The organism is Roseovarius marisflavi (genome assembly GCF_900142625.1).
Lineage (GTDB): Bacteria > Pseudomonadota > Alphaproteobacteria > Rhodobacterales > Rhodobacteraceae > Roseovarius > Roseovarius marisflavi.
On sequence record NZ_FRBN01000003.1, the window covers coordinates 222,038 to 278,916 of the forward strand.

General features: G+C 62.0%; 53 protein-coding genes and 5 pseudogenes (2 of these 58 running past the window's edge). 37 read left to right on the plus strand and 21 right to left on the minus strand.

What is annotated here, in order from left to right; translation table 11 throughout:
* The 10 genes and pseudogenes from BUB78_RS04930 to BUB78_RS04975 form a co-directional block, all read right to left on the minus strand.
* Positions 1–289: the start of a trans-3-hydroxy-L-proline dehydratase gene (locus BUB78_RS04930; RefSeq protein WP_073195607.1), read on the minus strand. It extends 755 nt beyond the left edge of the window; only the first 289 of its 1,044 coding nucleotides appear in the window; the start codon lies at positions 287–289; its stop codon lies beyond the left edge, outside the window.
* A gap of 3 nt (positions 290–292) precedes the next feature.
* Positions 293–1,387, minus strand: coding sequence for a TFIIB-type zinc ribbon-containing protein (locus BUB78_RS04935; RefSeq protein WP_073195609.1), 1,095 nt, complete (start codon positions 1,385–1,387; stop codon positions 293–295).
* A gap of 8 nt (positions 1,388–1,395) precedes the next feature.
* Positions 1,396–1,800 carry a RidA family protein gene (locus BUB78_RS04940; protein WP_073195612.1) on the minus strand — a complete coding sequence of 135 codons (405 nt, stop codon included), beginning with the start codon at positions 1,798–1,800 and terminating at the stop codon, positions 1,396–1,398.
* A 79-nt stretch (positions 1,801–1,879) separates the two neighbouring features.
* Positions 1,880–3,004 (minus strand): SPFH domain-containing protein, encoded by a 1,125-nt coding sequence (locus BUB78_RS04945; RefSeq protein WP_073195614.1) that lies wholly within the window; start codon positions 3,002–3,004, stop codon positions 1,880–1,882.
* A gap of 5 nt (positions 3,005–3,009) precedes the next feature.
* Positions 3,010–4,320 (minus strand): NADH:flavin oxidoreductase/NADH oxidase family protein, encoded by a 1,311-nt coding sequence (locus BUB78_RS04950; protein WP_073195617.1) that lies wholly within the window; start codon positions 4,318–4,320, stop codon positions 3,010–3,012.
* Positions 4,321–4,354: 34 nt separating this feature from the next.
* Positions 4,355–5,317 carry a DUF2927 domain-containing protein gene (locus BUB78_RS04955; protein WP_245813358.1) on the minus strand — a complete coding sequence of 321 codons (963 nt, stop codon included), beginning with the start codon at positions 5,315–5,317 and terminating at the stop codon, positions 4,355–4,357.
* Positions 5,318–5,320: 3 nt separating this feature from the next.
* On the minus strand, positions 5,321–6,520 hold the full coding sequence (locus BUB78_RS04960; RefSeq protein ID WP_073195619.1) for a toxic anion resistance protein: 1,200 nt from the start codon (positions 6,518–6,520) through the stop codon (positions 5,321–5,323).
* Positions 6,521–6,532: 12 nt separating this feature from the next.
* A complete protein-coding gene (locus BUB78_RS04965; RefSeq protein ID WP_073195620.1) occupies positions 6,533–7,444 on the minus strand; it encodes a 5-bromo-4-chloroindolyl phosphate hydrolysis family protein in 912 nt (303 codons plus the stop codon).
* Positions 7,445–7,738: 294 nt separating this feature from the next.
* Positions 7,739–8,335: pseudogene (locus tag BUB78_RS04970) on the minus strand (TerC family protein).
* 166 nt (positions 8,336–8,501) lie between these two features.
* A complete protein-coding gene (locus BUB78_RS04975) occupies positions 8,502–9,257 on the minus strand; it encodes a FadR/GntR family transcriptional regulator (protein ID WP_073195622.1) in 756 nt (251 codons plus the stop codon).
* Positions 9,258–9,341: 84 nt separating this feature from the next.
* Between BUB78_RS04975 and BUB78_RS04980 the strand changes: the two genes are divergently transcribed.
* The 5 genes from BUB78_RS04980 (at position 9,342) to BUB78_RS05000 (ending at position 13,501) form a co-directional block, all read left to right on the plus strand.
* Positions 9,342–10,076 (plus strand): DUF2182 domain-containing protein, encoded by a 735-nt coding sequence (locus BUB78_RS04980; RefSeq protein ID WP_073195783.1) that lies wholly within the window; start codon positions 9,342–9,344, stop codon positions 10,074–10,076.
* Between the two features lie 18 nt (positions 10,077–10,094).
* Entirely contained in the window at positions 10,095–10,724 is a 630-nt protein-coding gene (locus BUB78_RS04985) for a DUF1326 domain-containing protein (RefSeq protein ID WP_073195624.1), read from the plus strand.
* Complete coding sequence (locus tag BUB78_RS04990; RefSeq protein WP_073195626.1) at positions 10,724–11,827, plus strand: dimethylsulfoniopropionate demethylase; 1,104 nt, start codon at positions 10,724–10,726, stop codon at positions 11,825–11,827. The genes BUB78_RS04985 and BUB78_RS04990 overlap by 1 nt, the downstream gene beginning before the upstream one ends.
* 108 nt (positions 11,828–11,935) lie before the next feature.
* Positions 11,936–12,928, plus strand: a complete 993-nt coding sequence (gene acuI, locus BUB78_RS04995) for an acryloyl-CoA reductase (RefSeq protein WP_073195628.1) — start codon at positions 11,936–11,938, stop codon at positions 12,926–12,928.
* 57 nt (positions 12,929–12,985) lie between these two features.
* Entirely contained in the window at positions 12,986–13,501 is a 516-nt protein-coding gene (locus BUB78_RS05000; protein WP_073195630.1) for a GNAT family N-acetyltransferase, read from the plus strand.
* A 218-nt stretch (positions 13,502–13,719) separates the two neighbouring features.
* On the opposite strand, the gene BUB78_RS20630 is transcribed toward BUB78_RS05000, so the two are convergent.
* Positions 13,720–13,893: a hypothetical protein gene (locus tag BUB78_RS20630; RefSeq protein WP_170865023.1), complete on the minus strand. Its 174-nt coding sequence runs from the start codon at positions 13,891–13,893 to the stop codon at positions 13,720–13,722.
* Positions 13,894–14,297: 404 nt separating this feature from the next.
* Here BUB78_RS20630 and mraZ point away from each other — a divergent pair, with 404 nt between their 5' ends.
* The 8 genes from mraZ (at position 14,298) to murD (ending at position 23,409) form a co-directional block, all read left to right on the plus strand.
* Positions 14,298–14,801 (plus strand): division/cell wall cluster transcriptional repressor MraZ, encoded by a 504-nt coding sequence (mraZ, locus tag BUB78_RS05005; protein ID WP_073195632.1) that lies wholly within the window; start codon positions 14,298–14,300, stop codon positions 14,799–14,801.
* Positions 14,802–14,804: 3 nt separating this feature from the next.
* Complete coding sequence (rsmH, locus tag BUB78_RS05010) at positions 14,805–15,797, plus strand: 16S rRNA (cytosine(1402)-N(4))-methyltransferase RsmH (RefSeq protein WP_073195634.1); 993 nt, start codon at positions 14,805–14,807, stop codon at positions 15,795–15,797.
* Entirely contained in the window at positions 15,797–16,141 is a 345-nt protein-coding gene (ftsL, locus tag BUB78_RS05015; protein ID WP_170865024.1) for a cell division protein FtsL, read from the plus strand. The genes rsmH and ftsL overlap by 1 nt, the downstream gene beginning before the upstream one ends.
* Positions 16,138–17,922: a peptidoglycan D,D-transpeptidase FtsI family protein gene (locus tag BUB78_RS05020; RefSeq protein WP_073195638.1), complete on the plus strand. Its 1,785-nt coding sequence runs from the start codon at positions 16,138–16,140 to the stop codon at positions 17,920–17,922. Before ftsL ends, BUB78_RS05020 begins: the two co-directional genes overlap by 4 nt.
* A 19-nt stretch (positions 17,923–17,941) precedes the next feature.
* Positions 17,942–19,423 carry a UDP-N-acetylmuramoyl-L-alanyl-D-glutamate--2,6-diaminopimelate ligase gene (locus BUB78_RS05025; RefSeq protein WP_073195639.1) on the plus strand — a complete coding sequence of 494 codons (1,482 nt, stop codon included), beginning with the start codon at positions 17,942–17,944 and terminating at the stop codon, positions 19,421–19,423.
* Positions 19,420–20,853: a UDP-N-acetylmuramoyl-tripeptide--D-alanyl-D-alanine ligase gene (locus BUB78_RS05030; RefSeq protein WP_073195641.1), complete on the plus strand. Its 1,434-nt coding sequence runs from the start codon at positions 19,420–19,422 to the stop codon at positions 20,851–20,853. The genes BUB78_RS05025 and BUB78_RS05030 overlap by 4 nt, the downstream gene beginning before the upstream one ends.
* Positions 20,853–21,935: a phospho-N-acetylmuramoyl-pentapeptide-transferase gene (mraY, locus tag BUB78_RS05035; RefSeq protein ID WP_073195643.1), complete on the plus strand. Its 1,083-nt coding sequence runs from the start codon at positions 20,853–20,855 to the stop codon at positions 21,933–21,935. Before BUB78_RS05030 ends, mraY begins: the two co-directional genes overlap by 1 nt.
* Before the next feature lie 76 nt (positions 21,936–22,011).
* Entirely contained in the window at positions 22,012–23,409 is a 1,398-nt protein-coding gene (gene murD, locus BUB78_RS05040; protein WP_073195645.1) for a UDP-N-acetylmuramoyl-L-alanine--D-glutamate ligase, read from the plus strand.
* Between the two features lie 53 nt (positions 23,410–23,462).
* Here the strand turns inward: murD and BUB78_RS05045 are convergent, their stop codons facing one another.
* A complete protein-coding gene (locus BUB78_RS05045) occupies positions 23,463–24,653 on the minus strand; it encodes a BaiN/RdsA family NAD(P)/FAD-dependent oxidoreductase (protein ID WP_073195647.1) in 1,191 nt (396 codons plus the stop codon).
* A 126-nt stretch (positions 24,654–24,779) separates the two neighbouring features.
* Between BUB78_RS05045 and ftsW the strand changes: the two genes are divergently transcribed.
* The 13 genes from ftsW to ftsZ all read left to right on the plus strand — a co-directional run bounded on the left by ftsW (position 24,780) and on the right by ftsZ (position 37,899).
* Complete coding sequence (gene ftsW / locus BUB78_RS05050) at positions 24,780–25,943, plus strand: putative lipid II flippase FtsW (protein ID WP_073195649.1); 1,164 nt, start codon at positions 24,780–24,782, stop codon at positions 25,941–25,943.
* Positions 25,940–27,046, plus strand: a complete 1,107-nt coding sequence (gene murG, locus BUB78_RS05055) for an undecaprenyldiphospho-muramoylpentapeptide beta-N-acetylglucosaminyltransferase (RefSeq protein WP_073195651.1) — start codon at positions 25,940–25,942, stop codon at positions 27,044–27,046. The genes ftsW and murG overlap by 4 nt, the downstream gene beginning before the upstream one ends.
* Entirely contained in the window at positions 27,043–28,440 is a 1,398-nt protein-coding gene (murC, locus tag BUB78_RS05060) for a UDP-N-acetylmuramate--L-alanine ligase (protein ID WP_073195653.1), read from the plus strand. The genes murG and murC overlap by 4 nt, the downstream gene beginning before the upstream one ends.
* Positions 28,441–28,445: 5 nt before the next feature.
* Positions 28,446–29,639: an APC family permease gene (locus BUB78_RS05065; RefSeq protein ID WP_073195655.1), complete on the plus strand. Its 1,194-nt coding sequence runs from the start codon at positions 28,446–28,448 to the stop codon at positions 29,637–29,639.
* The gene (locus tag BUB78_RS05070) at positions 29,636–29,890 is read left to right on the plus strand and encodes a DUF2484 family protein (RefSeq protein WP_073195657.1); all 255 of its coding nucleotides are present in this window, start codon (positions 29,636–29,638) and stop codon (positions 29,888–29,890) included. The genes BUB78_RS05065 and BUB78_RS05070 overlap by 4 nt, the downstream gene beginning before the upstream one ends.
* Positions 29,887–30,132 (plus strand): DUF2484 family protein, encoded by a 246-nt coding sequence (locus BUB78_RS05075; protein WP_073195659.1) that lies wholly within the window; start codon positions 29,887–29,889, stop codon positions 30,130–30,132. Before BUB78_RS05070 ends, BUB78_RS05075 begins: the two co-directional genes overlap by 4 nt.
* Before the next feature lie 4 nt (positions 30,133–30,136).
* Positions 30,137–30,415 carry a hypothetical protein gene (locus BUB78_RS05080; RefSeq protein WP_073195661.1) on the plus strand — a complete coding sequence of 93 codons (279 nt, stop codon included), beginning with the start codon at positions 30,137–30,139 and terminating at the stop codon, positions 30,413–30,415.
* 55 nt (positions 30,416–30,470) lie between these two features.
* Positions 30,471–31,685, plus strand: a complete 1,215-nt coding sequence (locus BUB78_RS05085; protein ID WP_073195663.1) for a hypothetical protein — start codon at positions 30,471–30,473, stop codon at positions 31,683–31,685.
* A gap of 301 nt (positions 31,686–31,986) precedes the next feature.
* Entirely contained in the window at positions 31,987–32,913 is a 927-nt protein-coding gene (gene murB / locus BUB78_RS05090) for a UDP-N-acetylmuramate dehydrogenase (RefSeq protein ID WP_073195785.1), read from the plus strand.
* A gap of 92 nt (positions 32,914–33,005) precedes the next feature.
* A complete protein-coding gene (locus BUB78_RS05095; protein ID WP_073195665.1) occupies positions 33,006–33,896 on the plus strand; it encodes a D-alanine--D-alanine ligase in 891 nt (296 codons plus the stop codon).
* Complete coding sequence (locus tag BUB78_RS05100) at positions 33,884–34,753, plus strand: cell division protein FtsQ/DivIB (RefSeq protein ID WP_073195667.1); 870 nt, start codon at positions 33,884–33,886, stop codon at positions 34,751–34,753. Before BUB78_RS05095 ends, BUB78_RS05100 begins: the two co-directional genes overlap by 13 nt.
* 4 nt (positions 34,754–34,757) lie before the next feature.
* Positions 34,758–36,092 (plus strand): cell division protein FtsA, encoded by a 1,335-nt coding sequence (gene ftsA / locus BUB78_RS05105; protein ID WP_084732769.1) that lies wholly within the window; start codon positions 34,758–34,760, stop codon positions 36,090–36,092.
* A 175-nt stretch (positions 36,093–36,267) separates the two neighbouring features.
* Complete coding sequence (gene ftsZ, locus BUB78_RS05110) at positions 36,268–37,899, plus strand: cell division protein FtsZ (RefSeq protein ID WP_073195669.1); 1,632 nt, start codon at positions 36,268–36,270, stop codon at positions 37,897–37,899.
* Positions 37,900–38,260: 361 nt separating this feature from the next.
* Here ftsZ and ureG read toward each other — a convergent pair whose 3' ends face one another.
* The 7 genes from ureG to BUB78_RS05150 are packed head-to-tail and all read right to left on the minus strand — an operon-like array spanning position 38,261 to position 43,188.
* Entirely contained in the window at positions 38,261–38,884 is a 624-nt protein-coding gene (ureG, locus tag BUB78_RS05120) for an urease accessory protein UreG (protein ID WP_073195673.1), read from the minus strand.
* Positions 38,881–39,528: an urease accessory protein UreF gene (locus BUB78_RS05125; protein ID WP_073195675.1), complete on the minus strand. Its 648-nt coding sequence runs from the start codon at positions 39,526–39,528 to the stop codon at positions 38,881–38,883. Before BUB78_RS05125 ends, ureG begins: the two co-directional genes overlap by 4 nt.
* On the minus strand, positions 39,518–39,991 hold the full coding sequence (locus tag BUB78_RS05130) for an urease accessory protein UreE (protein WP_073195677.1): 474 nt from the start codon (positions 39,989–39,991) through the stop codon (positions 39,518–39,520). Before BUB78_RS05130 ends, BUB78_RS05125 begins: the two co-directional genes overlap by 11 nt.
* Positions 39,992–40,000: 9 nt before the next feature.
* Entirely contained in the window at positions 40,001–41,710 is a 1,710-nt protein-coding gene (gene ureC, locus BUB78_RS05135) for an urease subunit alpha (RefSeq protein WP_073195680.1), read from the minus strand.
* On the minus strand, positions 41,710–42,015 hold the full coding sequence (locus BUB78_RS05140; protein ID WP_073195683.1) for an urease subunit beta: 306 nt from the start codon (positions 42,013–42,015) through the stop codon (positions 41,710–41,712). The genes ureC and BUB78_RS05140 overlap by 1 nt, the downstream gene beginning before the upstream one ends.
* Before the next feature lie 9 nt (positions 42,016–42,024).
* Entirely contained in the window at positions 42,025–42,327 is a 303-nt protein-coding gene (locus BUB78_RS05145; protein WP_073195685.1) for an urease subunit gamma, read from the minus strand.
* Positions 42,328–42,330: 3 nt separating this feature from the next.
* Positions 42,331–43,188 (minus strand): urease accessory protein UreD, encoded by an 858-nt coding sequence (locus BUB78_RS05150; RefSeq protein WP_245813359.1) that lies wholly within the window; start codon positions 43,186–43,188, stop codon positions 42,331–42,333.
* A gap of 373 nt (positions 43,189–43,561) precedes the next feature.
* Between BUB78_RS05150 and urtA the strand changes: the two genes are divergently transcribed.
* From urtA to BUB78_RS21090, 7 genes and pseudogenes are all read left to right on the plus strand, one after another.
* Positions 43,562–44,836 carry an urea ABC transporter substrate-binding protein gene (gene urtA, locus BUB78_RS05155; protein ID WP_073195687.1) on the plus strand — a complete coding sequence of 425 codons (1,275 nt, stop codon included), beginning with the start codon at positions 43,562–43,564 and terminating at the stop codon, positions 44,834–44,836.
* Between the two features lie 61 nt (positions 44,837–44,897).
* Positions 44,898–46,847, plus strand: coding sequence for an urea ABC transporter permease subunit UrtB (urtB, locus tag BUB78_RS05160; RefSeq protein ID WP_073195693.1), 1,950 nt, complete (start codon positions 44,898–44,900; stop codon positions 46,845–46,847).
* A gap of 4 nt (positions 46,848–46,851) precedes the next feature.
* The gene (urtC, locus tag BUB78_RS05165) at positions 46,852–48,027 is read left to right on the plus strand and encodes an urea ABC transporter permease subunit UrtC (protein ID WP_073195696.1); all 1,176 of its coding nucleotides are present in this window, start codon (positions 46,852–46,854) and stop codon (positions 48,025–48,027) included.
* Positions 48,024–48,764 (plus strand): urea ABC transporter ATP-binding protein UrtD, encoded by a 741-nt coding sequence (gene urtD / locus BUB78_RS05170; protein ID WP_073195697.1) that lies wholly within the window; start codon positions 48,024–48,026, stop codon positions 48,762–48,764. Before urtC ends, urtD begins: the two co-directional genes overlap by 4 nt.
* 3 nt (positions 48,765–48,767) lie before the next feature.
* On the plus strand, positions 48,768–49,463 hold the full coding sequence (urtE, locus tag BUB78_RS05175; protein ID WP_073195699.1) for an urea ABC transporter ATP-binding subunit UrtE: 696 nt from the start codon (positions 48,768–48,770) through the stop codon (positions 49,461–49,463).
* 445 nt (positions 49,464–49,908) lie between these two features.
* Entirely contained in the window at positions 49,909–50,586 is a 678-nt protein-coding gene (locus BUB78_RS05180) for a VPLPA-CTERM sorting domain-containing protein (protein WP_084732771.1), read from the plus strand.
* A 208-nt stretch (positions 50,587–50,794) separates the two neighbouring features.
* Positions 50,795–51,181: pseudogene (locus BUB78_RS21090) on the plus strand (IS110 family transposase); the annotation flags it as partial.
* 146 nt (positions 51,182–51,327) lie between these two features.
* Here BUB78_RS21090 and BUB78_RS05195 read toward each other — a convergent pair.
* A pseudogene (locus tag BUB78_RS05195) lies at positions 51,328–51,630 on the minus strand (integrase core domain-containing protein); the annotation flags it as partial.
* Positions 51,631–51,766: 136 nt separating this feature from the next.
* Between BUB78_RS05195 and BUB78_RS05200 the strand changes: the two are divergent.
* A pseudogene (locus BUB78_RS05200) lies at positions 51,767–52,245 on the plus strand (IS110 family transposase); the annotation flags it as partial.
* A 94-nt stretch (positions 52,246–52,339) separates the two neighbouring features.
* Here the strand turns inward: BUB78_RS05200 and BUB78_RS21525 are convergent.
* Positions 52,340–52,465, minus strand: a pseudogene (locus tag BUB78_RS21525) (IS91 family transposase); the annotation flags it as partial.
* Positions 52,466–53,438: 973 nt separating this feature from the next.
* On the opposite strand from BUB78_RS21525, the gene lpxC reads away from it, so the two are divergent.
* The 3 genes from lpxC to recN form a co-directional block, all read left to right on the plus strand.
* Entirely contained in the window at positions 53,439–54,359 is a 921-nt protein-coding gene (gene lpxC, locus BUB78_RS05210; RefSeq protein WP_073195708.1) for a UDP-3-O-acyl-N-acetylglucosamine deacetylase, read from the plus strand.
* Between the two features lie 112 nt (positions 54,360–54,471).
* A complete protein-coding gene (locus BUB78_RS05215) occupies positions 54,472–55,317 on the plus strand; it encodes an outer membrane protein assembly factor BamD (protein WP_073195710.1) in 846 nt (281 codons plus the stop codon).
* Between the two features lie 25 nt (positions 55,318–55,342).
* On the plus strand, positions 55,343–56,879 hold the 5' portion of the coding sequence (gene recN, locus BUB78_RS05220) for a DNA repair protein RecN (RefSeq protein ID WP_073195712.1). The gene runs 113 nt beyond the window's last position; the window shows 1,537 of its 1,650 coding nt (coding positions 1–1,537); its start codon is at positions 55,343–55,345; its stop codon lies beyond the right edge, outside the window.

Sequence of the window (56,879 nt, forward strand, 5' to 3'; positions counted from 1 at the left end):
CGCAGATGGTGTTGGAGCCCGACATTGGCGGGGTGTCGGCCGGTTCCATGATGATGAACCCCATATCGGCGCGCGCATCCACGGGCGGCACCAGAAGGTTCACATGGCGAAACACCCCGCCGCGCGGCTCGTTCAGGACGAACTGGCGCAGGCCATCATCACGCGCGATGAAGCGCGACTTTTCCCACATCGTGTCACCGGGGGGCGGGGCCACGCCGCCGGTGATCACATCGCCCACTTCGCCGCCTGCATGGGCCGATACGATCTGGATGTTGCGGCTTGATCGCATGGCTCAGAACCCTCCCTGGTTGAGAGCCACCACATAGCCCACACCCGCCGCAATAACAGCCCCGATCAGCACCGCAAAGGCGATCTTCCAGGCCGAGTAGGGGCGTTCGCCCTGGACCCGGCCGGTGCGGCCGTTGACCACGAAGCGATAGGTCTTGCCGCGGTATTTATAGGCCGCAAGCCAGACCGGCAGCAGGATATGCTTGAAGGTGACATTGCTCACCTGGGTCTGGATATCGTGGATACGCTGACGATCACCACCGATGTCAAAGCGCACATCGCGCGCGATCACCCGGTCCATTTGGCTGCGCGCCTCGCCAAAGCCGGTCTCAAGCGCGACGGTATAGCCTTCGGCGCGAAACCCGGCGAGATATTCGGGGCGATAAGGCTCAAGCGCGGCCAGATCCCATGGCTCAAGCGCGTCGGTAAAGCGTTTGGGCAAAGAGGTTGAGGCCAGCACAAGCACGTCGTCAAAGAACCGCGCGACCCGCCCAGAGACCGGGCGCCAGCGGACCTTGGCCACCTTCACGTTACGGGTCTTGCCATCACGCACGACACTTTGATTGACGTAATAGACCGTGCCATGTTCGCCGCGATAGGCGGATTTCGTGTCGGCATCAAAGGTCCAGTAGGGCACATAGATGCCCTCCATCGCGCGGCCCTTGCGGGCATAGTCGCGCAGGCCGTTGGGGGCAAACCACAGCTGGCCAAGCCAGTCGGTCATCGCCTTGCGCGCGGTGCCCTCGTCAAGAGCGAACGGCAAAAGGGCGCGCGGCTTGATATGGCGATGGGTGCCGGTGCCGGTGACCACGGGCGAGGCACAGAACGGGCATTCACGGGCATGGGTGGCCTCGTCAAGCTCGACCTGTGCGCCACAGCTTGTGCAGGTGGTGACGCGGGTCTCCTCGATCTCCTGCTCGGGCAGTTGGGCGTTGATCGCGGCCTTGAAATCAAGTTCGCGAATGCCGCCCTGCCACGGGCCGCCGGTGTCTATGGCACAGGTGTCGCCGCAATGATCACAGACCAATTGCCCATGATCGGGATCGAAGCGGTAATCGGCGCCACAGCTTTGACAGGGAAAGCGATGCTCCGCAGTCATTGCCGTGCTCACCCGTTCCAGTTAGCGATGATCGCGTCGGCTTCCAACTCGATCAGCCATTCAGGGTTCACGAAACGATCAACCGCCATGATAGTGTCGACCGGCCGGACATCCGCGAAGTATTCCTTGCGAACATCGATGGCTGCTTTCCAGTTATCGATGTCGGTCAGGATGACGCGTGTGCGCACCACGTCATGCAGGCCCGATCCGGCCTGCTCCAACGCGGCCTTTATGATCTCTATGCATTGGCGGGTCTGCATCGCGACGTCTCCGATTCCGACGGTCTTTCCGTCCGCGCCCACCGGTGCCGTGCCGCCGACCGAGATGAACGGGCCGACGCGCACGGCGCGGCTGAACCCGACGATGCGTTCCATCGGGTTGTCGTTGGAAATAAGTTCGCGGTCAAAGGTCATGGCGGGTCTCCGGGTGCAGGGGTGGCTGGGGGCTGTCATCGGTCTTGGATCGCGGCGACCGCGTTCCGCCGCATCAGTTTCAGGCCCCCGGCGGGGGCGGTGGCAGAACGGTGAAGAGCTGCGCAAGCTCGGCCACATCTTCGGCCAGCATCCAGCCATCCTGACCGGGGGTCCAGACATGGGTTTGCCGGGTCAGCTTGCCTTCGCGCGCCATCCGCCCCATCGAGGCCTTGGAAAACGGGCCGCTGGTCTCGCCGCCCTCTGCGATATGCCAGACATGCTCGACCGGCGGCGGTGGCGGCGGGGTTTGCGAGGTTGGCTGAGAGGTCGGACGAGCGCCCCAGGGGCCATCCTTGTCGGCCATCTGCTGGGCCATGGCCATGCCCATCCCCATGCCAAGACCCGCGCCCATGCCTCCCCCCCCGGCCGGGTTATGGGCGGCTGCGGTCATCGCTTCGGCGGTGGAATATTGGGTAAAGCGGTTCAGATCGCCCGCCACCCCCATCGAGGTGCGCTTGTCCAGCGCGTCTTCCACGGCGGGCGGAAGCGAGATGTTCTCGATATAGAACTCTGGGATGCTGAGACCGTAATCGGCCACCACGGCGGAAATCTCGGTTGCCACAAGCTTGCCGAGGTCGCGGGTATTGGCGGCCATGTCAAGCACCGGAATACCCGCCCCGGCGATGATGCGCGAAAACGCCTGTACGATGATGTTGCGGATCTGATCGCTGATCTCGTCCATGGTGAACTCGCCGTCGGTGCCGACGATCTCGGTCAGGAACTTCGCCGCATCGCTGACCCGCACGGTATAGGTGCCAAAGGCCCGGATGCGGGTCGGGCCGAATTCCGGATCGCGCAGCATGATCGGGTTCTTGGTGCCCCATTTGAGGTTGTTGAACCGCGTCGTGTTGACGTAATAGATCTCGGATTTGAACGGCGAGCGAAAGCCGTGATCCCAATGGTTGAGCGTGGTCAGGATCGGCATGTTGTTGGTCTCAAGCATGTAAAGACCGGGGGTGAAGACATCCGCCAACTGCCCCTCATGGACGAACACCGCCGCCTGACCCTCGCGCACGGTAAGCTTGGCGCCGTACTTGATCTCATGCCCCTCGCGCTCGAACCGCCAGACCATCGTGTCACGGGTATCGTCGGTCCAGTGGATGACGTCGATGAACTGGCCTGAGAGGAAATCGAAAATAGACATGTCGGTTACTCCTTGATTGGATCGCGGACCAGCGCCCGGGCTGCGCGTTTTTCGGTTTTGTCATAGGCCAGCAATGCCCGCAGCGCGGACAGGGACAGGTTCGGATCGCGCCCGTCGGCCAGAGCATAGATCTGTTCGAACTGCCATCCAACCGTTGCCCACCCGTTCAGATCGCGCAGCGCCGAGATCGGCGAGGCGGGCCCAAAGAGGCCGGGGCCAAGGGGCTGCGGGGCGTCGAGGCTGTCAAGCCGGTCGCGGGTGCCATCCAGAAGCGCGCGCGCGGCATTGGGATCAAGGATCAGGGGGCGCGCCAGCCCGATCACATCGATCCCGTCGCGGCGCAATGCGCTGGCCATTGCCTCGGCGCTGCGAAAACCGCCGGTGACCATGATCGGCAGGTCGGCAGAGGCGGCGCGCAGTTTGGGCACGAAATTCAGGAAATACGCCTCGCGCGCCATGGTGCTGGCGCGTCTGGTGCTTGCCAGAGGGTCCTTGCGCTCAAAATCGAACATCCGGGGCTGTTCATAATTGCCGCCCGACACCTCGAGCAAATCACAGCCCGCCGCGGCCAGCCAGGCGGCGACGCGCGCACTGTCTTCTTCGGAAAAGCCGCCCGTTTGAAAGTCGGCTGAGTTGAGCTTGACCGACAGGATGAACGGGGCCGGGCAGGTGGCGCGCACCTGTTTGACGACATCAAGCAGAAATCGCGCCCGACCGGGCAGATCGCCGCCCCAGCCATCGCGGCGCCGGTTCGAGAGCGGCGACAAAAACTGGCTGATCAGATAGCCATGCGCGGCGTGGATCTGAACCCCGTCAAAGCCGGTGTCGCGGGCGACTTGGGCAGCGTTCACAAAGCCTGCGATGGCGGCGTCTATCTGCGCCTCGCTCATCGGAATGGGGATGCCAAAGCGCCCCTTGATCGCAAGCGGCACGTTTGAGGGGGCCATGGGCGTGGGGTTGATCATCTTCTGGGTCTGCCGCCCGGCGTGGCTAAGTTGCATGATGACCTTGCTGCCATGCGCCTTGGCGGCACTGGCCATCCGGGCCAGCGCGTCGGTGGCCGCCCTGCCTTGCTGACCTTCTATGGCGATGTTGCCCGCGCGCTCCAGATGCCAGCGATCAATCTGGACGTTGCCGGTTATCAACAGCCCCGCACCGCCCGCCCCCCAGCGGCGATAGAGCGTTTCAAAACGGGCGTTTGCGGTGTTGGTGCCATCCGCCAGCCCCTCGGTCATGGCCGCTTTGGCCAGCCGGTTCGGCAGGATCGCGCCGCAGGGCAGGCTCAGGGGCCGCGACAGGGTTTCGGCGTGGGTCACGAGGCCGGCTATCCTTTCGTTGGCGGTGCGATGGTCACACCGGGCCGCCCCTGCGCTCGGCGAGCAGGCGGTGGATGATCGGGCGCGCCTGATCGGCGGTCATGCCCGGCTTGAGGTCGGGGGAATAGAGCAGGCGCAACAACTCTTCGTCATGGGTTGTCAAAAGCGCAAACTCATCGTCGTCGTTAAAGATCGAGGGGCGCGCCTGCGGGCTGTCGTCGGCAAGACCAAGGCCCTGCGCCAACTCTTCATGCACACAGGATTGCCGCATAAGATCGGGATGCTCGGCGCGGATAAAGGCGATGGCGCGGCGATAGGTGAAATCCTCGCCCTCGCCGGAAAACGCCACCACCAGACAGTGGATGGTACGCGGCATGTCGCGGAAGATCGCAATCGTCGACGGGCCTGCATTGGGCACGATCTGGCGAATGCGCGCAAGCGCCTCGCCGCGGTCATCCTCGCCCATGATCAGCACATGAAAATTGGGCTTGCTGCTGTTCGCGCTGATCGGGTGGCGGGTGACGCGGGCCAGCCGCGCGGCATAGTCTGCGACCATGGCGGTGTCGCGGGTGCGTTGCCCGTCGGGCACCGAGCGACCGAATTCGACTGACATTCGCACCGGGCCCTCCCATTTGCGCAGCCCACCGGCCCGGCCCGACGAGGGGCGAAAGCCGGCGCCTTGCGCGTATTCGTCGTAAAACGCTATACGCTCGAAATTGCGCGCCAGATCGGTATCGGTATAGGGCGTATCCGGCCCGCCGCCATCGCGGCGCAACAATCCGCGGTTTAGCAGGTCCGTCTCAAGCCGCTCGTAATATCGTGCCAATGCCAGGCTATTTGCAGACGGCACCAACGAGTCAGGCGGCACCACAAGGCCCGCCGGGCGCCCGGTCGGGCGTGCGGTTGGTGTCGGCGGCGGCGCATCACATCCCGCCAATACCAAAAGCCCCAGCCCGACAAGCCCCGATCGTGTGACCTCGCGCCACCCCACCTTCACGACTCAGCCTTTGGGCACGGAGGTGCCGGAAGTGTCGCCCACACCATCCTTGCGCGCCTTGGCCGAGGCCAGCGTATCACGCAGGTCGGCCTCCATCTTCTTGAGGTCCTCTTCGGCGGCGGCGCGTTTGGCCTTGCCTTCGTCTGCGATCTGGAGGCTTTCCTGAATGGTCCCGATCAGATCGGCATTGGCCTGTTTGACCGCCTCGATATCGAACACGCCACGCTCCATCTCTTCGCGGATCATCTTGTTGCTCGAGCGCAGGTTCTTGGCGTTCGCGGTCAGCAATTCGTTGGTCAGGTCATTGGCGGCGCGCACCGAAGCGGCAGCCTCGGCCGAGCGCTGGATCGTGACCGCCTGCGCAAGCTGGGTTTCCCAAAGCGGCACGGTGTTCACAAGCGTCGAGTTGATCTTGGTGACCAGGCTCTTGTCGTTTTCCTGCACCAGGCGGATCGAGGGCAGCGATTGCATCGTCACCTGACGGGTCAGCTTGAGATCATGCACCCGGCGTTCAAGATCGTCGCGCGCGGCGCGCATGTCGCGCAATTCCTGGGCTTTCATCACCTGATCGTTCTCAGGCGCGGCCTTGACGGCGGCCTCTGCTGCGGGGATGTCCTTGGTGTCAATCTCTTTCAGCTTGGCCTCGCCGGCGGCGATATAGAGCGCAAGCTCGTCATAAAAGGCGAGGGTCTTTTCATAGAGCATATCAAGCGATTTGATATCCTTGAGCAGGGTGTGCTCGTGGCTCAGAAGGTTATCGGTGATCCTGTCGATCTGACCCTGCACCTGTTCAAACCGCGCGGTGAACTTGGCAAAAGGCGCGGCCCGCCCCAACAGCTTTTCCCACCAGCTGCGCTCGCGGCGCACATCAAGTTCGCTCACGGCAAAGCCGCGGATCGTGGTGACGATCCCACGCAGGCTGTCGCCTGCCGGGCCGACATCCTTGTTGCGCACGCCCTGAAGCATCGCCTGGCTGATTTCCTGCAACTCCGCCTGCGCGGCGGAGCCGAACGAGACGATCGAGTTGGTGTCGCCCATGTCGATCTCGGCCATGCGGCTGGTGATCTCGGCGCTGACCGGGGCATCGGCCTTGTCCAGCGGCACAATCGCGTCGGCCTCTGTGGGTTCGGGAAGGACGGCGCGGCTTACGGCCTCAACATCGGCAAGGGCGGCCTCGGCTTTTTGACGGATGGTGTCTGACATGGTTGGTCCCTTTTACACTAAATCTCTGGTTTCAAGCTGAACGCCTTCGCGCGCAAGGCGGTCACGCAACACGCTGATCTCGATGTCAAGATCGGTGGTGTTGTCGACCATCAGCGCGCGGGTCTTGGCGGTGAAGTTTTCCTCGAGATCGCTGAGCAGGCTGAGATAGCTGTCGCGCGCGGCCGGGTTCGGCGCGCGGGCGTGCAGATCGGCGAATTTCACCGAGGCATCGCGCGCGCCCATCAAATAGACGCTCAGATATTTGCGCGCTGCCGTCAAATCGCGCGGGTCATCCTCGACGGTGCGCAGCATGTCACGTACGCTGGCCTGAAACCGTTCAAGCCGGGCCTCGGCCTGACGATCGCCCGCGCGCGCAATCGCCGTGCTCATCGCGCCAAGATAGGTTTCGGCCTTGTCGACGACGCGCGCCACGCGGTCGCTCTGAAAGGTATTGATGCCCTCAACGCCCTTATCCTTGAGCGGATCAAGCCCGAAGGCAATGCTATGAAGTACCGTGCCCAGGACCCCGTAAATCAGCGGCTCGATCAGCCCGCCGTTGCTGGCAAATCCGGCAAGCGCAAGGCCAAGCCCGGTGACAAGCGAGGCGGCAATCTTGCGCGGAAAGGCCGGGCGGCGGGCGATCTTGCGCGCCTCGTAGGCCTCTTGCGCCAGAATCCCGTGCCGGGTCAGCCAGGCCGCCAGCAAAAGCGCGCCAAGCGCCGTCAGGTTGAAGGCAAGATCAATCGGCCCCGAGCCAAAGGCCCGCGCCGCCAGCGGCAAGGGCGCAAAGAACAACAGATTGACCCGCCCACCGGCGCGGGTGCGCCGCGCGCCGCGAAAGCTGCCCTGGGGGGCGACGTTAGTCGATGTTTGCGTGGGGTCATCGCCCGAGGGGCTGTATTTGCCGCCAAAACGCTGCGCCATCACACGCCCCCTGTGGCGGAGATGAACATAATCAGCGCAACAAGCAGGAAAAACGCCAGCTTCTGCAGTCCCGTATCGCTCATGCTACCCCCACGGCCCATTCTACTTGGCATTGAACTTAGGCCATGGCGTGCGGGCTTGCTAGGGGGAAGATAGTCCCGTTCGGCGCATTTCGTGATCCGCGCGACCCGTTGTGATTACGGAATTTGAGTATTTTGGGAAAGATGAAAGTCTGAGCCGGGGCTTTCATCGTTCTTCGAATACTCAATTGCACCGGCTCAGGTCGGGTTTGAGCTATCCGTTGCGCTGCGCGGTGGCGCGCCGCTCGGCGTTCAGTTTGCGGCTATAGCCTGACTGGATGATTTCCACGACGAAGAGGACGACCACCGAGAAATAGAAGGTCGATTTCGACATCGGCACCACCTCGTAGCCAAAGAACCGAAGCGCCAGCGTGTCGTCATGCATCGCATGCGCCGCCGCCTGTCCGGATTCGCCCAAAAGCACCACGCCGACGATCAACAGAATGAACAGGCCCAGCACCTCGTACATGCGGTTTTTCTGCAGGAATTACGTGACCCCGTCGGCCAAAACCAGCATCGCCAGCCCCGATAGCAGGATTGCGGTGGCTAGGATCGGGAACACCTTGGTGATGGCAAGCGCCGAAAGCACCGAGTCAAACGAAAAGATCAGGTTCATCATCACGAACAACAGCACAACCCGAAGCGCCACGGCGATGATGATGCCCCAAAAGCGGACCGCCTTTTGGTGGGCAACCGGCGCGCGTTGCGATTCAATCGAGATATAGAGCAGGTTGTCAAAGCCCAGAACCGCTTGCAAAAAACACAGCATCAAAAGGTTAAAGAGGTTTTCCAGCGTCAGTAGATCGGCCATCGCGCGGATACTTTCCCGTTACAGATTGGCCGCAGACTTAGCCCGCTCCGGCGCTGAGAACAAAGGCTAATTAAGGGGAATTGCAAAGGTTCGGGCGCAGTGTGGCCCAAGGGGACAAGCGCGGCCCACCTTTCATCTTTCCAAAAATACTCATGCACGGACCCGTTCAGGCGCGGGCACTTTCCTTGTCGAGCGCGGCCTTGTCACGATTGGCCATCACGTCGCGCCCGAGGTGGAGCGTATAGGCCTCAAGCTCGTGAAGCGCCTCTTGCGCGGCATCGGGCGCGCGCCGCTCCAGGGCATCGGCAATGCGGGTGTGAAGCGCCACAATCGCCTCGCGAGAGCGGGCGGTGAAGGTGATCATGTTCATCAGCGGCTGCATCGCCTCGACAGCGCCGGCAAGCTGATAGGACAGCACCGGATTGCCCGCGCCATCGACAAGTGCGCGGTGAAAGGCCACGTCAGAAGCGCAAAAGCTTTCGTCGCTCAGCCCCGGCTGGCCCTGCCGGTGGATTTCGGCGCGCATCGTGGCCAGAATATCGGCGGTGCGCCGCTCTGCCGAAAGCGGTGTACAGGCCCGTTCAAGCGCGTAACGCGCCTCACAGGCGACATCAAAGCTGATGCCGTTCATCGACAAGAGAAGCGTGGCGGTGGTGATCTGATCGCCGTAAGCCTCCTGATAGCTCAGGCGATTGACGAACGCCCCGCCGAAGGCGCCCCTCTGCGTGCGGATCAGCGATTGCGCCGCCAGCCGCTTGAGCGCCTCGCGCACGGTCGAGCGTGAGACCGCGAACTGATCGGCAAGCTCGGCCTCCGAGGGCAGGCGCTGATCGACGATCATGTCCCCGCTGACGATGGCGTCGCGGATCGCCTTGGCGATCTGTGCCGAGAGGTCGGCCTTGTTATCCGGGTCAATTTTCATTTGTCATACATTTAAATGTCTGACATTTTAAATGCAAGATATGATTCGCGAGGAATGGCGATGTTTTCAACCCAGGTAAGGCGGATGACGGGGGTGCACTGGCTGGCCCTGTTCGGCCTGATCGCCGCAGCCTGGGGCCTGCTTTACGCGATGGCGCTGCCCGAAGATCTGCGGGCGGGGGCGGTTCTCTATGGCGGGGATTTCCTTGCCAGCCTGTGCATCGTGACCCCCGACGCCGCCGGGTTCTGGCGCATAACGCTGATGTGGGCGCTGATGTCGGCGGCGATGATGGCGCCCACGGCCTTGCCGGCTTTTGCCACTTATGACGATCTGTCGCATACCGGCCAGACGCGGTTTGGCCTGCTGGTTGCGGGTTATATGGTGGTCTGGCTTGGCTTTTCCCTGCTGGCGGCGGGCGCGCAGATGGCGCTGTTTCAGGCCGGGCTGATCAGCGCCTTCGGCGACAGCCGCTCTGGCGCGCTCTCGGCAACGCTTCTGGCAGTGGCGGGGCTCTATCAGTTCAGCCCGGCGAAAGAGGCCTGCCTCTCGAAATGCCGCCGACCGCTGTCGTTCTTCATGCAGTATTGGGATGAGGGCGCCTGGCGCAACGGTGTGCGGCTTGGGCTTGTGTGCCTGGGCTGTTGCTGGGCGCTGATGATGCTGGCCTTTGTCGGCGGCGTTATGAACATCGCTTTCATGGGATTGGCGACCTTGATCATGGTGCTGGAAAAGCTGCCTGATCTGGGCCGCTGGCTGACCCGGCCGCTTGGTGTCGCTCTTTTGGCGGGGGCGGCGTGGGTCTTACTGACAACACTATAATCTGGAGGAGGCCGTAACATGGCACTGGACGAGCTGGGCACTGTGCCCTGGACCATCAAGGGGGAATTGATCCTCAACTGTAACTGCACGGTCTTTTGCCCCTGCGTCGTGAGCCTTGGCAAACACCCGCCCACCGAGGGCTATTGCCAGGCCTGGGCCGGTGTGCGGATCGACGAGGGCCAGTATGGCGATCTTGATCTGAGCGGGCTCAATGTCGGGCTGATGCTGGAAATTCCCGGCCTGATGGGGCGTGGCAACTGGAAGGTCGCGGCCTATATCGACGAGCGCGCCGATGATGCGACCTATGAGGCGCTGATCAACATCTTCAGCGGCAAGGCGCGGGGCACGACCGGTCTGTTCAGTGCGCTGGTCAGTGAATTCCTCGGCGCCGAGCGCGCGCCGGTGGTGTTCGAGACCGAAGGCAAGGCGCGCCGCCTTATGGTGGGCAAGAAGATCCAGGGCGAGGTGGTGCCGGTCGAGGGCAACAAGGGCGAGGATATCGTCGTGACCAATACCGAATACTGGATGGGGCCGGATATCACTGTTGCCACCGCTACCAAGGGGCGCGTGCGCGCCTTTGGCCGGGTCTGGGATTTTGATGGCCGCAGCGCCGAAATCTGTCAGATTGATTGGAAAGGTCCCCGCTGATGGCGCTACTTTCGCCCTCGCGCCGGTTGCGCCGCACGCCGTTTTCCGACGGTGTCGAGGCGGCCGGCGTCAAAGCCTATACGGTCTACAACCACATGCTCCTGCCGACGGTGTTCCGCTCCGTGCAGGAGGATTACCACCACCTCAAGGAGGCGGTGCAGATCTGGGATGTGGCCTGTGAACGTCAGGTCGAGCTGCGCGGCCCCGATGCCGGGCGCCTGATGCAGATGCTGACCCCGCGCGATCTTCGGGGCATGACGGTGGGGCAATGTTACTATGTGCCCATCGTCGATGAGACCGGCGGCATGCTCAACGATCCGGTGGCGGTCAAGCTGGCCGAAGACCGCTGGTGGATTTCGATTGCCGATAGCGATCTGCTCTATTGGGTCAAGGCGACGGCACATGGCTGGCGGCTTGACGTTCTGGTGGATGAGCCGGACATAAGCCCGCTGGCCATTCAGGGGCCGAAAGCCGACGACTTGATGGCGCGGGTGTTTGGGGACAGCGTGCGCGATGTGCGCTTTTTCCGCTATGGCATCTTTGATTTTCAGGGCCGCGACATGGTCATTGCGCGCTCGGGCTATTCCAAGCAGGGCGGGTTTGAAATCTATGTCGAGGGCGGCGATATCGGCATGCCGCTCTGGCATGCGCTGATGGAGGCGGGCAAAGACCTTGACGTGCATGCGGGCTGTCCCAACCTGATCGAGCGGATCGAGGGCGGCTTGCTGAGCTATGGCAATGACATGACCGACGATCACACGCCGCATGAATGCGGGCTGGGCAAGTTTTGCAACACCCATACCGCGATCGGCTGTGTCGGGCGCGATGCCTTGCTGCGGGTCGCCAAGGAAGGCCCGGTGCAGCAGATCCGCGCGATCGAGATCGACGGCCCGGCGGTGCCCGGCTGTGACCGGTGGTGGCCGGTCACGGCAAATGGCAAGCGGGTCGGACGGGTCAGCTCGGCGGCCTGGTCGCCGGATTTCAACACCAATGTGGCCATTGGCATGATCCGCATGACCCATTGGGACGCAGAGACCGAAGTCACTGTCGAGGCGCCTGACGGGCCGCGCATGGCGCGGGTGCGCGAAGCCTTCTGGGCCTGAGTGTGCAGAGACACCTGCGGGACTGAGGGGCGCTGCCCCTCAGACACCCCGGGATATTTTTAGCAAGAAGAAGCAGGGCGCAAGCTCTGCCAAGGAAGGGAAAGCGACATGTTCAACGCATTGGTTGTTGAGAAGGACGAAGAGAGCGGCAAGACGAGCGCCGCCGTCAAGCAGATCGGGCTTGATGATCTGCCGGAGGCCGAGGTGACCGTCGCGGTCGACTATTCCACGGTGAATTACAAGGATGGCCTTTGCATCGGGCCGGGCGGCGGGCTGGTGCGCAAGTACCCGCATGTGCCGGGCATCGATTTTGCCGGCACCGTCGAAGAGAGCTCGGATGACCGCTACAAGCCCGGTGACAAGGTTGTTCTGACCGGCTGGCGCGTGGGCGAAGCCCATTGGGGCGGCTATTCTCAAAAGGTGCGGGCAAAGGCCGATTGGCTGGTGCCGCTGCCCGAGGGACTTACGACGCGCCAGGCGATGGCCGTGGGCACGGCGGGCTTTACCGCGATGTTGGCAGTGATGGCGCTTGAGGATCACGGGCTGGTGCCCGGACATGGGCCGGTTCTTGTGACCGGGGCCGCGGGCGGTGTTGGCTCTGTGGCGACTGCGATCCTGGCCAATCTGGGCCATGAGGTGGCGGGCGTGACCGGCCGCCCCGAGACGGCAGATTACCTCAAATCCCTTGGCGCTACGCAGATCGTTGCGCGCGAAGAGATCAACGAGACCGTCAAGCGCCCGCTTGAGGCCGAGACCTGGGCGGGCTGTGTTGATGCCGTGGGGGGCGATATGCTGGCGCGTGTGCTGGGGCAAATGAAATACGGGGCCAGCGTGGCGGCCGTGGGTCTTGCCGGGGGCGCGGGGCTGCCTGCGACGGTCATTCCGTTCCTGCTGCGCGGTGTGAACCTTTTGGGCATCGATTCCGTGATGCAGCCCTATCAAAACCGTCTGCGCGCCTGGGAGCGGATCGCACGCGACCTGCCGATGGACAAGCTTGAGGCGATGATCGTGCCCGCCACACTCGGCGATCTTCCGGGGCTTGGCCGCGATATCCTCAAGGGGCAGGTCAAGGGCCGCGTCGTGGTTGACGTGAATGCCTGAAGCGAGCCTTGATTTGCCGCCCCCCGCGTGGTTATTTGCCGCCTGGGGGGCGGCTTCATGAACGATCACGCGAACATCAGCATTCGCCTTGCGCGCGAAAGCGATAACGACGCCCTCTGGCCCATTCTGCGCGACGTGATCCGCGTCGGCGAGACCTATACCTATGACCCTGGTCTGACCCGCGAAGCGAGCCTTGATCTGTGGACCGTTGCACCGCGCGCCACCTATGTGGCCGAGGTGGACGGCGAAATCATGGGCAGCTATTTCATCAAGACCAATCAGCAGGGCGGCGGCGCGCATGTGTGCAACTGCGGTTACATGGTGGCGCCGGGCGCGCGCGGGCGCGGTCTTGCGGCGGCGATGTGCCTGCACAGTCAGGCCGAGGCGCTTGCACTTGGCTATAAGGCGATGCAGTTCAACTTTGTGGTCGCGACCAACCTTGGCGCGGTGCACCTATGGCACAAGCTTGGGTTTGAGACGGTGGGCCGTCTGCCCCGCGCCTTTGCGCATCCGACCCAAGGGCTGGTCGATGCCTTGGTGATGTACAAATGGCTGGCCGAGGACGCAGGGTAGGCCTCCGTCGTGCGGGTCATTCATGCTCCGGGCCGGTGACCTTTCCATACTATCCCAATCTTGTATCAGGCGCTTAGGGCGGCGGGCGCGGTTGCGATCCGCCATTCGGTGCCGTGATCTGCGCCCAAGGAGTGGGCGCCCGGCCTTTGAAGGGCAGGGGTGCGCGGAATATGGGAAATGATGGCACTGATCGGCGGTTTTGACGGGCGGAATACGAATCACCTTGCCGTGAAGGGCTTTATTTCCTGATATTTTGCGCTTAAATCCAAAGGTGCTGCGGGTTTGCGCTGTGGGAAATGAGACCCCTTCCCAAAAATATTTGAATTTATGTGGGATATTGGGGGATATTTTTCAAATGCCTTGCTTTGCGCATATGTTGTGATCTTTTCCATTATCATCTCTATATGAAGTGCTGAATCGGCGAATCGAGCCACATTATCTTGTTTTTGAGAGGGCTACAAAACAACATCCTGTGCCGCTTGGGCCAAAAAATCATTGCGTCCCATGAATTCCCAATGTACCAATAGTTGCACGATGAGGACGGGAACAAATAGGGGCGCTCAAGACCCCGAAACACACTCCCAAGTCAGGTTTCATACAGGCACCCCGCTTTCATCGAACACAGAGATCCGGCGCGCGAGCGAGCAGACATCCCCCCAGGTGGCGCGCGCAGCTGGACACCCCGCCAAGGCGGGACGAGGGAGGCGGGTTGATCAGTGGCAGCAGATCAACCCGCCCTTTCGCGTCTTAGGGGCTAAATATTTCAACGGGGCAGGCACAGGGGGCCGACGGTAAAGTGGGTCGCAGATTCAGAGGTGAAGGCCATCACAAGGTTGATGCGAAGGGCAGGGTGTCTATCCCGGCCCCGTTTCGCCGTGTGATCGAGGCCTCTGATCCGAACTGGACCGAAGGCCTGAGCCCCGAGCTTGTCATCGTTTATGGCGATCACCGCCGCAGCTATCTTGAATGCTACACCATCGAGGCCATTGAAGAGGTCGACGACAAGATCGACGCGCTGCCGCGTGGCTCGATCGAGCGCAAGATGCTGCAGCGGCTGTTTCACGGTCAGAGCTTTCCCACCAGCGTGGACGAGACCGGGCGCCTTGTGCTGCCGGCCAAGCTTCGCAAGAAGATCGGGCTTGAGAATGAGGCGTTCTTTATCGCCGCGGGCGACACCTTTCAGATCTGGAAGCCCGAAACCTATGAGCAGGAAGAGCTGTTGAAAACCGAAAGCTGGCTGGACGAGCTGCCAGAGGATTTTGACCCGCTTATCCTGTTGGATCGCGCGAAAGGGGACTAAGCCATGGCGCCTGCGGCCCCCCCGATTGATCCTGCCCCCCATGTTCCGGTTCTGTTGCGCCCTTTGCTGGCCGCTGTTGCGCCGGTCACCGGGGTCTGGCTTGACGGCACGCTTGGCGCCGGGGGCTATGCGCGTGGCTTGCTTGAGGCGGGCGCGGATCAGGTGATTGGCGTCGACCGTGATCCGCTTGCGCTTGAACTGGCAGAGGTCTGGGGCGCGGAATATGGCGATCGCCTGCGCCTTGTGCAGGGCAATTTCTCAAAGCTTGACGAGTATGGTGAAAACCTGAGCGGCGTGGTGCTTGATCTTGGCGTGTCCTCGATGCAGCTTGATCAATCCGAGCGCGGCTTTTCCTTCATGCGCGACGGGCCGCTTGATATGCGGATGAGCCAGCACGGCCCAAGCGCCGCCGATCTGGTCAATAGCGCCGAGGAAGGCGATCTGGCCAATATCCTTTATCTTTACGGTGAAGAGCGCGCGAGCCGCCGCATTGCCCGCAACATCGTGCGCGCGCGCGAACAGGCGCCGATTGAAACCACCCTGCAACTTGCCGGTATCATTGAGAAATCATTGCCGCGCTCGAAGCCGAACCAGGCCCATCCCGCGACCCGCAGCTTTCAGGCGATCCGCATCGCGGTAAACGATGAATACGGCGAATTGCTTGCCGGTCTTGAGGCGGCCGAACGCGCGCTTGCGCCCGGCGGACAGCTTGCGGTGGTGACCTTTCATTCGATCGAGGACCGCATGGTCAAACGGTTCATGCAGGATCGGTCCGGCGGCGGTGGCGGCGGAAGCCGTCACGCCCCCGAGCTTGAGCGCACCGAGCCGCAATTTATCCTCAAGACCCGCAAGGCACTTGGGCCCGACCCGCAGGAATTGGCGGAAAATCCGCGCTCACGCAGCGCCAAGCTGCGCGTGGCCACCCGGACCGAGGCCCCGGCGGGCCAGACCGACCGCAAGGCGATTGGCATGCCGATCCTGAAAGGGGGACACTGATGCGTAGCTTTTTCTGCGCCCTGACAGCACTTGCCGTGATCGGTCTGGCGTTCTGGGCCTACCGCGAGAATTACCGCACCCAAGAGGCGCAAAGCCATGCCCAGGTCCTGCAATCCCAGATCGGCGAGGCGCGCCAGCGTCTGCGCGTGCTCAATGCCGAATGGGCCTATCTGAACCGGCCGTCGCGGCTGATGGATCTGGTTGAGATCAATTACGACAAGCTCGGGCTTTTGCCGTTGCAACCCTATCAGTTTGGCAAGACTGATCAGGTCGCCTATCCGGCGCCGCCGCTTTTGCCGATCACCGACCCGGTGGATGTCTCAAGCATGGAGCAACAGCCATGATCCGCACCCCCCTGCGCCCGCTGGCGCGTATCCTTGACGCGCGCAACCGTGGCGAAAACCCCGATGCCATCGAGCGCGAGAATATCCGCCTGCGCCATGAGGACATGCGCGACCGGGCACGCCGCCGCGCCGAGGGGCGGCTTTTGGTGCTGGCGGTGATGTTTTTTCTGGCCTTCGGTGTGGTTGGCGGGCGCATGGCCGTGCTGGCCAGTTCCGAGCCGGGCGAGCCGCGCACAAGCGTGGCGGGCGCGCAAATTCAGGCACAGCGCGCCGATATCGTCGACCGCGAGGGCCGCATTCTGGCGACCAACTTTGACACCCATAGCCTTTATGCCCAGCCCCAGCAGATGGTCGACCCCGAGACTGCCGCCGAAAAGCTGGCCGCGATTTTCCCCGACCTTGATCATGACGATCTGCTCAAGGATTTCACCGGCAAGCGCAAATTCCTCTGGATCAAGCGCAAGCTGAGCCCAGAGCAGAAACAGGCGGTGCATGACATTGGCGAGCCGGGCCTGTTGTTCGGGCCGCGCGAAATGCGGCTTTATCCCAACGGGCGACTGGCCGCCCATGTGCTTGGCGGGGCCGGGTTTGGCCGCGAGGGGGTGCATGCCGCCGAGGTGATCGGCGTCGCGGGCATCGAACGGTTCTTTGACGAGCGCCTGCGCGACCCGGCGCATGCACACGAGCCGCTGACGCTCTCGCTTGATCTGTCGGTTCAGGCCGCGATGGAGCGGGTGCTTTATGGCGGCATGAAGATCATGAACGCCAAGGGCGCGGCCGGCATCCTGATGGATGTGCACAGCGGCGAAGTGGTTGCTGTGGCCTCGCTTCCCGATTTTGACCCCAATGACCGTCCCGCGCCCCCGGTATCCGGAAGCCCCGGCGACAACCCGCTGTTCAATCGCGCGGTGCAGGGCGTCTACGAGCTTGGCAGTACCTTCAAGGTCTTTGCGGTCGCGCAGGCGATCGAACTCGGGCTGGTCTCGCCGGACACGATGGTCGACACCACAAGCCCGATGACCTGGGGCCGTTTCAAAATCCGCGATTTCCACAATTATGGCCCGGAACTGAGCGTGAGCAAGGTGATCGTCAAATCCTCGAACGTGGGCACGGCGCGCATGGCGATGGAAATCGGCGGCACCCGCCAGCGGGCGTTCCTTGATCAGCTCGGCTTTATGGAGCCCTCGCCGCTTGAGATTTCCGAGGCCTCGCGCTCCAAGCCGCTGTTGCCGAAAAACTGGTCGGAACTCTCGACCATGACGATTTCCTATGGTCATGGCCTCTCGACCACGCCGATGCACCTTGCCGCCGCCTATGCCACGATTGCCAATGGCGGGCGTCGGGTCACGCCGACCTTGCTGCGCACGCCCGATGCCCAACCCGGCGAGCGGGTGATCTCGACCCAGACCTCGGCGGCGATGCGCAAGATGATGCGCGAGGTGGTGACCGACGGCACCGCCAGCCTTGGCGAGGTCGCGGGCTATGCGGTGGGCGGCAAGACCGGCACCGCCGACAAGCCCCGCGAAAACGGGGGCGGCTATCACAAGGACAAGGTCATCGCGACCTTCGCCAGCATGTTCCCGGCGCATGATCCGCAATATGTGCTGGTCGTGACGCTGGACGAGCCGGTCGAAACCTCGGGCGATGAACCGCGCCGCACTGCCGGCTGGACTGCCGTGCCGATTGCCGCCGAAATCATCCGCCGCGTCGCCCCGCTCATGGGGGTGCGGCCCGAGATTGAACCCGCTGAATTGGCTGTTATAAGGCAGACAACGAATTAAGCCAGAACAGGGCAGCGCGGTGGGGCAGATACGATCATTGGCAGAGCTGGGCCTGACCGCGCAGGGCGGGCGGCAGGTAGAGATAACCGGGCTCAGCGTCGATAGCCGCACGGTCCGCGACGGCACGCTGTTCGCGGCCCTGCCGGGCACAAGGGTGCATGGCGGCGAGTTTATCCAATATGCGCTGCGCATGGGGGCGGCTGCGATCCTGACCGATGCGATAGGTGCGCGCATCGCCCATGAAGAGCTGGCGGCGAGCGACGCCGCGCTGATCATTGCGCAGGACCCGCGCCAGACGCTGGCCTATGCCGCCGCGCTCTGGTTCGGGGCACAGCCCGAAACCATGATTGCGGTGACCGGCACCAACGGCAAGACATCCGTCGCCACCTTTACCCGCCAGATCTGGGAGGGGCTTGGTTTCGAGGCGGTCAATCTTGGCACCACCGGCGTTGAGGGCGCCTATAGCGCGCCGATGACGCACACCACGCCCGAGCCGATCACCCTGCATCGCCTGCTGGCCGACTGCGAGAGCGCGGGCGTGACCCACGCCGCGATGGAGGCCTCAAGCCACGGCCTTGCGCAAAGCCGCCTGGACGGGGTGCGCCTTGCGGCGGCGGGGTTCACCAACTTCACCCAGGATCACCTCGATTATCACGCCAGCTTTGAAGAGTATTTCAACGCCAAGGCCGGGCTTTTTGCCCGCGTTCTGCCCGAAGAGGGCGTGGCGGTGATCAATGTCGATGATCCGCGCGGCGTTGACATGGCCGAGATTGCCGCTGATCGTGGTCAGGATATCATCACCGTGGGCCGCCGCGATGGCGCCGACCTTCGCCTTATGGCGCAACGTTTTGATGCCACCGGGCAGGTGTTGCGGTTTGACTGGGAAGGTCATGTGCATCAGCTACGGCTTGACCTGATCGGCGGGTTTCAGGCGGAAAACGTCCTTTTGGCGGCAGGGCTTGCGATAGGGGCCGGCGCCGATGCCGAGCGGGTGTTCGAGACATTGCCGGGCATGAAGACCGTGCGGGGCCGGATGCAGCTTGCCGCGACCCGCGAAAACGGCGCGGCGGTGTTTGTCGATTACGCCCATACGCCCGATGCGGTGGCGACCGCGATCAAGGCGCTGCGCCCGCATGTCATGGGCCGACTGATTGCCATTATCGGGGCGGGGGGCGATCGCGACGCCGCCAAACGCCCGCTGATGGGGCAGGCGGCGTGTGAGAATGCAGATGAGGTGATCGTGACCGATGACAACCCGCGCTCGGAAGACCCGGCCGTGATCCGCGCGGCGGTGATGCAGGGCTGTCCCGGCGCGCAAGAGGTGGGCGACCGCGCGCTTGCGATCCTGCGCGGGGTTGACGCGCTAGGGCCCGGCGACGCTCTTTTGATCTGCGGCAAGGGCCACGAGACCGGCCAGACCGTAGGCGATGACGTGCTGCCGTTCGACGATGTCGAACAGGCCAGCGTCGTGGTGTCGGCGCTTGACGGGGGCCTCGCATGACGCTCTGGAGTGCAGCCGAGGCCGCCGCCGCCACCGGCGGGCGCGCCATTGGCGACTGGCAGGCGGGCGGCGTCTCGATTGACACGCGCACCCTGCAAAAGGGCGATTTGTTCGTGGCGCTCAAGGCGGTGCGCGATGGTCATGAGTTTGTCGCGCAGGCGCTTGCGGGTGGCGCCGCCGCCGCTCTGGTGAGCCATGTGCCCGAGGGCGTCGGCGCCGATGCGCCGCTGTTGTTTGTCGATGATGTTTTAGCGGGTCTTGAGGCCCTTGGCCGGGCCGGTCGGGCCCGCACCAAGGCGCGGGTCGTGGCGGTGACCGGATCGGTCGGCAAGACCTCGACCAAGGAAATGCTGCGCGATGTGTTGTCGGCGCAGGGCCGCACCCATGCCGCCGAGGCCAGCTACAACAACCACTGGGGCGTGCCGCTGACCCTTGCGCGGATGCCGGTCGAGACCGAATTTGCCGTGATCGAGATCGGCATGAACCACCCCGGCGAGATCGCGCCGCTGGCCCGCATGGCGCGCCCGCATGTGGCGATGATCACCACCGTCGCCGCCGCCCACCTTGAGGCCTTCGAGAATATCGAGGGCATCGCCCATGAAAAGGCCGCGATCTTTGACGGGCTGGAGCCGGGCGGCGTTGCGGTGATCAATGCCGATCTTGAGACCACGCCGATCCTTTTGGCCGCCGCGCGCGCGCAGGGGGTCGAGATCCTGACCTTTGGCAAGGCTGGCGAGGCCGCGCGATTGTTTGAGGCGACCCTTTCCGACGACAAGACCGTGGTGCAGGCCGAGGTGAACGGCGTCGCGACCCTCTTCAAGATCAACAGTGCGGGACGGCATTTTGCGATGAACGGGCTTGGCGTCCTGCTTGCGGTGGCGGCGCTTGGTGGCGATGGCGACATGGCCCCGCTTGACCTTGGCCGCTGGAGCCCGCCCGCCGGGCGCGGCACCCGCGAGACGCTGGCGCTTGATCCGGCGGACGAGGATCTGACGCTCGCTATGATCGACGATGCGTTCAACGCCAATCCCACCTCGATGGCCGCAGCGCTTGAGGTGCTGGCCGCCGCCACGCCGCGCGACGGGGTGGGGCGGGTCTCGAAAGGGCGCCGGATCGCCATTCTGGGCGATATGCTTGAACTTGGCCCCGATGAAATCGCCCTGCATGTCGGCCTTGCGGCGCTGCCCGAAATCGCCAAGATCGACGAAATTCACTGTGTCGGGCCGCGCATGCGCGCCCTCTGGGAGGCCTTGCCCGAGGCCCGGCGCGGCAAATGGCGTGACACGGCACAAGAGCTGGCAGATCAGGTGCATCGCGTGATAGATGCGGGCGATGTCGTGCTGATCAAGGGCTCCAAGGGGAGCCGGGTCAGCCTTGTGGTTGAGGCGTTGCGGCGCGCGGGCCGGAGTGCCGGGAAAGGAAACAGGTAATGCTTTATTGGTTGACCATCTGGTCGGATGGCGGGGATTTCTTCAACCTGTTTCGATATATCACCTTTCGCGCCGGCGGGGCCTTCATGACCGCCCTTATCTTTGGGTTCCTGTTCGGTCAGCCGCTGATCAACGTGCTGCGCCGCCGTCAGGGCAAGGGCCAGCCGATCCGCAACGACGGCCCAGAAAGCCATTTTGCCAAATCGGGCACGCCGACCATGGGTGGTTTGCTTATCGTGGGGGCGCTGGTCACCTCGACGCTGCTTTGGGCGCGGCTGGACAACCCCTATGTCTGGCTTGTCCTCTTCGTCACGCTGGCCTTCGGGTTGATCGGGTTTGCCGATGACTATTCCAAGGTCAGCAAGCAGAACGTGTCGGGCGTGTCAGGCAGGGTGCGCCTTGGGCTGGGCTTTCTGATTGCTGCTATCGCTGCCTATTGGGCGACCTATCATCACCCCGGCGATCTTCAGTATCAACTGGCACTGCCGGTGTTCAAGGATTTGCTGTTGAATATGGGGATCTTCTTTATCCCCTTCGCGATGTTCGTGATCGTGGGCGCGGCCAATGCGGTCAACCTGACTGATGGGCTTGACGGGCTGGCGATCATGCCTGTGATGATCGCCTCAAGCGCGCTTGGCATCATCGCCTATGCGGTGGGGCGGGTCGATTTCACCGACTACCTTGGCCTGCATTACGTGCCTGGCACTGGCGAAATCCTTGTGTTCGTGGCCGGCCTTGTCGGTGGCGGGCTTGGGTTCTTGTGGTATAACGCGCCGCCTGCGGCGGTGTTCATGGGCGATACGGGCTCGCTGGCGCTTGGCGGCGCGTTGGGCGCGATTGCGGTGGCCACCAAGCACGAGCTGGTGCTTGGCATCGTCGGCGGGCTTTTCGTGGCCGAGGCGCTGAGCGTGATCATCCAGGTGCTTTACTTCAAGCGCACCGGCAAGCGGGTATTCCTGATGGCGCCGATTCACCACCATTATGAAAAGAAGGGCTGGGCCGAGCCGCAGATTGTGATCCGCTTCTGGATCATCGCGCTTGTTCTGGCGATGATCGGTCTGGCGACGCTGAAACTACGTTAAGGGGCCTGCGACGCCTCTGGTCAAGCGCGGGCATCTGCGGTAGCGATTGGGCCGGTCTGAATGAGGGGCGGGCAGCATGATACCAGTCAGAGGAGTTGAGGGCGCGCGGATTGGCGTGCTTGGGCTTGGGCGTTCGGGCCTGTCGGCGGCGCGCGCCCTGCGCGCGGGCGGGGCAGAGCCGGTCTGTTGGGACGATAACCCCGAGGCGCGAGAGCGGGCCGAAGCCGAAGGGTTTGAGGTTGCCGATCTGTCGCATCCGCGCGCCTTCGAGACGATTGCCAGCCTGATTGTCAGCCCCGGAATTCCGCATCTTTATCCCAGCCCCAACAAGGTTGTCGCCGCCGCGCAAGAGGCGGGCGTGCCGGTGGACAACGATATCGGGCTGTTCTTTCGCTCGCTGGCCCTGCCGGAATGGGACAATTTCGATCTCGCCCCGCGGGTGATCGCGGTGACCGGCAGCAATGGCAAATCGACCACCTCGGCGCTGATCCATCACCTGTTGCTTGAAGCGGGTAAATCGGTGCAGCTTGCAGGCAATATCGGGCGCGGGGTGCTTGATCTGGACCCGCCGGAGAATGGCGGGATCGTGGTGCTTGAGCTGTCGAGCTATCAGACCGACCTTGCCCGCGCGCTGACGCCGGATGTGGCGGTGTTTACCAATTTCTCGCCCGATCATCTTGATCGCCACGCCGGGCTTGGCGGGTATTTCGCGGCCAAGCGACGGCTTTTTGCCGAAGGCGGACCGGACCGCGCCATCATCGGAGTGGACGAACCCGAAGGGCGCTATCTTGCCGGGCAGCTGAGCGAGGGGCCGACTGACGACCGGGTGATCCGGGTCTCGGTCGAGCGCAAGCTGTCTGGCCCCGGCTGGAGCGTGGGCGCACGCAAGGGGTTTCTGAGCGAATATCGAAAGGGCAGGCAGGTCGCTTCGATTGATCTGCGCAATGTGCCCGGCCTGCCGGGCGCGCACAACCATCAGAATGCCTGCGCCGCCTATGCCGCCTGCCGCACGCTTGGGCTTGCGCCGAGGATCATTGAGCAGGGCTTTGCCAGTTTTGCGGGGCTACCGCATCGCAGTCAGAGGATTGCCGAGAAGGATGGCGTGATCTTCGTTAATGACAGCAAGGCCACCAATGTCGACAGCGCGCTCAAGGCCCTGCAGGCGTTCGACAACATCCGCTGGATTTGTGGCGGGCTTGAGAAAGAGGGTGGGTTGGCCGCGCTTGCCCCGGCTCTGAGCCATGTGCGCAAGGCCTATGTGATCGGGCGCGAGGCGGCGCAGTTCGCGCTTCAGCTTGAGGGGGTCGAGGCCGAGATTTGCACCGAGATGGCGCAGGCGGTTCAAAGCGCGATGGCCGAGGCAGAGGCGGGCGACGTGGTGCTTTTGGCGCCTGCAGCCGCGAGTTTCGATCAGTATGACAATTTCGAGAAGCGCGGCGAGGATTTTATGGCAGAAGTTCGCAGCAGGCTTTGAGCGGCGCGCGCGCCAAGCGCAGGGCGAAATGAGTATTTTTGCCAAGAAGAAGGTCAGGCGCGCGATTGGGTGATTGCGGTGCCTGCTGCCCAGCCCGAAGACCAGGCCCATTGGAAGTTGTAGCCGCCAAGCCAGCCGGTGACATCGACCGCTTCGCCAATGAAATACAGCCCTGGCAGGTGATTTGACATCATGGTTTTTGACGACAGCTCATCTGTGTCAACCCCGCCAAGGGTGACTTCGGCGGTGCGGTAACCCTCGGAGCCGGTGGGTTTGAGCGACCAGTGGCGCAGGGCGCTCACGATTTCGCCGAGGCGGGCATCGGATTGATCGGCGAGGTTGCCCGAGAGACCCAAGAGCGGGGTCAGGTGATCGACCAGCTTGGCGGGCAGGTGGCGCGCCAGTTCGGTGGTAAGGTTGCGCCGTCCCTGAGTCTGACGTTGTGCGCGCAGGGCGTCAAACAGGGCGCCGGTGGGGTCCAAATCAAGCGTGATCGCCTCGCCTTCGTGCCAGTAAGACGAGACTTGCAGGATCGCCGGGCCCGAGAGGCCGCGATGGGTGAAGAGCACCGCCTCGTCAAAATGGGTGGTGTCATGGCCGACGCGGGCGGGCAGGGCGACGCCCGAGAGCGGGGCAAAAGGCGCGTCTGAGAAGGTCAGCGGCACCAGAGCGGGGCGGGTTTCGGTCAGGGCATGGCCGAACTGGCGCGCGATGTCATAGGCGAGACCCGTGGCGCCCATCTTCGGGATGGATTTTCCGCCCGTGGCGAGCACGAGGTTGCGCGCGCTGACGGATTGACGGGTGCCTTCGCGATCCAGCGTGGCGTGAAAGCGCGTGCCGTCATGGCTGAGATCCACAAGCGAGGTGCCAAGCCAGAGGCGCGCCCCGGCGCGGGTCATCTCATCCACCAGCATCGCCACGATCTGTGTGGCCTTGTCGTCGCAAAACAGCTGCCCCAGCGTCTTTTCGTGCCAGGCGATGCCGTGGCGCGCGATCAGGTCGATGAAATCCCATTGGGTATAGCGGCGCAGCGCGGATTTGCAGAAATGCGGGTTTTGCGACAGGAAATTCTCGGGCCCGGCGTGGAGGTTGGTGAAATTGCAGCGCCCGCCGCCGGAAATCCGGATCTTTTCGCCCGGCGCGCGCGCATGATCAATCACCAGCGTATCCGCCCCGGCATGGGCCGCGCACATCATGCCCGCCGCACCGGCGCCAAGGATCAGGGTTTCGACCGCCTTTGTCATGCCCGCGCAAAGACGCGAAATGCCGCCTATTGGCAAGGGGTTTAGGCTGGCAATAATGCGAAAATAGCGCTACAATTCGCGTCAGACCCCGAAAAGGGGCGCAAGATATTCAGAGGCGGCAGGCTTATGACAGAGATGGTCTATGGGGCAGTGCCCCTGCGGGACGCAGAGCCCGTGATCCCGAAATGGTGGCGCACGATCGACAAGTGGTCGTTTTCCTGCGTGCTGATCCTCTTTGCGATCGGCGTTCTTTTGGGCCTCGCGGCCTCGCCGCCGCTGGCGGAAAAGAACGGCTTTCACGCCTTTCACTATGTTCAGCGACAGGCGGTGTTCGGCGGTCTGGCGCTTGTGGTGATGGTGCTGACCTCGATGATGCGCCCCGAGCTGGTGCGTCGCCTTGCCGTGCTTGGCTTTGTCGCCGCCTTTGCCGCGCTGATGCTGTTGCCGGTGTTCGGCACCGACTTTGGCAAGGGGGCCGTGCGCTGGTACAGTCTTGGGTTTGCAAGCGTACAGCCTTCGGAGTTTCTCAAGCCTGCCTTTGTCGTCGTTGCCGCCTGGATGATGGCGGCAAGCCAACAGATCAACGGGCCGCCGGGGCTTAGCTGGTCGTTCCTGCTGGCGATGGTAATCCTTGGGTTTCTGGCGATGCAGCCCGATTTCGGGCAGGCGGCGCTGGTGCTGTTTGGCTGGGGGGTGATGTATTTCGTCGCCGGGGCGCCGATCACCCTTTTGCTGGTAATGGCGGGGGGCGTGGTCTTGTTCGGCTCGCTGGCCTATTCCAATTCAGAGCATTTCGCGCGTCGGATTGACGGGTTCCTGTCGCCCGATGTCGATCCGACAACACAGCTTGGCTTTGCCACCAACGCGATCCGCGAGGGCGGGTTTTTCGGCGTTGGCGTCGGCGAGGGGCAGGTGAAATGGTCGCTGCCCGATGCGCATACCGATTTCATTATTGCCGTTGCGGCCGAGGAATACGGGCTTGTTCTCGTGCTCTGCATCATCGCGCTTTACGCGGGCATCGCCGTGCGTTCTTTCTTGCGGTTGATGCGTGAGCGGGATCCGTTCATTCGCCTTGCGGGCACCGGCCTTGTGGCCATGTTCGGCGCGCAGGCGATGATCAACATGGGCGTCGCGGTGCGGCTTTTGCCGGCCAAGGGCATGACCCTGCCATTCGTAAGCTATGGCGGCTCGTCGGTGGTGGCCGGCGGGATTGCCGTGGGCATGCTGCTGGCCTTTACCCGGACCCGGCCGCAAGGCCAGATCGGTGACATTCTGAGGGGGCGCAGATGAGCGAGCGCAAGCCGCTATTGGTGATCGCGGCCGGGGGCACGGGCGGGCATATGTTTCCCGCGCAGGCGCTTGCCGAGGTGATGCTGCGGCGGGGCTGGCGGGTCAAGCTGTCGACCGATGCGCGCGGCGCGCGCTACACCGGCGGCTTTCCGCATTCGGTCGAGATCGAGCAGGTGGCAAGCGCCACCTTTGCGCGCGACGGGATCGTCAACAAACTGCTGGTGCCGCTGCATATTCTGGGCGGCGTGATCGGCGCGAGCCTGCGCATGATGCGCGACAAGCCTGACGTTGTGGTCGGCTTTGGCGGCTATCCGAGCATTCCGGCGCTGTCGGCGGCCTGGGTGCTGCGCTTGCCGCGCATGGTGCATGAACAGAACGGCGTGTTGGGCCGGGTCAACCGGATCTTTGCCAGGCGCGTCGACCGGGTGGCCTGTGGCACATGGCCCACCCATCTGCCCGAGGGCATCGAGGGCGTTTACGTGGGCAACCCGGTGCGCGCCGCGGTGCTGGAGCGCGCAGGCGCGGGCTATATTGCGCCGGGCGATTACCCGATGTCCATCCTGGTAATCGGCGGCTCGCAGGGCGCGCGTATCCTGTCGGATGTGGTGCCCCCCGCGATTGCCGAATTGCCAAGCGAGATCCTGCGCAATGTCCGCGTCAGCCATCAGGCCCGCGATGAAGACGGCGATCGCGTGGCGCAATATTACGCCGATCAGGGCATTGATGCTGATGTGCAACCGTTCTTTCGCGATGTGCCGCGCCGCATGTCCGAGGCCCAGCTTGTCATCAGTCGCGCAGGCGCCAGCAGCGTCGCCGACATAAGCGTGATTGGCCGCCCCTCGATCCTTATCCCTTACGCGGCGGCGACGGGCGATCACCAACAGGCCAACGCTCGCGGCCTGACCGAGGCGGGGGCCGCGATCCTGATCCCCGAAAAACGGCTTGAGGTTGCCACGCTTTCAGAGCAGATAGCCGCCGTGCTGAGCAATCCAGCCGGTGCGCTGATGATGTCGCAGGCCGCGCATGGCTGTGCGCAGCCCGACGCACCCCAGCATCTGGCGGATCTGGTCGAAGAACTTGCGAATAAAGGTGCCCCTGAATGAACGCAGCAACCAAGCTTCCTGGTGATGTCGGCCCGATCCATTTCGTCGGTATCGGCGGTATCGGCATGTCGGGCATCGCCGAGGTCTTGCTGAACCATGGATATACGGTGCAGGGCAGTGACCTCAAACGCTCGAAGATCACCGACCGGCTTGCGGCCAACGGCGCGACCATCTTTGAGGGTCAGCGCGCCGACAACCTTGAGGCCGCCGAGGTTGTGGTGATTTCATCCGCGATCAAGCCGGGCAATCCCGAACTTGACGAAGCGCGCCGCAGGGGCCTGCCGGTGGTGCGCCGGGCCGAAATGCTGGCCGAGCTGATGCGCCTTAAATCCAACGTTGCGGTGGCCGGCACCCATGGCAAGACCACGACCACGACAATGGTGGCGGCGCTTCTGGATCACGGCAATTTCGACCCCACCGTGATCAACGGCGGCATCATCCACGCCTATGGCAGCAATGCCCGCGTGGGCGAGGGCGAGTGGATGGTGGTCGAGGCCGACGAGAGCGACGGCACCTTCAATCGTCTGCCCGCCACAATCGCCATCGTCACCAATATCGACCCCGAGCATATGGAGCACTGGGGCACCGAAGAGGCGCTTCACAAAGGCTTTTATGATTTTGTCAGCAATATCCCGTTTTACGGTCTGGCGGTCTGTTGCACCGATGATGCGGATGTTCAGACGCTGGTGGGCAAGCTTACCGATCGGCGCGTGGTGACCTATGGTTTCAACGCCCAGGCCGATGTGCGCGCGGTCAACCTCACCTACAAGGCGGGTGTCGCGCATTTCGATATCCTGCTTCAGGGTGAGGGCAAGAAAATCGAAGGGTGTACCCTGCCGATGCCGGGCGATCACAACGTCAGCAACGCGCTGAGCGCGGTTGCTGTGGCGCGTCATCTGGGCATGAAGGGCGATGAAATCCGCGACGCCCTGGCCGCCTTTGGCGGGGTCAACCGCCGCTTTACCCGCGTCGGCGAGGTGAACGGCGTGACCATCATCGACGATTACGGCCATCACCCGACCGAGATCACCGCCGTGCTCAAGGCCGCGCGCCAGGCCACCGAAGGGCGCATCATCGCCGTGCATCAGCCGCACCGCTATACCCGTCTGCATTCGCTGTTTGACGACTTCTGCGCCTGTTTCAACGAGGCCGATGTCGTGGGCATCGCCGAAGTTTACGCCGCAGGCGAAACCCCGATTGCGGGCGCAAGCCGCGATGATCTTGTCGCCGGCCTTATCCGTCATGGCCACCGTCATGCCCATGCGGTCCTCGACGAGGATGACCTTGAACGCCTTGTGCGCGCCGAGGCCAGGCCCGGCGATATGGTGGTCTGTCTTGGCGCCGGCACGATCAGCGCCTGGGCCAACAACCTGCCGGAGCGTTTGAAGGGATAGCCTTGATGCCAGACGCCCTGAAGCGCCGGATCGGGCCGGGTCTTTTGACCGCCTATGGCATCGGCATCATGGTGGGGGCCGGAATCTATGTTCTGACCGGGGCCGCCGCAGGCGAGGCGGGCATGTGGGCGCCGGTGGCGTTTCTTCTGGCCGCTCTGGTGGCGGTGCCGACGGCGCTTTCGTTCTCCGAACTTGCCGCGCGCATACCCGAGGCGGCCGGCGACAGCTCTTATGTCGAGGTCGGGCTGGAGGCGCATTGGCTGGCGGTCGGCGTCGGCATGGTCAATGTCGTCGCGGGCACCGTGGCCGCCGCCGCCGTGCTGCGCGGCGGGGTCGGCTATCTCACCTCGATCCTGGATATCCCCTTTGCCTTGGCGGTGATCGGCCTTGGCGTGGCCCTCACGGCGGTGGCGATCATCGGCGTGCTTGAAAGCCTTGCTTTCGCCGCGATCCTGACCGTGATCGAGGTGATCGGCCTTGTGCTTGTGATCTGGGCCGGTAGCGTGGCCACGCCCGTCGCCGACTGGGGCCTGCCCTTGACGACCCCCGAATGGAACGGGGTGGCGGCTGCGACCCTCTTTGCGGTTTTCGCCTTTATCGGCTTTGACGACATGGTCAACATGGCCGAAGAGGTGCGCGCGCCCGCGCACAACATGCCGCGCGCGATCCTTTATGCCCTCGGGATTACCGCGATCCTCTATGCGCTTGTGTCACTGGCGGCGGTGCGCTCTGTGCCGCGCGAGGTGCTGGCCATCTCCGAGCGCCCTCTGGCCCTTGTCTGGGAAGCCGGCACCGGCACAAGCCCGGTGTTCCTCTCGGCGATTGCTGTGGCGGCGGCGCTGAACGGCGTGCTGGCGCAGATCGTAATGGCAAGCCGGGTGCTCTTTGGCCTTGGCCGCCGCTCGCCGGCGTTCGCGCTGTTTTACCGCGCCCACCCCCGGTTCGGCACGCCGGTTCTTGCCTCGGCGCTGATCGGGGTGGTGGTGATCGCCTCGGCGCTGACGCTGCCGGTGGCAGTGCTGGCCGAGGTGACGACGCTGGCGCTCTTGATCGTCTTTGCCATCGTCAACGCCGCCCTGATCGGCCTCAAGCGCCGCCAGCCCGATGTGGGGTTCTCGGTCGGCGCCTGGGTGCCCTGGGCCGGGGTGATCCTGAGCCTTGGCTGTTTTGCGGCCGCAATCGCGGGCAGGCTGACATGAGCCCGTCCCTCCTGATCGCAAGCCTCTGGGTGCTGGCCGCCACCGTCGTCGCGCTTTTGCCGATGTGCAGGCAATACGGCCCCGGCGTGACCCTGCTGATCCTCGCGCCGCTGGTGATCGGCTTTTTGGGGTATCAGCACGGCTGGCTGCTCGCGGCTGGCGGCGTGCTGGCGCTTGGCTCGATGTTTCGCCGCCCGCTGCGGCATGGCATTGCCCGGTTGCGCGGCCAAAACCCGGAGGTTCCCAAATGACCCTGTCCCTTGCGCTTGCCTGTCTCTGGGCCTTTGTGGCCAATGTTCTGGCGATGCTGCCAAGCCGCGATAACCTCTGGCGGCGGGCCTATTTCCTGATCGCGGCGGGGGTGCCGATCCTCGGGTTTGTCACCTGGCAGAACGGTCCCTGGGTCGGGCTTCTCGTACTGGCGGCGGGGATGTCGGTGCTGCGGTGGCCGATCATCTACCTGGCCCGCTGGATCAACCGGAGTGTGAAATAGCGCCATGATGAATGACCTCCTTTTGCTTGCGGCACTCGTCGCCGTGCTGTTGGGCCTGCCCATGGGGTATCGCAAAGATTATCGCCACGCTGCGAAACTTGTGGGCGGCGCGGCGGCCTGTCTTGCTGCGGCCTTCGTTCTGGCCGAGGTGTTTCCGTTTCTTGAGGTGATGCTGTTTATGATGATCGTGGCCTTCGCATCGCTCGGTGTCCTGATCGGCTCGGTGATCGGTGTCTCTCTCGGCTGGCTTGTGAAAACGGTGCAAGAGCGGCTGAGGGGCTAAGCGGCGCTGCTGTCATCGCTGGACTTGCGCGCAGCGCCGGGGCAGGGTGCCCGGGATGGTTGAAATTGCAGATATAGACAGCCTTGGTCGTCTTGAGGCGTGGTTGAACGGCCAGTCGCATGAGGTGGCGGTCTGCATTGCGCCCCGCGCTGCTGCTTGGGTGTTGCCGATCTGGTGGCACGCGGTGCTGAGCGAGGACTGGGCGCGGGGACGTGAGTGGACCGCGCTTACAGTTTTACGCTGTACTCTTATATCCTATGTTGCCGCCAAAATGCCAAACGAGGATATAAAGCGCGTCGCCTCCAACGCCGCCGCAACCGCTCGCACCTCCGCTTCCCTTGCCTCCGGTGCCGCCACTCACGCCGCCGCAGCTCACGCCGCTTTTTCTGCGGCTTTCGCCGCCTCTACGGCCTTCTCCGACGAACCCGTAAACACCGCCTTCAACGCTTTCGCTGCCTCCATTAACTCCGCTTCCACTGCTGCGGCTGGCTCTAACAATCACAGTTACTCCGTTTCCGACCCCTCCACGCCCGCGTTCGCCATCTGGCAATCGTTCCGAGCGGATGCTTCACAGATGAAAGATGAGGAAATTTTGGTGTTCATGCCGCTTTGGCAGCAAGGGGTCGGGCCGTTTGATGGGCTGTGGGAAAAAATAAATGGCTTTGTTGAAGGCGGAGATAGTCCACATGACTGGCAGTTCTGGATCGAGTGGTATCAAGCCCTGCTCGACGGCCGCCCGATGCTCGGCAACGCGGCGCGCACATGGGAAATGCTCGAAAAGATCGCGTTGATAAAGCCTGAGGTCTGGGATCAGGGGCCGGAGGCGGTCAATCCGATGATCCATGAGATTTGGGACCTCGTTCGCCTGCGTATTGAGGCCGAGGAATTGCGCGCGCAGAAAGAAGCATTTCTGGCGGAGCGGGCGACGCCTGAGCAGAGATCGCACAATCAGCCGCCAGGATTGGTCGAGGCAGAGCCGGAGATAGCCCGTCATGTTACGATTATTTGGGCCGGATTGGATGAGGCAAGTGAAGAGCTTGCGGCAAAGGAACCAGATAAAGAGCGGTTGACGCAGATCGCAAAAGGGATGCTTGCCGCTTTACGCGCCGTTGCTGCGTATTGCGGGAAACTGGCAGACAGGGTTATCAAGGCTGCCGCATCTGTCATCGGTGCAGGCGTCGGGACAGCGCTTCTTGACCACGTTGCCAATAATGGCCGCCTGATGCAATTCGCCAAGGATTTGCTTACTTGGTCCGTAGGCGGCGGTTGAGATTTATCGCCGACGCGTGGGTTTCACCCACCCTACGGGGGGTGGGGCGTATCCCTGCCTTTTGCCACCGTTGAGGATAAGAAACCCCGCGCGGACCCAAGGCCGCAGGCCGCCGCGCATCACCAGACCGCCCCCGGGGCTGGTGATTTGGTAAGGGCGTCGCACTGTGTTCGGGGTTTACGGATTTGGCCGGGATAAAGTGCCATGCACTTTTGCTGGGTCTCCACCCTGCGGCCTTGCGATGCGCGCCACGCGACTGGGGGGCTTTACCTTGGGCGGCAGGCGGGGCAAAAGCGCGGACATGACTGATTTGCCCAGACCAAGGGGAGTGTTGACCCCCGATCGCCCGCTCTCGGATCTGACATGGCTGCGCGTGGGCGGGCCTGCGGATTGGCTGTTTCAGCCCGCCGATGTCGATGATCTGGCAGAGTTCCTTGGGCAGCTGAGCAGCGACATCGCGGTCTTTCCGATGGGCGTGGGCAGCAACCTTATCGTGCGCGATGGCGGGTTGCGGGCGGTGGTGATCCGGCTTGGGCGCGGTTTCAACAGCATCGAGACCGAAGGCACGCGCGTCACCGCAGGCGCGGCGGCGCTTGATGCGCATGTGGCGCGCAAGGCGGCGGACGCGGGGCTTGACCTGACCTTTCTGCGCACCATTCCCGGCGCGATTGGCGGGGCGGTGCGGATGAACGCGGGCTGTTATGGCCACTACACAGCGGATCATTTCGTCAGCGCCGAGGCGGTCACGCGCGAGGGCAAGCGGGTCACGCTCACGGCACAAGACCTCAACTTTCAATACCGTCAGAGCGATTTACCCGTAGGGTGGGTGATAACCCACGCCACCTTTGAGGCCCCCAAGGGTGCGCCCGAAGAGCTTCATGCGCGGATGGTCGCGCAGCTTGCCAAGCGCGACGAGACCCAGCCGACGCGCGAGCGCAGCGCCGGCAGCACGTTCCGCAATCCTGCCGGGTTCAGCTCGACAGGGCGCGCCGATGATGTGCATGATCTCAAGGCCTGGAAGGTGATTGACGAGGCCGGCCTGCGTGGCGCGCGCCGCGGTGGCGCACAGATGAGCGAGAAGCATCCCAACTTCCTGATCAATGCCGGGGGCGCCACCGCCGCCGATCTTGAAGGATTGGGCGAAGAGGTGCGAAAAAGGGTTTTCCAAAACAACGGAATAGAGTTACACTGGGAAATCATGAGGGTCGGCGAAACGGCCCCGAATTAAGTCAATCAGGCAGACAACAAATAACATGGGTCGCAAACAGACCCGGGATATTGAGGCACAAGGTGGTTGGTTCGAGCAGAACAACCCCGAAAGTGGCGGTGATACTGGGTGGTCCCTCGGCAGAGCGCGAGGTCTCCCTGTCGTCAGGACATGAATGCGCCGCCGCATTGAGGGAAGCAGGCTATGACGTGGTCGAGGTTGACGCCGGCCACGATCTTGTCACGCGTTTACAAGAGATTGCACCGGATGTGGTGTTCAACGCCCTGCATGGCCGCTGGGGCGAAGACGGCTGTGTGCAGGGTTTGCTGGAGTGGCTCCAACTGCCCTATACGCATTCCGGGGTTCTGGCCTCGGCGCTTGCCATGGACAAGGAAAAGACCAAGGCCGCCTATCGCGCCGCTGGCCTGCCGGTGGTGGACAGCGTTCTTGCGCATAAGGCCGATGTCAGCGCCGCGCATGTGATGACGCCGCCCTATGTGGTCAAACCCTATAACGAGGGCTCGTCGGTCGGGGTGTACCTTGTGCAGGACGCCGCCAATGCGCCGCCGCAACTCTCGGATGACATGCCCGATCTCGTGATGGTCGAGGCCTTTGCGCCGGGGCGAGAGCTGACCACGACGATGATGGGCGATCGCGCGCTGACGGTGACCGATATCCTGACCGATGGCTGGTATGATTACGACGCCAAGTACAAGCCCGGCGGCTCGCGTCATGTGGTGCCCGCCGATATCCCGCAAGAGATTTTCGACGCCTGCATGGAGTACGCCCTGCGCGCCCATCAGGTTCTGGGCTGTCGCGGTCTAAGCCGCACCGATTTTCGCTGGGACGAGGCGCGCGGGCTTGACGGGTTGATCCTTCTGGAAACCAACACGCAACCGGGCATGACCCCCACATCGCTTAGCCCCGAACAGGCGCAGGTGGTTGGTATCACGTTTCCAGAACTGTGCCGTTGGATGGTCGAGGACGCATCATGCAACAGGTGATCCCGCGCATTGATCCGGCGCCCTCGCGTTGGTCCTATCGCTTTCAGCGGCTGATGCTGACGCCGCTCTACCGCCGGCTGTTGCGCGTCGGGCTTCCGGTGCTGGCGGTGGCGGGGCTGACGGCGGGCTATTTCGCCGATCAGCAGCGCCGCGAAGATGTCATGCTGGCGGTCTCGGATATTCGCCATCAGATCGAAACCCGCCCCGAATTCATGGTCAACCTGCTGGCGGTCGAGGGTGCAAGCCTTGGCGTGCAGGAAGACATCCGCGAGATTTTCCCGTTTGACCTTCCGGCAAGCTCGTTTGACCTGAACCTCGATGAAATCCGGGTGATGATCGAAGACCTTCCGGCCGTGGCCGAGGCCGCCGTGCGCATTCGCCAGGGCGGTGTCCTGGTGGCCGAAATCACCGAGCGCCAGCCGGTCGCCCTCTGGCGGACCCGCGACGGGATCAACGTGATTGATATCGAAGGCGAGGTGATCGGCGCGGTCGGCGCGCGCAGCGAACGCGCCAGCCTGCCGGTGGTGGCCGGTGAGGGCGCGCATATCCACGTCGCCGAAGCCATGCAGATCTTGCAGGCGGCCCGGCCCTTGCCACAGAACATTCGCGGTCTTGTGCGGATGGGTGAGCGGCGGTGGGATCTGGTGCTGAGCAGCGGCCAGCGGATCATGCTGCCCGAAACCGGGGCGGTGCGCGCGCTTGAACGGGTGATGGTGCTGAACACGGCGCAGGACATGCTGGAACGCGATTTGGTGGCGGTCGATATGCGGCTCGCCGCACGACCGACCATCCGGCTGAATGAGACCGCCATGGAAGAGTGGTGGCGTATAACAAATATGACTTTAGGGGCGGACTGAACCGATGATCGAGCTCTATGAATCCCAGCGGGCGATGCGCCACATGCGCAAGGCGGCGATGCAACGCGGCGTGGTGGCGGTGCTTGATGTGGGCACCTCCAAGATTGCCTGCCTTGTGTTGCGTTTTGACGGCACCGAGCGCCTGAGCGAGACTGATGGCATTGGCGCGATGGCCGGGCAGGCGGGGTTCCGGGTGATAGGCGCGGCGACGACACGCTCGCGCGGGGTGCGCTTTGGCGAGATCGACGCGATGCAGGAAACCGAGCGCGCCATTCGCACCGCCGTGCAGGCCGCCCAGAAGATGGCCAATATCCGGGTCGATCACGTGATTGCCTGTTTCTCGGGCGCCTCGCCGCGCTCTTACGGTCTTGCCGGTCAGGTTGAGCTTGAGGGCCATACCGTCAGCGAACAGGATATCAGCCGCGTGCTCAGCGCTTGTGATGTGCCCGACTACGGCGAGGGCCGCGAGGTTCTGCATGCCCAGCCGGTCAACTTTGCGCTCGATCACCGCTCGGGTCTGATTGATCCGCGCGGTCAGATGGGGCAGGTGCTCTCGACCGACATGCATATGCTGACGGTCGAGGCCGCCGCGATCCAGAACCTGGCGCATTGCGTCAAGCGCTGTGATCTGGAACTGGCCGGTGTGGCCAGTTCTGCCTATGTGTCGGGCGTGGCCTCTCTGGTCGAGGATGAACAGGAACTTGGCGCGGCCTGTATCGACCTAGGTGGTGGGTCGTCGGGCGTGTCGATCTTCATCAAGAAACACATGATCTATGCCGACTCGGTGCGCATGGGCGGCGATCACGTCACCAGCGATATTTCCATGGGGCTTCAGGTGCCCGCCGCCACCGCAGAGCGGATCAAGACCTTTTACGGCGGCGTCGTGGCCACCGGCATGGATGACCGCGAGATGATCGAGATCGGCGGCGATACCGGCGATTGGGATCATGACCGGCGCACGGTAAGCCGGGCCGAACTGATCGGAATCATGCGCCCGCGGGTCGAGGAAATCCTTGAAGAGGTGCGCGCGCGCCTTGACGCGGCGGGCTTTGATCACCTGCCAAGCCAGCAGATCGTGCTGACCGGCGGCGGTAGCCAGATCCCCGGCCTTGACGGGCTGGCCAGCAAGATTTTGGGCCAGCAGGTCCGGCTTGGCCGCCCGCTTCGGGTGCATGGGCTGCCACAGGCCGCCACCGGCGCCGGCTTTGCCAGCGCGGTCGGGATGTGCCTGTTCGCGGCGAATCCACAGGACGAATGGTGGGATTTTGAGATTCCGGTCGATCGCTATCCGGCGCGCTCGCTCAAGCGAGCCGTCAAGTGGTTCAAGGACAACTGGTGACCGCAATATGTGGCGTCATCGGCGAAATACCGCGAATAAAGGCAAAAAAGTGACCACATTTGGTGTCTATTTAGTGTTTTTTTGGTGACCTTTGGGTTAACGCCCGGTAAGAATGGTGCTGAATAGGCGGAAAAACGGCTCGCGAATGCGGGCGCAACAGCAGGCGGACAGAGCAATGACATTGAACCTCACTATGCCCGGACATGACGACCTTAAGCCCCGGATCACCGTTTTCGGTGTTGGTGGGGCCGGTGGCAACGCGGTCAACAACATGATCGAAAAGCAACTCGACGGGGTGGATTTCGTGGTGGCAAACACCGACGCGCAGGCCCTGAGCCAGAGCAATTCGGACAGCCGCATTCAGCTTGGCGTGAAAGTCACCGAAGGTCTTGGCGCAGGCGCGCGGGCCTCTGTCGGCGCCGCTGCTGCTGAAGAAAGCATCGAACAGATCGTTGATCATCTGGCGGGGGCGCATATGTGCTTTATCACCGCCGGCATGGGCGGCGGCACCGGAACCGGGGCCGCACCGATCATCGCACAGGCCGCCCGCGAACTTGGCGTTCTGACCGTCGGTGTTGTCACCAAGCCGTTCCAGTTCGAGGGCGCAAAACGCATGCGTCAGGCCGAAGAGGGCGTTGAGGCTCTGCAAAAGATGGTCGATACGCTGATCATCATTCCCAACCAGAACCTGTTCCGTCTGGCCAATGAAAAAACCACCTTCACCGAAGCCTTCAGCATGGCCGACGATGTTCTCTACCAGGGCGTCAAGGGCGTGACCGACCTGATGGTTCGCCCCGGTCTGATCAACCTTGATTTCGCCGATGTGCGCGCTGTCATGGATGAAATGGGCAAGGCGATGATGGGGACCGGCGAGGCTGAGGGCGAGGATCGCGCCATCCAGGCCGCCGAAAAGGCCATCGCCAACCCGCTTCTGGATGAAATCAGCCTGCGTGGTGCCAAAGGTGTTCTGATCAACATCACCGGTGGCCATGACCTGACGCTGTTTGAACTTGACGAGGCCGCCAACCGGATCCGTGAAGAGGTAGATGCCGACGCTAATATCATCGTCGGTTCCACGCTTGACCCGGCAATGGAAGGCGCGATGCGCGTCAGTGTCGTTGCCACCGGTATCGACGCCACCGACAAGCCCGAGGACATGCCGGTGCCGCGTCGTTCGATGGCACAGCCCCTGCGTCAGGCCGCAACACCCCAGGTGACCGCGCCGGTTGCTGAAGAGGTCGAAGAAATCCCGGCACAAGTCGCCGCCACTTCGGACGAGTCCGACACCCCGCTGTTCCGCGATCTGGATGCGCAACGCGCCGCTGCCGAGGATCAGATGGAGGATATCTTTGAAGAGGAGAGCGCCGCAGACGATCTGCCGCCGCCCGCCTATACCCCGCGGGTCGAAGAATTCGCCCCTGCGGCCTATGCCGAAGAAGACGACCTCGACAGCTTTGTCGCGCCGCGCGCCCCGGCACCTGGCACGCCCTCGCAAGAGGCCATGCAGCGTTTGCAGGCCGCCGTCAGCAAAGCGCCGGCACAGCCGCAGCAACGCCGCCCGCAACCGGCCGAGCAGCAGCAACAGCCCGCCGCAGAAGAGCGCCCGCGCTTTGGCATTAACTCGCTGATCAACCGGATGACGGGCCATAACGCCCCCGAAGCCGAGCGTCAGCCGCAACCGGCCGCGCGCCCTGTCCGTCATCAGCCGCCGATGCAGTCGGCCCAACCGCAACAGGCCCCGGCCCGTGCGCAGGAAGAAGACGAACAGATCGAGATTCCGGCGTTCCTGCGCCGTCAGGCCAACTGATCCTTGGTGAAATATGACTGCAAAGGGCCGCCTCCGGGGCGGCCCTTATTGTTTCCGGTGCCGTTTTCAGCGGGGGCTCTGGCACCCGCCATAGGCCGCTTTATACCCATCTTACCCGATGCTGTAGTCGACACTGATTGACGCAGAAGATGGAAGCAGCCATTGACTTGGCAATTCCTGCGAATGGATAATTTCCAACATATCTACAAGGGTTTTCCAGCCCATGACTATGTCCTCCAGGCCCGCAGGGCACGTCCAGGGGACGCTGTGGAAGATCACGGTTTTGGTGAATTCAGCCTTGCTGGCATTCAAAATGAAGCGGCCCGTCTCACTCTGAAACACGTGGCCATTTCGCCAGCCATCAACGACCCTGGGCGAGCCCCCCGATTTCCAGGATGCAGCTCAGAACCTCGTCAGCGCCCCGATCGTGCCGCAGCGCGCAAAATACAAAAGGCCGCCCGCCGCGCATCTTTACGCAGTCCTGCTTCATGATCTCCAATGAGGCACCGACATGCGGCGCAAGATCTGTTTTGTTGATCGCCAGAACATCCGACTTGGTCAACGCAGGCCCGCCTTTTCGCGGTATGTCTTCCCCGGCCGCAACATCAATCACATAGACCGTCACGTCAGCCAGTTCAGGGCTGAAGGTAGCTGACAGATTGTCACCCCCGCTTTCGATCAGAACGATATCAAGATCAGCGTGCCGTGCGCGCATCTGCGCAATTGCTGCCAAATTGATGGAGGCGTCCTCGCGGATGGCGGTATGCGGGCAACCTCCCGTTTCAACCCCGATGATGCGATCTTGCGGCAGGATTTGCATCCGCATCAGCGCCTCTGCATCTTCCTGGGTGTAGATATCATTGGTGATCACCCCTATCGAGAAATCCGGCTGCAAGGCGCGGGCAAGGCAGGCCGTGAGGGTCGTTTTTCCAGCCCCCACAGGGCCGCCGATACCGACGCGCAATGGGCCGTTGAGGTTTGTCATGAGCGGAAAGTCCTTGGCTGAAGTGTTTCGTGTTGCAGGGCGGCGATGTCGGACAGGAAGGCGCTGCTGCTCAGATCATCCAGCGCGGCATCCCGGGTCTCTCTGGCAATCTGGTCGCACAACGGGATGAGGGCTGCGAGAACTGCCTGTCCTTCGGTCTGGCCCAGTGGAACAGCGCGCACCGCCGCAGAAACCAGATTGCTGGCGAAGGCGTGCAGGCATAGTGCAACGGTCAGGTCGACGTCCAACTGCATGTATGCGGCTGCGCACCCAATGGCGACAGGGTAGCAAAGCGCCGCTTTATCCGTTCCCCAGATCACGGCCGTCGTCTGACTGAACGCGCTGCCCTGAAGCTGTGTTTCGAGGATGCGCTCGCCGGAGGCCGAAACCGCCAAAGCCGTTTGGTTGATGTCCTCCAGTGCCGCATTGGAGTCGCAGGCATAAGCTGCACGCAACAGGATGCAATCGTTTCTCCCGCTGCCATGTGTCAGCACATCTGCCAGCCAGTCCTGCAGATCGCCGGCACTGGCAATCGCGCCGCTTTGGATGGCGGTTTCCAGCCCGTGCGAATAGGCAAACGCCCCCACAGGAAAGGCAGGTGACAGCCATTGCGCGAGGGTCAGAATATCGCGTTCAGTGCTCATGTGAGGTTGCGACATGTTCATGAGAATGGGTGCGCCCGTGACCATATGCGCCACCTTCCGGGGTGAAAGGCGCGATCAGGGGCTCAACCACAGCGCCGAGATGTTCGAGCATGTGACCAATGACCGGATCTGCCTGGATCAGCAGGTGGTCCCTGTTGATCTGGCACGGCGTATGACGGTTGCCCACATGCCATGCCAGCCGCACAAGATCGGGACCGGACACTTTATACAAGGCTTCAACACCTGCCCTGATCTTGACCAGCGCCCCGGTATCAAGCTCAAGAGCGTCGCCGTCATCCAGCGAGGTGGCCTGCGCCAGATCGACGATGAACGGTTCCCCCGAAACCATCGTCAGCCGTTTGCGGCGCAGGAACCTTTCGGTGTAATCCAGTTCGCAGGTGGTTGCAGATCCGGTCCAATGCCCCTTGCGGTGCAGGGTTTGGGCGATGGGAAATCTTGTCATGGCGTCCTCTCAGAACATGAAATAGCGTTGCGCCATCGGCAGCACGTCGGCGGGCTGGCAGGTCAGTAAAACGCCGTCTGCGCGCACCTCGTAGGTCTCGGGATGCACGTCGATCTGTGGCAGGGCATCGTTCAGGATCATATCGGATTTGCCGATATTGCGGGTGCCCTGCACGGCAACTGTCTGCTTGGCGAGGCCGAGTTTCTCGCCGATACCATCCTCTTGGGCGGCCGCCGAGACAAAGCTGACCGAACTGTGCCGCAGCGCACTGCCGTATGCGCCGAACATCGGGCGGCTGTAGACCGGTTGCGGTGTCGGGATCGAGGCATTCGGATCTCCCATCTGCGCGACGACAATGGTGCCTGCCATCAAGACCATTTCAGGTTTCACGCCGAAGAACGCGGGGTTCCACAACACCAGATCGCCGCGCTTGCCGACCCTTATGTCACCGATAACATGGCTTACACCCTGGGCAATTGCTGGATTGATCGTGTATTTCGCGATGTAACGGCGCACCCGGATGTTGTCGTTGTCGCCGGTCTCCTCGGGCAAGGGACCGCGCTGTTTCTTCATCTTGTCCGCAGTTTGCCAGGTGCGGATCAGCACCTCTCCGACACGTCCCATCGCCTGGCTGTCGGAGGCGATGATCGAAAACGCGCCCATGTCGTGCAGGATGTCCTCGGCGGCAATCGTCTCGCGACGGATGCGGCTCTCGGCAAAAGCGATGTCTTCGGGGATGGATTTATCGAGGTGATGGCAAACCATGAGCATGTCCAGATGCTCTTCGAGCGTGTTCACCGTGAAGGGGCGCGTCGGGTTGGTGGAGGATGGCAAGACATTCGCATCACCGCAGATTTTGATGATGTCCGGGGCATGCCCGCCGCCGGCACCTTCGGTATGGAAGGCGTGGATGGTGCGGCCCTTCATGGCGGCAACCGTATGCTCGACGAAGCCGCTCTCGTTCAGGGTATCGGTGTGGATCATCACCTGAACATCCATGTCATCGGCCACCGACAGGCAGCAATCGATCGCAGCGGGGGTCGTTCCCCAGTCTTCATGCAGCTTCAGCGCGCAGGCGCCAGCCCTGACCATCTCGACCAAAGCCTCGGGCTGGCTCGCGTTGCCCTTGCCCGACAGGCCGATGTTCATCGCGATGCCGTCAAAGGCCTGCAACATCCGGCCGATATGCCAGGGGCCGGGGGTGCAGGTCGTGGCCAGCGTGCCATGCGCCGGGCCGGTGCCGCCGCCAAAACAGGTGGTCACGCCGGAGTGCAGGGAGTCCTCCATCTGCTGGGGGCAGATGAAGTGGATGTGGCTGTCCATGCCGCCTGCGGTCAGAATGCGCCCTTCACCTGCGATGACCTCGGTGCCGGGGCCGACGATGATATCAACGCCCGATTGCGTATCGGGATTGCCCGCCTTGCCGATGGCGTGGATCAGCCCGCCTTTCAGGGCGACGTCCGCTTTGTAGATGCCGGAATGATCGACGATCAACGCATTGGTGATCACGGTATCCACCGCACCACCGGCGCGGGTGACCTGGGATTGCCCCATGCCGTCACGGATGGTCTTGCCGCCGCCGAACTTCACCTCTTCGCCATAGGTGGTCAGGTCGCGTTCCACCTCGATGACCAGCTCCGTATCAGCAAGGCGCAGGCGATCGCCCGTGGTGGGGCCATACATCGCGGCGTATTGTGCGCGGGGGATTTGGGTGGGCATTATAAATCTCCCATAACCTGGCTGTTGAATCCAAAGATGCGCCGCGCTCCGCCAATCGGAATCAACTGTACCTCGCGGCGCTGGCCGGGCTCGAACCGCACGGCGGTGCCAGAGGCGATATCGAGGCGAAAGCCACGGGCCGCGATACGGTCAAAGTCCAGTGACGGGTTGGTTTCGGCGAAATGATAGTGGCTGCCGACCTGCACCGGGCGGTCACCGGTATTGGCGACCATCAGTGTGATGGCCTCGGCGCCTGCGTTCAGGGTCAGCGTACCATCTGCGGCAAAGAGTTCTCCGGGGATCATAGCGTGCTCCTATCTGATCGGGTTGTGGACGGTGACCAGCTTGGTCCCGTCTGGAAAGGTGGCCTCGACCTGCACTTCGTGGATCATTTCGGCGATGCCTTCCATGCATTGATCCCGGGTAACGACATGTCCGCCTGCCTCCATCATGTCGGCAACCGAGCGCCCGTCGCGCGCCCCCTCGACCACCGCATCCGTGATCAGTGCTATGGCTTCCGGATGGTTCAGCCTGACGCCACGTGCCAAACGCCTGCGCGCCACTTCGGCGGCCATGGCGATCAGCAGTTTGTCTTTTTCGCGGGGGGTCAGTTGCATGAATTACAGCCTCCAGGACGTGGGTAAAGTGTTCTGTGTCAGATGGTTGAGGACGGGGATCAGGGTGCGGCGCAACTCGAAGCTGTCGGTGGCAAGCTGGCGGATCACCAGGACATCCTCGGCCAGCATGCTCGCACCTGCGGTTTGGGGCAGCAGGGCGCGCACCGTCTTGAGATGGCTCTGCGCATTGGGGGCAACCAGTACCGCACTTGCCATTGCACCCGCCCCGTTTGCGATCGCGGGGCGGGCCAGATGTGCGGCCGCATCACCCCGCAAATCCATCCCGTCGATATAAAGCGGGCGGCCCGCGCGTGTGATCCTGATGCGGTCCTGAAACATCACACTGCGCAAAACCTCGGGCATGGCGGCCCGGCCAAAGACCACGGGTTCCACCATCAACAGGTGGGCTTGCGCCGCCAGATCAATGGTCAGACGACGCCGCAACGCGCAGCGGTCAAACAGGATCAGCTCTTGCGGGAGCCAGTTCAGGCTGGCCCCATCCTGCACCGAAATATCCGTCGTGACGCGGCCGATCTCACCGCTTTGGGCACGGTAGGCCCGCTCGGCGGCCTGGGTGGTGAGGGTCAGGGCGGCCCCCCTCTGCACTGTGATATCGAGGGAAAACTGATCGCCGCCGGTAATGCCTCCGGCGGTATTGACCAAAATCGCCTCGGCATCCGGCCTGTGGCTCTGCGGGAAAACCAGTTTGAGAGATCCTGACTGGCGCAGGTCACGCAGGCGGGTTCTGCCGTGCTCATCCCCATAAACAGACAGCTTTGCCGTGCCCAATGCGCGCGGCTGGGGCAGGGCCGTTCCCGGCAAACCGATATGCAGTGATTGGTTGATGAGAGGCCCCGGCAATGAATGGTCTTGCCTGCAATTCGATCACATCGGGGAGTAAGGGAGCAGGGATTAAGCCCGCAACATGAACCGAAATCGCGCAAGCGATCAATTGATGGGCGCTTGCGGCGAATGACGCACAACATTTAGGCATTCGCTCATGATGGTTGATAAAGTCCACAGACAAATTTGGCCACAGCGCTGCAACGCAGCAACGATAGCGCGTCCCCATCCGTCGAATCGTGACGGAGGTAAATGGGGTGTGTGACGACCGGATGAATTGGACCTCAGACCAGTCGCCACACGGTTTGCAACAATTAAGTTGCAGGGAATAGCTAATGCGCATGTCTTGCGAGAGCAAGACGCGGGTGGTGTCCCTGCAGGGAGATATCACATGAAAACGACCACTGCTCTTGCCTCTGCACTCGCCGCGCTGACGGCTCTGCCTGTCATGGCCGCTGATTGCCCGGTCAAAGTGGGTGTGCTGCACTCGCTTTCCGGCACTATGGCAATTTCCGAAACGACATTGAAAGACACGATGCTGACGCTGATTGACCAGCAAAACGCCAAGGGCGGCGTGCTGGGCTGTCAGCTTGAGGCGGTTGTGGTCGATCCTGCCTCTGACTGGCCGCTGTTCGCTGAAAAGGCACGCGAATTGCTGACGGTGCAGGACGTCGACGTGATCTTTGGCAATTGGACCAGCGTAAGCCGCAAATCGGTTCTGCCCGTTATCGAGGAGTTGAACGGGCTGCTGTTCTACCCTGTGCAATACGAGGGTGAGGAAAGCTCCAGAAACGTTTTCTACACAGGGGCGGCGCCCAATCAGCAGGCGATCCCGGCAACTGATTATTTCCTTGAGGAACTTGGCATCGAGAAATTCGCGCTGCTCGGCACCGATTATGTCTACCCGCGCACGACCAACAATATTCTGGAGGCCTACCTGCAATCCAAAGGCATCGCGCAGAGCGATATCTTTGTGAACTACACGCCATTCGGTCATTCCGACTGGTCCAAGATCGTGGCTGATGTTGTGGCCTTGGGGGCGGACGGAAAGAAGGTCGGCGTGATCTCGACCATCAATGGCGATGCGAACATCGGGTTCTACAAAGAGCTTTCAGCGGCGGGCATCTCGGCCGATGATATCCCGGTTGTGGCCTTCTCGGTGGGTGAGGAAGAGCTGTCGGGTCTGGATACCAGCAACCTCGTCGGACACCTCGCCGCGTGGAACTACTTTCAGTCGGCCGACACGCCCGCCAACGCCGAATGGATTGCCGCATGGAAAGACCGCATGGGCGAAGAGCGCGTGACCAATGACCCGATGGAGGCGCATTACATCGGCTTCAACATGTGGGTGAACGCGGTGACGGATGCGGGCAGTGCCGATGTAGATGCTGTACGCACGGCGATGTACGGGCAGGAATTCCCGAACCTGACTGGCGGCACAGCCGTCATGCTGCCCAACCACCACCTCGCCAAGCCAGTTCTGATCGGCGAGATCACAGCTGAGGGCCAGTTCGATATCATCAGCCAGACCAGCGAAGTGCCGGGCGATGCATGGACCGACTTCCTGCCACAGTCCGCCAAGCTGATGTCGGATTGGAAGGACCTGGGCTGCGGTATGTACAACACCGAGACCAAGACCTGCGTGCAGACTTTGTCCAACTACTGATCAACATAACGAGGGCACGCCTCGCGCGTGCCCTCTGTCTCTGATTTTCCGGAATAGCATTATGAAGACCTTGTTGCTGGCCCTGTGCTTTGCCCTGTCCCTGGGCCATTCGGCCTTGGCTCAGACGCGCTCCGTTCAGGATGTGTTGCAAAGCCAGCGGGCACTCATCGAGGAAAGCTCGCGCCGCACGATTGGCCCTGCGATTGATGCGCTGGTGGCAAGCGGGTTGCCGCAGATACAGAAGGTGCTGGAGATATGGCAGGCCAAGGACATGTGGCAGCGCAAGGCGGATGGCTTGTTCTTTACTGCGACCAAAGAGGCGGATGGCACCTATAGGCTGCGAGACTTTGATCAGGGTGCGGATGTCGGCACTGCTGCCGCCAGCGACCTCAGGCAACTCAAACCCAACAGCGGAGTGCGGGCGATGATCGCAACGGCTCTGGTGCAGTTTCAGTTGTCTGACCCTGATGTGGCGAAACGCGCCGATGCGCTGGACTCGATTGCACGTGATCCTGAGGTGGCGTTGCTGGCGCCCCTGCGGGCCTCGATCAAGGGCGAAACAGACGCGGATATTCTGGCGCGCAAAACGCGGCTCGAACGGCTGATGAGCATGGCCTATGACAGCGACGTGGCGACCCGCGTTGCGGCGATCAACGATATGTCCGGGGATCTGGGTGTCGATTTTCGCGCAACGCTGAACCCGATCCTGAGTGTCACAAGGGTGGTGAGCAAAACTCGACCGGAGGCGAATATCGCCCAAAAGTTGATTGTCGGCAGCGATGCGCTGACACGCGACGCGGCCTATGCCCTGCTGGTCGCGGCAGGTGATGCGCCGGTCGAGATCACGGCCGATGCCCGAGATGCCACGCTTGAGGCGCATATCGACGGTGGCCGGGTCGCCGGGTTTCCTGCGGCGCAACTGTCCACCGAAGTGGCGCGCGACGCGGCCTATGATGCGCTTGTCGCGCGGGATTTGGCGGCCCCTCGGGTCACGCAAGCCGACATCGACGCAAGCCTTGCCACCTACCGTTTCTTTGATGTCTACGCAGAACCGTCGCAGGCGGTGACCGATGCCGCAGAGGCCGCCCTTGCCGCATCCGAGACCCGGGTGGCGATTAGTCAGGCGGCGGATCTGGGGCTGGATGCCCTGTCTCTCGCCTCGATCTATTTTCTTGCCGCCATTGGCCTTGCGATCACCTTTGGCGTGATGGGCGTGATCAACATGGCGCATGGCGAATTCATCATGATGGGGGCTTATACCGGCTATGTCGTGCAAATGTTTGTACCAAACCACACGGTCTCGATCCTGATCTCGGTGCCTTTGGCTTTTGCGGTGACCTTTGCCGCTGGTGTCGCGCTGGAGCGGCTTGTTGTGCGCTGGCTTTACCATCGTCCGCTTGAGACCCTGCTCGCGACCTTTGGTGTCTCCATCGCGCTGCAGCAACTGGCGAAAAACATCTTTGGCACCCAGGCCCGCCCGCTGACCTCGCCGCCCTGGCTGGACGGGGCCTGGGTCATCAACGATGTGGTTTCCATCAGTTATATCCGCATCGCCATTTTCATCCTCGCCCTGCTGTTTCTGGCGCTGTTCCTTTTCATCATGAAGCGCACCCGGCTGGGTTTGGAGACCCGCGCCGTTACGCAAAACCCGCGCATGGCAGCGAGCATGGGGATCAATCCGGACCGGGTGAACATGCTGACTTTCGGGCTTGGTTCCGGCATCGCGGGCATCGCAGGTGTCGCCATCGGGCTTTTTGCCAAGGTGACCTCCGAGATGGGCAGCGACTACATCGTGCAAAGCTTTATGACCGTGGTTGTGGGCGGCGTTGGCAACATCTGGGGCACGCTGGCGGGGGCGGCGATGATTGGCGGTTTCCAGAAGGGGGTCGAATTCCTGAACCCTTCAAACACACTGGCGGCGCAAACCTATATGATCATCTTTATCATCATTTTCATTCAGTTCCGGCCAAGGGGCATCATCGCCCTCAAAGGCCGTGCGGCGGGGGATTGAGCCGATGAACAGATCATTCATTGCACGCAATCCGTCGGTCCTGATCTTCCTCGCGCTGCTGGCACTTTTCACGCTGGTGGTTACGGGACTGTCCGAAGGCTTCGGCATTGGTTTCATCTCGACCAGTTTCGTCAAGGTCCTGGGCAAGACACTGTGCCTGTGCCTCATTGCCATCGCGATGGACCTGATCTGGGGTTACACGGGCATCCTGTCACTGGGTCACTTCGCGTTCTTTGGTCTTGGCGGGTACATGATCGGCATGTGGCTGATGTATGAGCGTACCCGCCAGATTGTCGAAAACGCCCTGTCCGAAGGGGTGCTACCCCCGACACCTGAAGAAATCGAAACAGGCATCGGCAACCAGATATTCGGCGTTGTGGGCAGCAGTGACTTCCCGTTGATCTGGGCCTTCGCGGACAGTTTCGTCTTGCAGTTGGCCTTTGTTGTGCTGGTCCCGGGCATCCTCGCGCTGGTGTTCGGCTGGCTTGCCTTTCGCAGCCGTGTCACAGGCGTTTACCTGTCGATCCTGACCCAAGCCATGACACTGGGCCTGTCGCTCTATCTGTTCCAGAACGCCAGCGGATTGCGTGGCAACAACGGGCTGTCGGGGCTGCAAAACCTTCCGGGCGTCACAGCCCCGCAATCGGTCGTGTCTCTTTGGTTCTTCTGGGCCTCGGCACTGGCACTCGCGCTTGGTTATCTGCTGGTGGCCTGGGTCGTCTCCGGCAAATTCGGGTCGGTCATTCGCGGCATCCGCGATAACGAAGCGCGGGTGCGGTTTCTGGGCTATTCGGTAGAGACCTACAAGTTGGCGGTTTTCACGCTCACCGCCTGCATATCCGGCATCGCGGGGGCGCTGTATTACCCGCAAGCCGGTATCATCAACCCCGCCGAAGTTGCCCCCATTGCGTCGATCTACCTCGCCGTTTGGGTTGCCATTGGCGGGCGCGGCAGGCTCTACGGCGCGGTGATCGGTACCGCCTTCGTCAGCCTTGTCTCAAGCTGGTTCACAGGCGGCCAGGCACCGGATGTCCCATTGGGATTCTACACAGTCAAATGGGTGGATTGGTGGCTTGTCCTGCTGGGCCTCAGCTTTGTGATGGTCACACTCTATGCCCCAAAGGGCATCGGTGGCCTGATCGATCTGTTGAAACGCAAACGCAAGGATGCAGATGCATGACGACCCTTCTCGAAGTCTCAGGCGTCACGGTCAGCTTTGACGGGTTCCGTGCCATCAACAACCTGTCGTTCCGGATATCTGACGCAGAGCTGCGCGCTGTGATCGGGCCAAATGGTGCGGGCAAGACAACGTTTATGGATATCGTCACAGGCAAGACGCGGCCCGATGCCGGGCACATCCTTTGGGGCGACAAAGGCCTGTCCCTAATCGGCATGTCCGAGGCCAGGATCGCCCAAGCCGGTATCGGGCGGAAGTTTCAAAAACCAACCGTGTTCGAGGAACAGACCGTGCAGGAAAACCTGATGATGGCCCTGCGCAAAGATCGCAGGCCCCTGGCGGTGCTGTTCTTCAAACCGTCCAGATCAGACTTTACCCGCGTAGACGACCTCGCCGAACAGATCGGTTTGCAAGAGGCGCTTTTGCGTGTGTCAGGAGAGCTGAGCCATGGTCAGAAACAATGGTTGGAAATCGGGATGCTGCTGGCGCAGGAACCGCAGCTTTTGCTGGTGGATGAGCCTGCCGCGGGCATGACGCCGGCAGAGCGCGAAAAGACCACCGCGATTCTTGTCGAGGCGGCCAAGACCCGCGCGGTTGTCGTCGTCGAACACGATATGGAGTTTGTCCGGCGCTTGAACTGCAAGGTTACGGTGCTGCACGAAGGGTCGGTTCTGGCCGAAGGATCTCTGGACCATGTCACCAAGAACCAAGACGTCATCGACGTCTATCTGGGGCGCTAGGATATGTTGAACGTTAAAGACCTCACCTTGCACTACGGCAAATCGCAGATCCTCTATGACATCACATTGCAGGCCAGATTGGGCGAAGTGACCTGTGTCATGGGCACCAATGGCGTTGGGAAAACCAGTCTGCTCAGGGCGATCTCAGGCACGCATCCGCGCTCGGGGGGGGATATCACATTTGACGGTCGGCCCCTGGGGCAAATTGGGGCGCATACCATGGCGCAGATGGGCGTCGGTTATGTCCCTCAGGGGCGCGATATTTTCCCGTTGCTGACTGTGCGTGAGAACCTGCAAACAGGATTTTCCTGCCTTCCCAGGTCAGAGCACTTTATCCCGGACGCGATCTTTGACCTGTTTCCAGTCCTCAACGAAATGGCGCACCGTCGGGGGGGGGATCTGTCGGGCGGTCAGCAACAACAACTGGCCATCGCCCGTGCGCTGATCACCAAGCCAAAACTGCTGCTATTGGATGAACCGACGGAAGGCATCCAACCCAACATCATCCAACATATAGGAAAAGTCATAAGCCTGCTGCGGGACCGTGGCGACATGGCGATTGTCTTGGTGGAGCAGTACTTTGATTTTGCATTCGAATTAGCGGATCAGATTGTTGTTCTGCGGCGTGGCAAAGTGGTTGAAAATGCTGCCAGGAATGCCGTCAAGCGAAAGGATGTTCTGGCCATCGTGTCCGTCTGAAGCGTCGACAAGACAGAATTGATTTCTGATTTGATCTTGAGAAGATGTGCTGGCCTATGGCGGATTTATACAAAGGTACGTTTCCCAAAACGGTCGCCGTTAATTTGCGCCGCAGAATCCGTTATCGGTTCTTGGCCCTGCTCGTGGCAGTCGCTTCACAATAAGACAAGTCAAGCTGAAACGCTTGCGAATCTGCTTGATGAATGCTGAGGGCCATCAATTCACATCCAACATTTCGGCACTGTCCATGCAGAAAATGGCAACAGTAATTCTCATGAATATGCTTTGTTTCGACAGATTAAGTGGAAATACCACCTTAAGGAGAACGTGTCAGAAATGAGATGACGGGGTGTCATCGCTATGTCAATTCTTGCCGCAGATGGTTTTTAACCTCAGCGTCCCGCCAAGGGATCAAGGGGGGAGCGGATTTTAAAAGGGGACGATCATGAAACTTAAAGCTTTTGCCAGCGCAGTTGCCTTAGTGTGCTTTGCACCGATGGCACAAGCAGCAACCCTAGATTTTATTGCCGAGGCGGACAACAACGAACGCGGCGTCGAAGACGGCACCGTTATCACTATGGATGGCGTCGATGTAACGTTTTCGGCAAACGGAGGCTACTTCGCATATTTCGACCATGGCAATGCTGGTCTGGGTGTCTGCCAGAACGTGACTGATTTCAGCAACGGCGGTACGTCCAATCGCTGTGCGTCTGGTGCGGGTGATGACAATGTTACCGCCACAGAGGCCGTGACGATTGCCTTCGATACCGCAATGAACCTGAGCGGCCTTGTTTTCCAGCAAGACGGTCACACACCGTTTAGCAACTCAGCGACCGCATTGCAGAAGACCCTCCTGTTTGCGATCAATGGCGGGATTCTTGGCCGCTATACATTTGGTAATCTCCAAACTCTCTCTTTTGGAAACGTTCTCAGCGCGACTTTCGCGTTTGACGACAGTTCGTTTGATATGGTCACCGCGAATGGTTTGACGCGCAACGCGGAACAATTCTATTTGGCATCGGCCACCGTTGCGCCAGTTCCTCTACCTGCGGCGCTTCCCATGCTTTTGGCTGGTTTAGGTGGACTGGGCCTGTTTGCGCGCCGCAAGCGCAAGGCGGCCTGATCGTTCAGCGCCCTGAACGTCAGAGTTTAAGAGCCCCGGAACTTCCGGGGCTTTTTCATGGCTGAGGTTGGATTCAAACTGACGGAACGCTTCGTGTCAAAGGCCGCTCCGTCTAAGGTTTGTGGCCACTGACCTGATGGGATGAACTGCCCTCCCACCGAGATGCCGCTATTGTTGCGGTGAATGGTGGAGAAGACGGAGAATTCTGATGGAAATAGCGGTTCTTGGGATCGACTTGGGCAAGACGGTGCGCGGCGTGGCGGGCCTTGATGGCCGTGGCGCGGTTGTCTTCCGAAGGCGCATCCAGCGGTTCAGGCTTTTGGATTTCCTGGCAAAGATTCCCACCTGTGTCGTGGCGATGGAAGCTTGCGGTGGGGCCATCACATTGGTCGTTTCTGCCTTGAGCAAGGCCACGAGCCACGCTTGATGTCGCCGCTGTATGTCCGGCCCTACGTGAAGGTTCACAAGAATGACTACCGGGACGCTGAGACTATTGCCGAAGCTGCCACACGGCCAACAATGTCTTTCGTCGCGATCAAGTCAGAGGAACAGTTGGATTTGCAAGCGCTTCATCGCCTGCGCGAGAGACTGGTCCACAACCATCATCTCATTCAAGAGATGCGCCGCCCCCGTTCCACTTCTCTGGGATGGGGGCGGTGTAAGATCACATCGAGACTAATTCACATTAAAAAACGCTTGCAGGGGAAGGCGGTTCATACATGCCGCCCTGAGAGTCCGTTGTTATAGGTTGGCTCTGTTCAGGTTTTGGCTTGCCTTTGACCGGTCAACATATTCCGCCGGTGTCATGCCAGACAGGCTGGGATGTGGGCGGTGGTGGTTGAAGTCGTTTCGCCTTGCCGCCACCAGATTGCGGGCATGGCGCAGGTTATCGAACAGATGCGCGTTCAGGCATTTGTACCGCATGCGGCCATTGAAGCTGTCGACGAACCCGTTCTGCATTGGCTTGCCCGGCGCGATATAGTGCCAATCGACTTTGCAATCTTCGTGCCATTTCAGGATGGCGTTACTGGTCAGTTCCGTCCCATAGCACGTCGGGAAGAAGCGCCGCAGAGCGGTTTTGGCCACGCGCGCAGCCCGAAAGAGCGCAGCGGGTGGCCATAACCGGGTCTCAGGTCTCAACAGTGGTCTAGCATGAACCACACCGCTGAGGAGACCAGCTATGACCGCCACCCATTCCATTGTTTCGACCGTGCTGGTCGCCATCGACATTTCCAGGCACCGGCACGCGGTGCTGATTGGCATTCCCGGCAAGAAGCGCCGTCGCCGACTGATGATCACGAACACGCTGGAGGACTATCAGCGCTGGCCACTTCTCTTGCCCGCTGCGACCTGCCGGTGCGGATCGGGTTCGAGGCGACCGGTAATTATCACCGCCCTCTGGCATACCATCTTGGCAAAGCCGGGTTCGACCTGAAGCCCATCTTTTCCGCCGGATTGGCCCGGACGCACGAGGCCTTACATAACAGCTGGGACAAGAGCGATCCAAAGGACGCCCAGGTCATCCTGCACATGCTGGAGATCGGAGCGGTGCAATTCTTTCACGACCCACTGGTGACCGGCACCGCCGACATTCAGGAGCCCTCCAGGACCCACGAGATCGTCTCGCGTTCGAAGACCGAGCTGCGGCATCGCTTCTTGCCTTTTTCGTCAGGTTTTTGCCGAGCTATTGCAAGGCTGGTCACAGGAATTCGTCCGGCGTCGTTGCGTTGCAAGGTCGGTTGAGGCGGATGGATCATGCGGCGTGCATCCATGGCGGGGCGCGGGATTTTGGCGATTGGCCGCGCGTGAAGGTCTCGATGACGATCATCGCGCCACCGCATTCCGGGCAAGGCGGATGATGATCTCGTTCGTCGGGATCGCCAGGCAGATCTTCAGGCCACTCCGAAGGCCCGGTTAAGCTGCCGCGTTGAGATCGGATCAACGCGGTTGCGCCCCGGAAAGAGCCGGCCCGCTGGACGCGCCTCGGGCAGGTGTGTCGGAGACGCGCCTCTGGCACGATATCGCCAACCTTCAGATGGATGGCTTCGCTGGCCTGCAACCCGCCACCGGAGGCAACTCTGAAGGCCGCCCGATTGTTTGGGCCAGGGCCCTGGTGCAGCTTCAAGAAGACGCGCGACCTCCTTTGCGCTGAGCACAACGGGGATCTTCCCGGCTGCCCGCTGATCGCACATGTGCCGCTTCATCTCCGGGTGCGGGCACGTCGTGGCGAAGAAGAAACGCAGATCCGTATGTCGGCTGTTAAAGGTTGGCGCGCCAACTCCACGCGCCTTCATATCGAGCTGGAACGCCCGCAGGTCCGCAGGCCTGGAGCTATCCGGCGCGTGCCCCGGAAACCACGAGACGTCACGCATCCTTCGCAAATACAGTGTCTTCGGCTGCAGCCCCTTGATCCGCATGTCTTCGAGAAACCGCTGGCCTGGCGCTGGTCCATACCGGTCTGACATTGAAACCTCACATCGTCAGATTGAGAGGCTCCCAATCGTCGAGCAGGACCGTCAGTTCACAACATCACAGCACTTCAATCAGCGCCCCCCCCCCCCACACACACAACAAGCGCCAGTACCGCGAGAGCGGGTTCGTCCAGCTTCGCAGTGCAGACCCCCATTGTTATTGGCATTTGCCTGACGGCGCGCGAAGCCATCCCCTTGGGTCCGTGAGTGCCAACAGGTGCGCTGACGACAAGTTCCATGCATGGGCGAGAATCCGCTCATGGTGCAGGGCGACATGTTTCAAGCGGTTGCAAAGATTGTGTTGAGCTGTCGCACCCATCTCCCTAACAGGATGCAACGACCGCGTGAACGTATCTATGCCATTAGGGGGCAGGGACTGTTTTGCAGAGAACGATCACACATCCAGTGACCTTTCGGGGCGTCGGTTTGCACTCGGGACAGCCCGCGCAACTGACGATTCGTCCGGCGTCTGCGGGTGCCGGCATAACGTTTCGTCGCATTGATGTTTCAGGTATCCCCAACCAAATTCCAGCGCTCTGGCATCTGGTCGAACAATCCCCCCTTTGCACCCGTCTGGTCAGCGCCACAGGTCTGTCGGTTATGACGGTCGAGCATGTGATGGCGGCGCTTGTCGGCTGTGGCGTGCATAATGCGCTGATTGATGTGGATGGCCCCGAAGTGCCGATTCTTGACGGCAGTGCGGCACCGTTCGTCTGCGCGATCTTGGCCAATGGCCTGCAGCAACTGGCCGATCCGGTCATTGCCCTGCGCGTTTTGCGCCCCGTCGAAGTGAGCCGTGGCACTGCCTGGGCCCGTCTGACGCCACATGATGGCCTGCAGATCGAATTCGGCATCGAGTTTGAAGATGCCGCCATTGGTGTTCAGAAAAAGGTTCTGACCATGTCTCACGGCAGTTTTGTGCGGGAATTGTCCAACAGCCGGACATTTTGCCGCAAAAGCGACGTGGACCAGATGCGTGCCAACGGGTTTGCGCTTGGCGGGACACTTGAAAACGCTGTTGTGGTGGATGGCGACAAAGTGCTCAGCCCCGGTGGGCTGCGTCATGCAGATGAGGCTGTGCGCCACAAGATGCTGGATGCGCTTGGTGATCTGGGTCTGGCCGGGCGCCCGATCCTTGGCCACTATCAGGGGCTTAAGGCGGGTCATGCCCTGACCAATGAATTATTGCGGAGGGTTTTCGCGGATCAGGCCAACTATGATCTGATCGAATGCAACACTGAAACCACTGCACTTTTGCTGGGGACCGGGGTTCATTGGACGGAAATTCCGCAAGTTGCCTGAGATCATGGCGCAGAAATGTGCCAAAGGCGTTTTGCACCGGAAATTTCTGTGCTAGGACCAAGGCAACATGAGGGGTCTTCCCCTGTCTTCGTAATTTAAGGTGAGATCGCGCATGAATGTCGGCAAGTCCCGGGCTAAGTTGGTCGGTGCCCTTCTTGTGGTCGTCGCAGCAGCCGGATGCTCTGACCAGAGCGTCGAACGCGGCACGGTCAATTACGAAAATTACACCGCTCAGCAGATTTTCGAGCGCGCCGAATATGATCTTGCGCAGCGTGATCCCGACCTTGCGGCCAAAAGCTTTGCCGAGGTCGAGCGGCTTTATCCTTATTCCGAGCTGGCCAAGCGGTCGGTGATCATGCAGGCCTTTGCCTATCATCAGGACAAGGATTATGAAAACAGCCGCGCCGCTGCGCAGCGTTTCATTGATTTCTATCCCACCGACGAAGATGCCGCCTATGCGCAATATCTTCTCGCGCTGAGCTATTACGACCAGATTGACGAGGTCGGGCGCGATCAGGGGCTGACCTTTCAGGCATTGCAATCGTTGCGCGCAGTGATCGAGCGCTATCCCGATAGCGAATATGCCTCGTCGGCGATCCTGAAATTCGATCTGGCCTTTGATCACCTGGCCTCGAAAGAGATGGAAATCGGCCGCTACTACCTGCGCCGCGATCATTTCTCGGCGGCGATCAACCGGTTCCGCGTCGTGGTCGAGGATTTCCAGACCACCACCCATACCGCCGAGGCGCTGCATCGTCTGGTCGAGGCCTATCTGTCGCTTGGTCTGGTCGATGAGGCCCGCACCGCCGGCGCCATCCTTGGCCATAACTTCCGCGGCACCGAGTGGTACGAGGACAGCTATAAACTGTTGACCGGCCGGGGTCTGACGTTGGAAGCGGCGGGCGACAACTGGCTGCGGCAGGTGTACCGACAGATGATTCAGGGCCGGTGGCTGTAACCCGGAACTGAGGGGGCAGGGCAAAGTGCTCAGGGGTCTCGATATTCGCGACATGCTGATCATTGACCGGCTGGACCTTGTGTTTCAGCCGGGCCTTAACGTGCTGACCGGCGAGACCGGGGCCGGGAAATCCATCCTTTTGGATTCATTGGGTTTTGTGCTTGGCTGGCGGGGGCGCGCCGAACTTGTGCGCGCCGGGGCAGATCAGGGCGAGGTGGTCGCGACCTTTGACATTGCCCCGACCCATCCTGCGCGCGCGGTCCTGCGCGAGGCGGGTCTTCCGGAAGACGACGAGCTTATCCTGCGCCGCGTCAACGGGGCCGACGGGCGCAAGACGGCCTGGGTCAACGACCGGCGCTGTTCTGGCGAGGTGTTGCGTCGGCTCTCGGAAACGCTGGTTGAATTGCACGGCCAGCATGATGATCGCGGGCTTTTAAACCCCAAGGGGCACCGTGATCTGCTTGATACCTACGGCGATCTTGGCGGGTTGCGCGACACGGTGCGCGCCGCATGGCGCGATGTGGCGGCGCGGCGCAAGGCGCTTGAGGCCGCCGAGGTGGCTTTGGCCAAGGTGCGCGCCGAAGAGGATTTCCTGCGCCATGCCGTGGGCGAGCTTGACGCGATTGACCCGCAACCCGGCGAAGAGGCCGAGCTTGATACCCGCCGCCGCATGATGCAATCGGGCGAGCGTATCCGCGAGGACATCGCGCGCGCCGCGCAGGTGCTTGGCCATGAGGGGGCCGAGGGTTCCGCCGCCGACGCGCTTCGCTGGCTTGAAGGGGTTGCCGAAAAGGCCGGGGGACAGCTTGACGAGCCGATCGCCGCGATTGGCCGCGCGCTGGTGGAGCTTGACGAGGCGGCCAGCGGCGTCACCCGCTGTCTTGACGCGCTCAGCTTCAATCCGCTCGAGCTGGAAGAGGCAGAAGAGCGCCTGTTCGCGATCCGCGCGCTTGCGCGAAAGCATGACGTTCTGCCCGACGACCTTTGCGATTTTGCCGATGCGTTGCGCCGCCAGATCGCGGCGCTGGATCAGGGCGATGCCGATCTCAGGGCCCTTGGCGCGGCCCTGTCAGAGGCCGAGGCCACCTATGCCCGTGCCGCCGAGGCGCTGAGTGCAGCGCGCAAAGAGGCCGCCACTGCGCTTGATCGCGCCGTCACCGCAGAGCTGGCCCCGCTCAAGATGGAACGGGCGGTGTTCGAGACCCGGCTGACCGCCGCCGAGGCGGGCCCAAGCGGGCAGGACGAGGTGACCTTCAGTGTCGCCACCAACCCCGGCGCGCCCGCAGGGCCGCTTGCCAAGATCGCCTCGGGCGGCGAACTCAGCCGGTTTTTGCTGGCGCTCAAGGTCTGTCTGACCGGCACGGATAGCGGCCTGACGCTTATTTTCGACGAGATTGATCGCGGCGTCGGCGGGGCCACGGCCGATGCGGTTGGTCGCAGGCTTGCGCAACTGGCCAAGGGCGGTCAGGTACTTGTGGTCACCCACTCGCCGCAGGTTGCGGCCAAGGCGGCGCATCACTGGCGGGTGGAAAAGCGGGTCGAGAACGACCAGACCCTGTCCA

Coding starts and splice junctions, on each gene's coding strand:
- BUB78_RS04965 (WP_073195620.1), bottom strand. CDS start 7,444: ATGGCGCAGCGTTTTGGCGGCAAATACAGCCCCTCGGGCGATGACCCC.
- acuI (WP_073195628.1), top strand. CDS start 11,936: ATGTTCAACGCATTGGTTGTTGAGAAGGACGAAGAGAGCGGCAAGACG.
- ftsA (WP_084732769.1), top strand. CDS start 34,758: ATGATCGAGCTCTATGAATCCCAGCGGGCGATGCGCCACATGCGCAAG.
- rsmH (WP_073195634.1), top strand. CDS start 14,805: ATGGCGCCTGCGGCCCCCCCGATTGATCCTGCCCCCCATGTTCCGGTT.
- BUB78_RS04990 (WP_073195626.1), top strand. CDS start 10,724: ATGGCGCTACTTTCGCCCTCGCGCCGGTTGCGCCGCACGCCGTTTTCC.
- BUB78_RS05140 (WP_073195683.1), bottom strand. CDS start 42,015: ATGATCCCCGGAGAACTCTTTGCCGCAGATGGTACGCTGACCCTGAAC.
- BUB78_RS05000 (WP_073195630.1), top strand. CDS start 12,986: ATGAACGATCACGCGAACATCAGCATTCGCCTTGCGCGCGAAAGCGAT.
- BUB78_RS04940 (WP_073195612.1), bottom strand. CDS start 1,800: ATGACCTTTGACCGCGAACTTATTTCCAACGACAACCCGATGGAACGC.
- BUB78_RS05130 (WP_073195677.1), bottom strand. CDS start 39,991: ATGACAAGATTTCCCATCGCCCAAACCCTGCACCGCAAGGGGCATTGG.
- urtB (WP_073195693.1), top strand. CDS start 44,898: ATGAAGACCTTGTTGCTGGCCCTGTGCTTTGCCCTGTCCCTGGGCCAT.
- BUB78_RS05080 (WP_073195661.1), top strand. CDS start 30,137: ATGATGAATGACCTCCTTTTGCTTGCGGCACTCGTCGCCGTGCTGTTG.
- BUB78_RS05215 (WP_073195710.1), top strand. CDS start 54,472: ATGAATGTCGGCAAGTCCCGGGCTAAGTTGGTCGGTGCCCTTCTTGTG.
- BUB78_RS04975 (WP_073195622.1), bottom strand. CDS start 9,257: ATGAAAATTGACCCGGATAACAAGGCCGACCTCTCGGCACAGATCGCC.
- urtC (WP_073195696.1), top strand. CDS start 46,852: ATGAACAGATCATTCATTGCACGCAATCCGTCGGTCCTGATCTTCCTC.
- BUB78_RS05045 (WP_073195647.1), bottom strand. CDS start 24,653: ATGACAAAGGCGGTCGAAACCCTGATCCTTGGCGCCGGTGCGGCGGGC.
- murD (WP_073195645.1), top strand. CDS start 22,012: ATGATACCAGTCAGAGGAGTTGAGGGCGCGCGGATTGGCGTGCTTGGG.
- murC (WP_073195653.1), top strand. CDS start 27,043: ATGAACGCAGCAACCAAGCTTCCTGGTGATGTCGGCCCGATCCATTTC.
- BUB78_RS04935 (WP_073195609.1), bottom strand. CDS start 1,387: ATGACTGCGGAGCATCGCTTTCCCTGTCAAAGCTGTGGCGCCGATTAC.
- BUB78_RS05065 (WP_073195655.1), top strand. CDS start 28,446: ATGCCAGACGCCCTGAAGCGCCGGATCGGGCCGGGTCTTTTGACCGCC.
- BUB78_RS04960 (WP_073195619.1), bottom strand. CDS start 6,520: ATGTCAGACACCATCCGTCAAAAAGCCGAGGCCGCCCTTGCCGATGTT.
- BUB78_RS05020 (WP_073195638.1), top strand. CDS start 16,138: ATGATCCGCACCCCCCTGCGCCCGCTGGCGCGTATCCTTGACGCGCGC.
- BUB78_RS04985 (WP_073195624.1), top strand. CDS start 10,095: ATGGCACTGGACGAGCTGGGCACTGTGCCCTGGACCATCAAGGGGGAA.
- mraY (WP_073195643.1), top strand. CDS start 20,853: ATGCTTTATTGGTTGACCATCTGGTCGGATGGCGGGGATTTCTTCAAC.
- BUB78_RS05030 (WP_073195641.1), top strand. CDS start 19,420: ATGACGCTCTGGAGTGCAGCCGAGGCCGCCGCCGCCACCGGCGGGCGC.
- ureC (WP_073195680.1), bottom strand. CDS start 41,710: ATGCCCACCCAAATCCCCCGCGCACAATACGCCGCGATGTATGGCCCC.
- murG (WP_073195651.1), top strand. CDS start 25,940: ATGAGCGAGCGCAAGCCGCTATTGGTGATCGCGGCCGGGGGCACGGGC.
- BUB78_RS04980 (WP_073195783.1), top strand. CDS start 9,342: ATGACGGGGGTGCACTGGCTGGCCCTGTTCGGCCTGATCGCCGCAGCC.
- urtA (WP_073195687.1), top strand. CDS start 43,562: ATGAAAACGACCACTGCTCTTGCCTCTGCACTCGCCGCGCTGACGGCT.
- ftsL (WP_170865024.1), top strand. CDS start 15,797: ATGCGTAGCTTTTTCTGCGCCCTGACAGCACTTGCCGTGATCGGTCTG.
- ureG (WP_073195673.1), bottom strand. CDS start 38,884: ATGACAAACCTCAACGGCCCATTGCGCGTCGGTATCGGCGGCCCTGTG.
- urtE (WP_073195699.1), top strand. CDS start 48,768: ATGTTGAACGTTAAAGACCTCACCTTGCACTACGGCAAATCGCAGATC.
- urtD (WP_073195697.1), top strand. CDS start 48,024: ATGACGACCCTTCTCGAAGTCTCAGGCGTCACGGTCAGCTTTGACGGG.
- BUB78_RS05180 (WP_084732771.1), top strand. CDS start 49,909: ATGAAACTTAAAGCTTTTGCCAGCGCAGTTGCCTTAGTGTGCTTTGCA.
- BUB78_RS05075 (WP_073195659.1), top strand. CDS start 29,887: ATGACCCTGTCCCTTGCGCTTGCCTGTCTCTGGGCCTTTGTGGCCAAT.
- BUB78_RS05070 (WP_073195657.1), top strand. CDS start 29,636: ATGAGCCCGTCCCTCCTGATCGCAAGCCTCTGGGTGCTGGCCGCCACC.
- ftsZ (WP_073195669.1), top strand. CDS start 36,268: ATGACATTGAACCTCACTATGCCCGGACATGACGACCTTAAGCCCCGG.
- ftsW (WP_073195649.1), top strand. CDS start 24,780: ATGACAGAGATGGTCTATGGGGCAGTGCCCCTGCGGGACGCAGAGCCC.
- BUB78_RS05100 (WP_073195667.1), top strand. CDS start 33,884: ATGCAACAGGTGATCCCGCGCATTGATCCGGCGCCCTCGCGTTGGTCC.
- BUB78_RS20630 (WP_170865023.1), bottom strand. CDS start 13,893: ATGGAAAAGATCACAACATATGCGCAAAGCAAGGCATTTGAAAAATAT.
- BUB78_RS04945 (WP_073195614.1), bottom strand. CDS start 3,004: ATGTCTATTTTCGATTTCCTCTCAGGCCAGTTCATCGACGTCATCCAC.
- BUB78_RS05085 (WP_073195663.1), top strand. CDS start 30,471: ATGGTTGAAATTGCAGATATAGACAGCCTTGGTCGTCTTGAGGCGTGG.
- BUB78_RS05145 (WP_073195685.1), bottom strand. CDS start 42,327: ATGCAACTGACCCCCCGCGAAAAAGACAAACTGCTGATCGCCATGGCC.
- BUB78_RS05125 (WP_073195675.1), bottom strand. CDS start 39,528: ATGAGCACTGAACGCGATATTCTGACCCTCGCGCAATGGCTGTCACCT.
- murB (WP_073195785.1), top strand. CDS start 31,987: ATGACTGATTTGCCCAGACCAAGGGGAGTGTTGACCCCCGATCGCCCG.